The sequence below is a fragment of the Vibrio sp. DW001 genome (assembly GCF_029016285.1).
Classification (GTDB): Bacteria; Pseudomonadota; Gammaproteobacteria; order Enterobacterales; family Vibrionaceae; genus Vibrio.
Window position 1 is genome coordinate 3344948 of sequence record NZ_CP091975.1, and the last position, 57671, is coordinate 3402618.

53 protein-coding genes (2 of these 53 running past the window's edge) are annotated in these 57671 nt (G+C 41.4%); 30 read left to right on the forward strand and 23 right to left on the reverse strand.

From position 1 onward, the window contains the following. The 3 genes in view from L3V77_RS15230 to L3V77_RS15240 are tightly spaced (at most 55 nt apart) and all read left to right on the forward strand, a layout consistent with a single transcriptional unit that may run on beyond the window. On the forward strand, nucleotides 1-92 hold the 3' end of the coding sequence (locus tag L3V77_RS15230) for a TRAP transporter substrate-binding protein (protein WP_275134893.1). The gene continues 976 nt to the left of window position 1, outside the view; 92 of the gene's 1068 nt are visible here — the last part of the coding sequence; its start codon lies beyond the left edge, outside the window; it ends in the stop codon at nucleotides 90-92. A gap of 55 nt (nucleotides 93-147) precedes the next feature. After that, nucleotides 148-690 carry a TRAP transporter small permease subunit gene (locus L3V77_RS15235; protein WP_275134894.1) on the forward strand — a complete coding sequence of 181 codons (543 nt, stop codon included), beginning with the start codon at nucleotides 148-150 and terminating at the stop codon, nucleotides 688-690. Beyond that, nucleotides 677-2062 (forward strand): TRAP transporter large permease subunit, encoded by a 1386-nt coding sequence (locus tag L3V77_RS15240; protein WP_275134895.1) that lies wholly within the window; start codon nucleotides 677-679, stop codon nucleotides 2060-2062. The genes L3V77_RS15235 and L3V77_RS15240 overlap by 14 nt, the downstream gene beginning before the upstream one ends. Nucleotides 2063-2160: 98 nt before the next feature. On the opposite strand, the gene lptG is transcribed toward L3V77_RS15240, so the two are convergent. Both lptG and lptF read right to left on the reverse strand, forming a co-directional pair. Next, nucleotides 2161-3231 carry an LPS export ABC transporter permease LptG gene (gene lptG / locus L3V77_RS15245; RefSeq protein ID WP_275134896.1) on the reverse strand — a complete coding sequence of 357 codons (1071 nt, stop codon included), beginning with the start codon at nucleotides 3229-3231 and terminating at the stop codon, nucleotides 2161-2163. Next, nucleotides 3224-4333, reverse strand: a complete 1110-nt coding sequence (lptF, locus tag L3V77_RS15250) for an LPS export ABC transporter permease LptF (RefSeq protein WP_275134897.1) — start codon at nucleotides 4331-4333, stop codon at nucleotides 3224-3226. The genes lptG and lptF overlap by 8 nt, the downstream gene beginning before the upstream one ends. Nucleotides 4334-4524: 191 nt before the next feature. Here lptF and pepA point away from each other — a divergent pair, with 191 nt between their 5' ends. From pepA to L3V77_RS15275, 5 genes are all read left to right on the forward strand, one after another. Then, nucleotides 4525-6033 (forward strand): leucyl aminopeptidase, encoded by a 1509-nt coding sequence (pepA, locus tag L3V77_RS15255; protein ID WP_275134898.1) that lies wholly within the window; start codon nucleotides 4525-4527, stop codon nucleotides 6031-6033. Between the two features lie 80 nt (nucleotides 6034-6113). Further along, on the forward strand, nucleotides 6114-6566 hold the full coding sequence (locus L3V77_RS15260) for a DNA polymerase III subunit chi (RefSeq protein WP_275134899.1): 453 nt from the start codon (nucleotides 6114-6116) through the stop codon (nucleotides 6564-6566). Between the two features lie 112 nt (nucleotides 6567-6678). Beyond that, nucleotides 6679-9549: a valine--tRNA ligase gene (locus L3V77_RS15265; RefSeq protein ID WP_275134900.1), complete on the forward strand. Its 2871-nt coding sequence runs from the start codon at nucleotides 6679-6681 to the stop codon at nucleotides 9547-9549. 197 nt (nucleotides 9550-9746) lie between these two features. Next, nucleotides 9747-10139, forward strand: a complete 393-nt coding sequence (locus L3V77_RS15270; RefSeq protein WP_275134901.1) for a DUF2061 domain-containing protein — start codon at nucleotides 9747-9749, stop codon at nucleotides 10137-10139. A gap of 114 nt (nucleotides 10140-10253) precedes the next feature. Then, nucleotides 10254-11162 carry a bifunctional helix-turn-helix transcriptional regulator/GNAT family N-acetyltransferase gene (locus L3V77_RS15275; RefSeq protein WP_342752040.1) on the forward strand — a complete coding sequence of 303 codons (909 nt, stop codon included), beginning with the start codon at nucleotides 10254-10256 and terminating at the stop codon, nucleotides 11160-11162. Between the two features lie 17 nt (nucleotides 11163-11179). Here L3V77_RS15275 and L3V77_RS15280 read toward each other — a convergent pair whose 3' ends face one another. From L3V77_RS15280 to rraB, 3 genes are all read right to left on the reverse strand, one after another. Continuing rightward, nucleotides 11180-11959, reverse strand: coding sequence for a hypothetical protein (locus L3V77_RS15280; protein ID WP_275134902.1), 780 nt, complete (start codon nucleotides 11957-11959; stop codon nucleotides 11180-11182). Nucleotides 11960-12073: 114 nt separating this feature from the next. Further along, on the reverse strand, nucleotides 12074-14074 hold the full coding sequence (locus L3V77_RS15285) for a methyl-accepting chemotaxis protein (RefSeq protein ID WP_275134903.1): 2001 nt from the start codon (nucleotides 14072-14074) through the stop codon (nucleotides 12074-12076). 230 nt (nucleotides 14075-14304) lie between these two features. Beyond that, on the reverse strand, nucleotides 14305-14718 hold the full coding sequence (gene rraB / locus L3V77_RS15290; RefSeq protein ID WP_275134904.1) for a ribonuclease E inhibitor RraB: 414 nt from the start codon (nucleotides 14716-14718) through the stop codon (nucleotides 14305-14307). 508 nt (nucleotides 14719-15226) lie between these two features. Between rraB and arcA (L3V77_RS15295) the strand changes: the two genes are divergently transcribed. The 9 genes from arcA (L3V77_RS15295) (at nucleotide 15227) to L3V77_RS15335 (ending at nucleotide 25626) form a co-directional block, all read left to right on the forward strand. After that, nucleotides 15227-16447 (forward strand): arginine deiminase, encoded by a 1221-nt coding sequence (gene arcA, locus L3V77_RS15295; protein ID WP_275134905.1) that lies wholly within the window; start codon nucleotides 15227-15229, stop codon nucleotides 16445-16447. Between the two features lie 598 nt (nucleotides 16448-17045). After that, nucleotides 17046-18491: a YfcC family protein gene (locus tag L3V77_RS15300; protein WP_275134906.1), complete on the forward strand. Its 1446-nt coding sequence runs from the start codon at nucleotides 17046-17048 to the stop codon at nucleotides 18489-18491. 590 nt (nucleotides 18492-19081) lie between these two features. Then, the gene (gene arcA / locus L3V77_RS15305; protein ID WP_275134907.1) at nucleotides 19082-20302 is read left to right on the forward strand and encodes an arginine deiminase; all 1221 of its coding nucleotides are present in this window, start codon (nucleotides 19082-19084) and stop codon (nucleotides 20300-20302) included. Nucleotides 20303-20351: 49 nt separating this feature from the next. After that, nucleotides 20352-21266: a carbamate kinase gene (arcC, locus tag L3V77_RS15310; RefSeq protein ID WP_275134909.1), complete on the forward strand. Its 915-nt coding sequence runs from the start codon at nucleotides 20352-20354 to the stop codon at nucleotides 21264-21266. 129 nt (nucleotides 21267-21395) lie between these two features. Then, the gene (argF, locus tag L3V77_RS15315; protein ID WP_275134910.1) at nucleotides 21396-22400 is read left to right on the forward strand and encodes an ornithine carbamoyltransferase; all 1005 of its coding nucleotides are present in this window, start codon (nucleotides 21396-21398) and stop codon (nucleotides 22398-22400) included. Nucleotides 22401-22813: 413 nt separating this feature from the next. Next, a complete protein-coding gene (pyrB, locus tag L3V77_RS15320; RefSeq protein ID WP_195704435.1) occupies nucleotides 22814-23743 on the forward strand; it encodes an aspartate carbamoyltransferase in 930 nt (309 codons plus the stop codon). 14 nt (nucleotides 23744-23757) lie between these two features. Continuing rightward, nucleotides 23758-24222 carry an aspartate carbamoyltransferase regulatory subunit gene (gene pyrI, locus L3V77_RS15325; protein ID WP_275134912.1) on the forward strand — a complete coding sequence of 155 codons (465 nt, stop codon included), beginning with the start codon at nucleotides 23758-23760 and terminating at the stop codon, nucleotides 24220-24222. Between the two features lie 396 nt (nucleotides 24223-24618). Next, nucleotides 24619-25110, forward strand: coding sequence for an arginine repressor (locus tag L3V77_RS15330; RefSeq protein ID WP_275134913.1), 492 nt, complete (start codon nucleotides 24619-24621; stop codon nucleotides 25108-25110). A gap of 126 nt (nucleotides 25111-25236) precedes the next feature. Continuing rightward, on the forward strand, nucleotides 25237-25626 hold the full coding sequence (locus tag L3V77_RS15335; protein ID WP_275134914.1) for a RidA family protein: 390 nt from the start codon (nucleotides 25237-25239) through the stop codon (nucleotides 25624-25626). 73 nt (nucleotides 25627-25699) lie between these two features. Here L3V77_RS15335 and L3V77_RS15340 read toward each other — a convergent pair whose 3' ends face one another. The 8 genes from L3V77_RS15340 to mlaF form a co-directional block, all read right to left on the reverse strand. Then, nucleotides 25700-26431: a 1-acylglycerol-3-phosphate O-acyltransferase gene (locus L3V77_RS15340; RefSeq protein WP_275134915.1), complete on the reverse strand. Its 732-nt coding sequence runs from the start codon at nucleotides 26429-26431 to the stop codon at nucleotides 25700-25702. 91 nt (nucleotides 26432-26522) lie between these two features. After that, nucleotides 26523-27788, reverse strand: coding sequence for a UDP-N-acetylglucosamine 1-carboxyvinyltransferase (murA, locus tag L3V77_RS15345; protein ID WP_275134916.1), 1266 nt, complete (start codon nucleotides 27786-27788; stop codon nucleotides 26523-26525). A 7-nt stretch (nucleotides 27789-27795) separates the two neighbouring features. Continuing rightward, nucleotides 27796-28050, reverse strand: a complete 255-nt coding sequence (gene ibaG / locus L3V77_RS15350) for a BolA family iron metabolism protein IbaG (protein ID WP_195704440.1) — start codon at nucleotides 28048-28050, stop codon at nucleotides 27796-27798. A gap of 12 nt (nucleotides 28051-28062) precedes the next feature. Next, nucleotides 28063-28368, reverse strand: a complete 306-nt coding sequence (locus L3V77_RS15355) for a lipid asymmetry maintenance protein MlaB (protein ID WP_275134917.1) — start codon at nucleotides 28366-28368, stop codon at nucleotides 28063-28065. Then, nucleotides 28365-29018: an ABC transporter substrate-binding protein gene (locus L3V77_RS15360; protein WP_275134918.1), complete on the reverse strand. Its 654-nt coding sequence runs from the start codon at nucleotides 29016-29018 to the stop codon at nucleotides 28365-28367. Before L3V77_RS15360 ends, L3V77_RS15355 begins: the two co-directional genes overlap by 4 nt. A gap of 5 nt (nucleotides 29019-29023) precedes the next feature. After that, nucleotides 29024-29503, reverse strand: coding sequence for an outer membrane lipid asymmetry maintenance protein MlaD (gene mlaD / locus L3V77_RS15365; protein ID WP_275134919.1), 480 nt, complete (start codon nucleotides 29501-29503; stop codon nucleotides 29024-29026). A 2-nt stretch (nucleotides 29504-29505) separates the two neighbouring features. Continuing rightward, a complete protein-coding gene (gene mlaE, locus L3V77_RS15370) occupies nucleotides 29506-30297 on the reverse strand; it encodes a lipid asymmetry maintenance ABC transporter permease subunit MlaE (protein ID WP_275134920.1) in 792 nt (263 codons plus the stop codon). 1 nt (nucleotide 30298) lies between these two features. Continuing rightward, nucleotides 30299-31093, reverse strand: a complete 795-nt coding sequence (mlaF, locus tag L3V77_RS15375) for a phospholipid ABC transporter ATP-binding protein MlaF (RefSeq protein WP_275134921.1) — start codon at nucleotides 31091-31093, stop codon at nucleotides 30299-30301. A 299-nt stretch (nucleotides 31094-31392) separates the two neighbouring features. Between mlaF and L3V77_RS15380 the strand changes: the two genes are divergently transcribed. From L3V77_RS15380 to mgtE, 12 genes are all read left to right on the forward strand, one after another. Further along, nucleotides 31393-32358, forward strand: coding sequence for a calcium/sodium antiporter (locus L3V77_RS15380; RefSeq protein WP_275134922.1), 966 nt, complete (start codon nucleotides 31393-31395; stop codon nucleotides 32356-32358). A 40-nt stretch (nucleotides 32359-32398) separates the two neighbouring features. Further along, nucleotides 32399-33367 carry an arabinose-5-phosphate isomerase KdsD gene (gene kdsD / locus L3V77_RS15385; protein ID WP_275134923.1) on the forward strand — a complete coding sequence of 323 codons (969 nt, stop codon included), beginning with the start codon at nucleotides 32399-32401 and terminating at the stop codon, nucleotides 33365-33367. Nucleotides 33368-33375: 8 nt separating this feature from the next. Next, complete coding sequence (gene kdsC, locus L3V77_RS15390) at nucleotides 33376-33939, forward strand: 3-deoxy-manno-octulosonate-8-phosphatase KdsC (RefSeq protein ID WP_275136791.1); 564 nt, start codon at nucleotides 33376-33378, stop codon at nucleotides 33937-33939. Next, complete coding sequence (gene lptC, locus L3V77_RS15395; RefSeq protein WP_275134924.1) at nucleotides 33936-34499, forward strand: LPS export ABC transporter periplasmic protein LptC; 564 nt, start codon at nucleotides 33936-33938, stop codon at nucleotides 34497-34499. The genes kdsC and lptC overlap by 4 nt, the downstream gene beginning before the upstream one ends. Continuing rightward, nucleotides 34480-34977 carry a lipopolysaccharide transport periplasmic protein LptA gene (lptA, locus tag L3V77_RS15400; RefSeq protein WP_275134925.1) on the forward strand — a complete coding sequence of 166 codons (498 nt, stop codon included), beginning with the start codon at nucleotides 34480-34482 and terminating at the stop codon, nucleotides 34975-34977. The genes lptC and lptA overlap by 20 nt, the downstream gene beginning before the upstream one ends. Before the next feature lies 1 nt (nucleotide 34978). After that, a complete protein-coding gene (gene lptB, locus L3V77_RS15405; protein ID WP_195704450.1) occupies nucleotides 34979-35704 on the forward strand; it encodes an LPS export ABC transporter ATP-binding protein in 726 nt (241 codons plus the stop codon). 78 nt (nucleotides 35705-35782) lie between these two features. Continuing rightward, the gene (locus L3V77_RS15410; RefSeq protein WP_275134926.1) at nucleotides 35783-37255 is read left to right on the forward strand and encodes an RNA polymerase factor sigma-54; all 1473 of its coding nucleotides are present in this window, start codon (nucleotides 35783-35785) and stop codon (nucleotides 37253-37255) included. Between the two features lie 22 nt (nucleotides 37256-37277). Further along, nucleotides 37278-37565 (forward strand): ribosome hibernation promoting factor, encoded by a 288-nt coding sequence (hpf, locus tag L3V77_RS15415; protein ID WP_275134927.1) that lies wholly within the window; start codon nucleotides 37278-37280, stop codon nucleotides 37563-37565. Between the two features lie 2 nt (nucleotides 37566-37567). Further along, the gene (gene ptsN, locus L3V77_RS15420) at nucleotides 37568-38017 is read left to right on the forward strand and encodes a PTS IIA-like nitrogen regulatory protein PtsN (RefSeq protein ID WP_275134928.1); all 450 of its coding nucleotides are present in this window, start codon (nucleotides 37568-37570) and stop codon (nucleotides 38015-38017) included. Then, complete coding sequence (gene rapZ / locus L3V77_RS15425; RefSeq protein ID WP_275134929.1) at nucleotides 38014-38904, forward strand: RNase adapter RapZ; 891 nt, start codon at nucleotides 38014-38016, stop codon at nucleotides 38902-38904. Before ptsN ends, rapZ begins: the two co-directional genes overlap by 4 nt. A gap of 4 nt (nucleotides 38905-38908) precedes the next feature. Further along, a complete protein-coding gene (locus L3V77_RS15430) occupies nucleotides 38909-39190 on the forward strand; it encodes an HPr family phosphocarrier protein (protein WP_275134930.1) in 282 nt (93 codons plus the stop codon). A gap of 133 nt (nucleotides 39191-39323) precedes the next feature. Next, entirely contained in the window at nucleotides 39324-40691 is a 1368-nt protein-coding gene (mgtE, locus tag L3V77_RS15435; protein WP_275134931.1) for a magnesium transporter, read from the forward strand. A gap of 78 nt (nucleotides 40692-40769) precedes the next feature. Here the strand turns inward: mgtE and pmbA are convergent, their stop codons facing one another. Further along, nucleotides 40770-42113: a metalloprotease PmbA gene (pmbA, locus tag L3V77_RS15440; protein WP_275134932.1), complete on the reverse strand. Its 1344-nt coding sequence runs from the start codon at nucleotides 42111-42113 to the stop codon at nucleotides 40770-40772. Between the two features lie 116 nt (nucleotides 42114-42229). On the opposite strand from pmbA, the gene yjgA reads away from it, so the two are divergent. Next, nucleotides 42230-42766: a ribosome biogenesis factor YjgA gene (gene yjgA, locus L3V77_RS15445; protein WP_275134933.1), complete on the forward strand. Its 537-nt coding sequence runs from the start codon at nucleotides 42230-42232 to the stop codon at nucleotides 42764-42766. 73 nt (nucleotides 42767-42839) lie between these two features. Here the strand turns inward: yjgA and tldD are convergent, their stop codons facing one another. The 9 genes from tldD to L3V77_RS15490 all read right to left on the reverse strand — a co-directional run. Further along, a complete protein-coding gene (gene tldD, locus L3V77_RS15450; protein ID WP_275134934.1) occupies nucleotides 42840-44285 on the reverse strand; it encodes a metalloprotease TldD in 1446 nt (481 codons plus the stop codon). Between the two features lie 9 nt (nucleotides 44286-44294). Beyond that, the gene (locus L3V77_RS15455; protein ID WP_275134935.1) at nucleotides 44295-45116 is read right to left on the reverse strand and encodes a carbon-nitrogen hydrolase family protein; all 822 of its coding nucleotides are present in this window, start codon (nucleotides 45114-45116) and stop codon (nucleotides 44295-44297) included. After that, nucleotides 45117-48959 carry a YhdP family protein gene (locus L3V77_RS15460; protein WP_275136792.1) on the reverse strand — a complete coding sequence of 1281 codons (3843 nt, stop codon included), beginning with the start codon at nucleotides 48957-48959 and terminating at the stop codon, nucleotides 45117-45119. It abuts the gene before it with no gap. A 46-nt stretch (nucleotides 48960-49005) separates the two neighbouring features. Then, nucleotides 49006-50475: a ribonuclease G gene (gene rng, locus L3V77_RS15465; protein WP_275134936.1), complete on the reverse strand. Its 1470-nt coding sequence runs from the start codon at nucleotides 50473-50475 to the stop codon at nucleotides 49006-49008. An 18-nt stretch (nucleotides 50476-50493) separates the two neighbouring features. Next, a complete protein-coding gene (locus tag L3V77_RS15470; protein ID WP_275136793.1) occupies nucleotides 50494-51063 on the reverse strand; it encodes a Maf family protein in 570 nt (189 codons plus the stop codon). Nucleotides 51064-51094: 31 nt separating this feature from the next. Then, a complete protein-coding gene (mreD, locus tag L3V77_RS15475) occupies nucleotides 51095-51583 on the reverse strand; it encodes a rod shape-determining protein MreD (protein WP_275134937.1) in 489 nt (162 codons plus the stop codon). Further along, entirely contained in the window at nucleotides 51573-52478 is a 906-nt protein-coding gene (mreC, locus tag L3V77_RS15480) for a rod shape-determining protein MreC (RefSeq protein WP_275134938.1), read from the reverse strand. Before mreC ends, mreD begins: the two co-directional genes overlap by 11 nt. A 33-nt stretch (nucleotides 52479-52511) precedes the next feature. Continuing rightward, nucleotides 52512-53555, reverse strand: coding sequence for a rod shape-determining protein (locus L3V77_RS15485; RefSeq protein WP_195704466.1), 1044 nt, complete (start codon nucleotides 53553-53555; stop codon nucleotides 52512-52514). A gap of 149 nt (nucleotides 53556-53704) precedes the next feature. Further along, nucleotides 53705-57671, reverse strand: partial view of a DUF6701 domain-containing protein gene (locus L3V77_RS15490; protein ID WP_275134939.1) — the 3' portion only. Its footprint extends 512 nt past the window's final position; 3967 of the gene's 4479 nt are visible here — the last part of the coding sequence; its start codon lies beyond the right edge, outside the window — the gene reads right to left on this strand; it ends in the stop codon at nucleotides 53705-53707.

Below are 57671 nucleotides of genomic sequence, written 5' to 3' on the forward strand. Positions count from 1 at the left end.
TTAACAAGGTATGGCAAGACCTGAGTGAATTCAGAGAAGGCTATGCACTTTGGGAAGCAAATGCGTTCCTGCCTCGTGCAACACGTAAATAATATTTCAAACCCCTAAATGCCAGCCTAAGGCTGGCGCTTTTCTAAGGAGGAGCCCATGAGTAAGGTTGTATCGTCGCCGCCCTCTGTTCCCATTTATCTGCACATAGAAAATGGCATCAATGCGATAAGCAAGTTTGTCGCTTGGACCAACCTAATTCTTGTACTGGTTATTATTGTTCAGGTCGTTTTGAGAAAGGTGTTTTCTAGCGGCCTTATCCAGCTAGAAGAACTGCAATGGCATCTATATGCGACCGCAGTAATGTTTGGTACCGCATACGCGCAAGTTAGTAATCTTCATGTTCGCGTTGACCTTTTTTACCACAAATTTAGCGAAAAGAAGAAAGCAATGGTCGACATGCTTGGTTTGACCATATTTGCCATCCCGTTCGTCATCATTGTTATTTTACACTCTTACGATTTCGCCTACGAATCATGGAGAGTAAATGAGAGTTCTTCGTCTCCGTCAGGTTTGCCATATCGTTGGCTAATTAAAAGCGTTATTCCTGTCAGCTTTTCACTTCTTTTACTCTCAATAATCGCTCGGATTTTACGAAATATTGAAACATTAGCTAAAGGGGCACAACATGGAAGCGAATGAATGGATTGTAATCGCCATGTTTGGCTCGTTTATTGTTCTTCTTTTTACGGGTATTCCTGTCGCCTATGTATTGGGAGGTATTGGCGTCATTTTTGCTGCTGTAGGGTATTTCGCTGATATTTATTTGGATACTTTTACAGGGCTCGATTACACAAGTTTAGGGCTTGTGGTTAATCGTATTTATAAGATCATGGATAACTGGATTTTGGTTGCACTCCCCATGTTTATCTTTATGGGCAACATGTTAGATAAATCTGGAATAGCTGAAAAACTGATGTCGTCCATGCAAAAGCTATTTGGAAAGGTACATGGTGGCTTAGCGATTACGGTGATGGCGATTGGTATTATTTTAGCCGCCTCCACTGGCATCATTGGGGCCTCTGTCGTTTTGCTTGCCGTTATGTCTTTACCTACTATGATGCGTCAGGGTTATCACTTACCTTTAGCTCTAGGTACCATCGCTTCCGCAGGTACATTAGGGATACTTCTCCCTCCTTCTATCATGTTAGTGATTATGGCTGATCAACTTGGATTATCTGTTGGTGACCTTTTCATGGGCGCTATTTTCCCTGGCCTATTACTAGGAGCAATGTACATCATTTATATCCTAATCGTCGGCAAGCTCAATCCTGAAAAAGCCCCCGTACCTCATGATGTTGAGGCTGTGGACTGGAGCATTATTTTTCAAGTATTTAAAGACATTACTCCGACCATTATCTTGATATTTGTTGTTCTTGGATCCATCTTCGCAGGGATCGCCACCCCAACAGAAGCCTCTGGTATCGGCGCCATGGGGGCAACATTGTTGGCCGCCTACAATAGAAGACTGAGCTTAAAAGTAATGAAAGAAGTTCTGCACTCTTCATTCGGAACAACCGCTTATATCTTCATGATTTTTCTTGGTGCTTCTTGTTTTGCCTTGGTATTAAGAGAATTGGGTGGTGACGAACTAATAGAATCATTCTTAAGCGGCTTACCCTTTGGACCCTATGGCATTATTGCTTTCATTCTGTTCATTGTTTTCTTGCTTGGTTTCTTCTTAGATTGGATTGAAATCACCTTGATTGCGCTACCGCTTTTAGCCCCTGTAATTTCAAATCTAGGTATTGAGCTCGATGGTCATGGCGTTGTGGATAATCCAAGCCTTGTATGGTTTGTCATGTTAGTTGCCATGGCCTTGCAAACAAGCTTCTTAACACCACCAGTAGGGTTTGCTCTGTTTTATTTAAAGGGAGTTTGTCCAGAAGGTGTCGAACTCAGAGATATCTACAAAGGTGTGATGCCATTCATCTTTATTCAGATTCTGGCGCTGGTTTGTCTGGTGATTTGGCCTCAGTTAGTACTTTGGCTTCCAAGTGTCGCTTATGGCTAATAAGTACCAATAGATAGTTAAGCGGGCAACTGGTTATAGACAGTGGGCAAAGACCTCCCCTGTAGTCTACTTATTATATCCAGTTGCCCCTTTTTTTGTCACAATTTTCGTCGTAGCAGTATAATTGCCAGCGCTAAAAACAGAAGACTCGGCGCTACAGCACCGACAATTGGAGGGATTTGATACACCAAGCTAAGCGGACCAAAAAATTCACTGGAAATGTAAAACGTAAACCCGGCGATAATGCCAGAAATAATCCTCGCTCCCATAGTGACAGTCCTTAGCGGACCAAACACAAATGAGAGGGCCATTAACATCATAACGGCAATAGACAACGGTTGAGTCATTTTTCGCCAAAATGCCAATTCATACCTGGCGGCATCCTGCTCTGAAGCTTTGAGATAATTGACGTAATCATAAATACCGGACAAAGAAAGCTCTTCTGGTTTCACCGTTACCACATCCAATTTATCGGGCTCTATCGTCGACTTCCAGTCATAGGTTTTAAGATCCTTTTTAGATAATTGGATATTATCCTTTAGATATGTAAGTTGTACATTTTTCATCTGCCAAATATTATTGCCAATATAATCGGCACTCTTAGCATAGATAATGGTATTGAGATCTTTATCCTTATCAAACTGCCAAACCGTTAATGCTTTTAACGATTTATCATCAATGCGCCCAATATAGATATAATTATCTGCATCTTTTGCCCACACGCCACTTCTTACCGAAACAATAGTACCGCCAGAAATGGAGAATGCCCGTAACTCACGTGCCATTTTAATCGTCTGGGGAGAGCCCCATTCTCCTAGCGCCATCACCATAATCATTAATGGTATTGCCGTTTTTAACACAGATAAGCCAACATCTAACTTAGAAAAACCAGAGGCTTGCATTACCGTTAACTCAGAGCTAGATGCCAGCATACCAAGAGCAATCAATGCGCCAAGTAGTGTCGCCATAGGGAAGAACATCTCGATATCTCTAGGCATACCGAGTAAAACAAAATAAAGCGCTTGAACAAGATCATAGCTACCACGACCAACCTTTCTAAGCTGCTCAACATACTTAATAATGCCGGATAATCCAACCAAAGTGGATAACGTTAGAAAGGTTGTCGCAATGATAGTTCTACCAATGTAGAGATCGAATATCTTAAACACGTTTAGCCAACCTTCTCTGCCTAAAATTATCGATAAATCGTCTTACAGGGACGCTATCCATATAGTTGAGGATTAAACCCGCAAAAAGCAGCGAGAGATTCACAGGCCACATCCCGATGAGAACCGGAAGCCCACCACCTTCTATACCTGACTTACTGGCGCTAAGCGCAAGAAAATAGGTCATATAGATAAGAATCGCTGGCCCCATTTTAGCAAAGCGACCTTGACGTGGGTTAACCGCTGACAACGGTATAACGATGAGGGTCAATAGCGGTATACAGACTATTAAAGATAGTCGCCATTGCAATTCTGCCTGTGCTTTTTTGTCTGGGTTATTGATCAGTGTTAGCGTCGGTAAATCATCCCAGTCACGCCCTTTTTTGGTGACTTCCCTTTGACCAATTAACGCTTCATATTCTTCATAATCAGTAATCATGTAGTCAAGACGTCTTGGCAAACCTTCATAACGTGAACCATCGTATAACGAAAGGATTTGTCTCCCATCCTCAAGCTCTTTTGCTAGACCAGATTCTGCGATCATTACACTGGGAAGAAGAGAATCTTTGGGAATAATCTGGGCAACGAATACGTTACTCAATTTTTTATCTTTAAGATCGCCGATAAATACGACGGCTGAACCATCTGGAGTTCGTTGAAACTGCCCTTTTTGAAGCAGATCAACACTATTATCAGCGGACAATTGCTCCATGGTCTCTACACGTTTATCTAAAGCCCACGGTGTCAACCAAAGTGTATTTAACCCAGCTAATATCGACGTAATTAACGCCAAATAAAGTGCAGCTTGAATGAGAAATTTATTCCCCATTCCGGTAGCATTCATTACAGTAATCTCACTTTCGGCATATAAACGGCCAAAAGTGATTAATATGCCAACAAATATACTTAACGGCAGAATCATTGCCGCCATCGCAGGCATGTTTAAGCCTACCAATGTCAAAATCAGACTAGCAGGGATATCACCATCTGATGCCTGAGCCAGAATACTGATAAACTTCTGACTAAGAAACACCAAGAATAGTACGAAAAAGATCGCAATTTGACTTTTGATTGTCTCGCGGATCAAATATCTGACAATAATCACGTTAAAAGACCCTATAGAAAACTTGTTTTTTTACTCTAATCACTATAATTTCTCGATGAACCTTTTATTTTATCAAATTATGACTCAATGTTGATTGAACAACTTTTGTTTATTTTAGTTCAATTTGGAACAAAGTAGACGGCGATTATCTAACATTTAGTTCTGTTTGTCTTTAACTAGTAGGAGTTTACATGGAGTTCAGTGTAAAAAGTGGCAGCCCCGAGAAACAACGTAGTGCTTGTATCGTTGTGGGCGTATTCGAACCTCGCCGACTTTCCCCAGTGGCTGAACAGCTTGATAAGATCAGTGATGGTTATATCAGCTCTCTACTTCGTCGTGGAGATCTAGAAGGTAAGCCTGGCCAAATGCTACTTCTGCATCACGTTCCAGGCGTGTTGTCTGAACGAGTACTTCTTGTCGGCTGTGGTAAAGAACGCGAGTTAGGCGAGCGTCAATACAAAGAAATTATTCAAAAAACCATCAGTACCTTAAACGAAACTGGGTCTATGGAGGCAGTCTGTTTCCTTACCGAACTACACGTTAAAGGACGAGATACATACTGGAAAGTACGCCAAGCTGTTGAATCAACAAAAGATGGTCTGTACATTTTTGACCAGTTTAAGAGCAACAAGCCAGAGACACGCCGTCCGCTGCGTAAACTTGTGTTTAACGTACCGACGCGACGTGAATTAAATCTAGGTGAAAAAGCCATTACCCACGGCCTAGCAATTTCATCAGGTGTTAAAGCTTCTAAAGATCTTGGCAATATGCCTCCTAACGTAGCTAACCCCGCTTATTTGGCATCACAAGCTCGCCGTTTGGGTGACGATTACGAATCCATTACATCAAAAATAATTGGTGAAGAAGAGATGGCGAAACTAGGTATGACATCATACTTAGCCGTTGGTCGAGGCTCTAGCAATGAATCAATGATGTCAGTAATGGAATACAAAGGACATCCAGATTCCGATGCAAAACCTATTGTCTTAATTGGCAAAGGGCTAACTTTTGATTCTGGTGGTATCTCTCTCAAACCTGGCGAAGCTATGGACGAGATGAAATATGACATGTGTGGTGCGGCTTCCGTTTTTGGTACGATGAAGGCGCTTGCTAAACTCTCATTACCGATCAATGTTGTTGCTGTCCTTGCTGGTTGTGAAAACATGCCAGGCAGCAACGCCTATCGCCCAGGCGATATTTTAACCACGATGTCTGGCCAAACCGTTGAAGTATTAAATACCGATGCTGAAGGTCGTTTGGTGCTTTGTGACGCGCTAACCTATGTTGAACGTTTTGACCCTGAGTGTGTTATTGACGTGGCAACGTTAACGGGGGCATGTGTTATGGCCCTTGGTCATCATATCAGTGGCTTAGTTTCAAATCACAACCCGCTTGCACATGAATTAGTTAATGCCTCAGAGCAGGCTGGTGACAGAGCATGGCGTATGCCAATGGCGGACGAGTATCAGGAACAATTGGAAAGTCCGTTTGCAGATATGCAGAATATTGGCGGACGTCCTGCTGGTACGATTACCGCTGGTTGCTTCTTGTCTCGCTATGCGAAAAAGTACAATTGGGCGCACCTCGATATAGCCGGAACAGCTTGGAAGTCAGGCAAAGCCAAAGGCTCTACGGGCAGACCCGTCTCACTCCTTGTCCAATTTCTACTTAACCGTAGCGGTCAAGAGGTTGAAGAGTAGAAATTCAATCTAAGTAAAAGGGCCGAAAGGCCCTTTTCTTTTGTCGCAATACCTAAGTAATCTTGCAGGCTTAACAGAACATGAATACAGCCACTTTTTATATCGTACAGGCCGATTCTCCTCAATGCAGCAATGAGGGATTTGAATCCTATGTACTTTTCCTGTTAAAACATTTCCATAACCAAGGTGTTAAGCTCTACATAAACGCGGAAAACAAAGAAAAGTCGTTACATTGGGACGAGCGGTTGTGGCAACAAGAGCCCGATTGTTTTTTACCCCATAATCTTATTGGTGAAGGCCCCAAAAATGGCACGTCGATTGAGATAGGCTATAGCCAACTGCGACCTAGTTGGAATCGCCAGCTTGTGATTAATTTGGCGAAAGATAACACAAACTTTGCGGGAACCTTTGCTCAAGTGATAGACTTCGTTCCTTATGATGAAAAAGCGAAGCAAACTGCCCGTGAAAGGTATAAGATCTACCGCCAAGCTGGATATCAAATGCAAATTATTGATATCGATCATCAGCACTAATTTATGATCTTATAGGTATCCTCGTTGTGCGAGGCCACTTTCTTTAAGGTGATGATCCTATAAGATCCGTACTTAATTCCAAATCAACGAAAAGTATCCATTAAAAGACGCTATGGAAAAGACATACAACCCACAATCGATTGAACAATCTCTATACCAAACATGGGAAGAGAAAGGCTATTTCAAGCCACACGGTGATACATCTAAAGAAGCTTACAGCATCATGATCCCACCGCCGAACGTCACTGGTAGCCTGCATATGGGGCACGCTTTCCAAGATACGATCATGGATACCTTAATCCGTTGTGAGCGAATGAAAGGCAAAAACACGCTTTGGCAAGTGGGTACCGATCACGCTGGTATTGCAACACAAATGGTTGTGGAAAGAAAAATCGCCGCCCAAGAAGGCAAGACCAAAAACGATTATGGTCGAGATGCATTCATTGATAAAATTTGGGAATGGAAAGCGGAATCTGGTGGGACGATCACTAAGCAACTTCGTCGCTTAGGTGCCTCCGTCGATTGGGAACGCGAACGCTTCACCATGGATGATGGACTTTCTGATGCGGTTAAAGAAGTATTTGTACGTCTTTATGAAGAAGACCTAATCTATCGCGGCAAGCGTTTGGTTAACTGGGATCCCAAATTACACACAGCAATTTCTGATCTTGAGGTCGAAAATAAAGATAAAAATGGCCACATGTGGCATTTCAAATATCCACTTGCTGATGGTGCAAAAACAGCCGATGGCAAAGCGTTCATTATTGTCGCAACGACTCGTCCAGAAACCATGTTGGGCGATACTGGTGTCGCGGTAAATCCAGAAGATCCTCGTTATAAAGATCTCATTGGTAAAGAAATTATTCTCCCTGTCGTTGGCCGCCGTATTCCTATCTTAGGTGATGAGCATGCCGATATGGAAAAAGGCACTGGTTGTGTAAAAATTACTCCAGCACATGACTTTAATGACTATGAAGTAGGTAAACGCCATAGTCTGCCAATGATTAATATCCTCACATTTAATGGCGATATTCGCGATGCCGCTGAAATTTTTGATACAAAAGGTGAAGAAAGCAACGCATATAGCGATGCGATTCCTGAGAAATATCAAGGCATGGAACGTTTTGCTGCTCGTAGAGCGATTGTGGCTGAATTTGAAGAACTCGGTCTACTTGATGAAATCAAAGACCATCAGCTAACGGTACCTTATGGTGATCGTGGCGGTGTAGTTATCGAGCCGATGCTGACTGACCAATGGTATGTACGCGCCGCCCCATTAGCTGAAACAGCAACGAAAGCAGTCGAAGATGGTGAAATCCAGTTTGTACCTAAGCAGTATGAAAACATGTACTTCGCCTGGATGCATGACGTTCAAGATTGGTGTATTTCACGTCAATTGTGGTGGGGCCACCGTATCCCTGCATGGTATGACAATGATGGTAACGTGTATGTAGGTCGTACAGAAGAAGAGGTTCGCAGTAAAAACAACCTCGCCCCTGTCATTGTTCTTCGCCAAGATGACGACGTATTAGATACCTGGTTCTCTTCTTCTTTATGGACCTTTGGTACTCAAGGTTGGCCCGCTGAAACAGAAGATATGAAAGTATTCCACCCTTCCGAGGTGTTGGTCACTGGTTTCGATATTATCTTCTTCTGGGTTGCTCGCATGATAATGATGACGATGCATTTCATTAAAGATGAAAACGGCAAACCACAAGTACCATTCAAGACGGTATATATGACTGGCCTTATTCGCGATGAGAACGGCGATAAGATGTCTAAATCTAAAGGTAACGTACTTGACCCTATCGACATGATTGATGGCATCGATCTAGAGTCGCTGGTTGAGAAACGAACCGGCAACATGATGCAACCTAAATTAGCAGCGAAAATCGAAAAGGATACGCGTAAAACATTTGAAGGTGGTATTGAACCATACGGAACAGATGCGTTGCGTTTCACTCTCGCGGCAATGGCTTCTACTGGCCGTGATATCAATTGGGATATGAAACGCCTAGAAGGTTACCGTAATTTCTGTAATAAATTATGGAACGCAAGTCGTTATGTATTGATGAATACAGAAGACCAAGATTGCGGGACAACACTTTCCCAAGAAGACATTGCAAACCTAGAGTTTTCTCTCGCCGATAAGTGGATAGAGTCTCAATTCCAGCTTACCGCAAAAGAATTCAATACACATATCGAAAACTACCGTTTAGATATGGCTGCAAATGCCCTTTATGAGTTTATCTGGAACCAATTTTGTGATTGGTACTTAGAGCTAACGAAACCCGTTTTATGGAAAGGCACCGAAGCACAACAGATGGCAACTCGCTATACGTTGATTACGGTTCTTGAAAAGACACTACGCCTTGCGCACCCTGTCATCCCATATATCACTGAGTCTATCTGGCAGAGCGTTAAACCCCTTGCTGGTGTAGAAGGTGAAACTATTATGAATCAAGCGTTGCCTCAATTCGAAGAAGACAAGTTCGATGAAGAAGCGATTGCAGATATCGAGTGGGTGAAAACCTTTATTTCTAGTATTCGTAACCTGCGGGCGGAATATGATATTGCGCCAAGCAAACCATTAGAAGTAATGCTAAAAGCGGCCGATGACGCGGACGTGAAACGCCTAGCAGATAATTTGACTGTGATTCTATCTTTAGCAAAACTTGAGAGCGTTAAGGTTCTCGCAGAGAACGAAACGACACCAGCATGTGCTACTGCACTTGTGGCCAAGTCTGAATTGATGATACCTATGGCAGGTCTAATCGATAAAGATGCGGAACTGGCTCGCTTAGAAGGTGAAGTAAAAAGAATTCAAGGTGAGATTAAGCGCATTGGCGGCAAACTTAGCAATCAAGGCTTTGTCGCGAAAGCGCCAGAAGCCGTAGTGGCTAAAGAGCGTGAAAAGCTCGACGCTTACCAAGAAACACTAATAAAACTTGAAGAACAAAAGACAACAATCACAACGCTCTAGTAGAGCCACATTATTGTTTGCTTCTAATTCAGATTAATATCAGTAAAAAGGTTGGCCCTCAAAGCCAACCTTTTTTATCTCTACTTCAAATTCTCTCATCGAAATAACCTATCAAACAAATAACCATTTTCTTATTGCCCTAATGAGAATAGTTATCAATAATGTTCAGGTATTCGTTCAAATGAGAGATCACCATTATGCTTAAAACCATGACATTTGCAGGGTTGCACTTCAGCATTGCATTAACCGTTGCCTACATCTTAACTGGCGATATTTTATTAGGTAGCTTAATTGCACTGATAGAACCAACAGTCAATACCATCGCTTTTTATTTCCATGAAAAAGCATGGAACCAAGTTGCTTTCCTAAAGCGCAATGAAAACAAAACGCAAACCAAAACAGCAAGCTTTGCTCTGATCCATTTTAATGTCGCTTTTGTTGTCACCTATCTTCTTACTGGCGACGCCTTTATTGGGGGAATCATGGCAATGATTGAACCAAGCATTAATACTGTTGCCTATTATTTTCACGAAAAAATTTGGTTACGTCGACATCATATTGCGACGACAACAATGACCAAACTCGCTTAAGTAGGATTAAATTAGCTTTAACTGATAATACTGCTCAAGCCTGATACTTCTCTCTATTGACTTTGTTATGATATGAAACCATATTGGTTTCATATCATAACAAAATAAAAAATAATGATGAAAAAACTGCAACTCAGAAAGGCTTCTAGAGATCTTGTCCGTAGTCTGGGCGCTCTGGATACACACTATGGCGATTTTAGTTTAAGCCCAGTACAAATTCATACATTGGTTGAGTTGGGGCAAGAGCTCTCGACTATAAGCCAAATAGCTTTAAAACTGCGTATTGATAAGCCAAACGCAAGCCGAACACTTACTTCTCTTGCAAAACAACTGCTAATAGAGTCAATCGTTAATCCCGATGATAAACGCTGTCACTTGTATCGTTTAACACAAAAAGGTGAACAGATTCTGAATCAAATTGAAAACTCAAGAAACAAACAGGTTCAGACAGTTATTGACCAGTTTGATGATGATGAACTAGAACTTATCGAATCAAGTTTAGCAAAATACATCAAAGCATTATCACTATCTAGAGTTCAATCCTCTTTTATTATCAGAGACATAAAATCCGTTGATGACTCACAATTAGCTTCTCTCATTAGAGAAGTATCTGCCGAATATGGACTAACTGAAGACAAAGGCTTTAGCGTTGCCGACCCCACACTCGACTCACTGTCTGAGGTCTACGGTGCAAAAAACAGCCAATATTGGGTAATAGAGCAAAATGGGAAGATATTTGGCGGAGCAGGATTTGCACCACTAGCAGGGGACGAATCTGTCTGTGAATTACAAAAAATGTACTTTTTACCTGAGGTTCGAGGGAAAGGACTAGCGCGAGCATTAGCCGTGAAATGCTTTAAACAAGCCCGCGCAATAGGCTTTTCACAGATGTATCTAGAAACGACCGACAACCTTGTCGAAGCAATTGCGCTCTATAAATCGCTAGGCTTTGAACTTGTTGATAGACCCATGGGCGATACTGGTCATACCGATTGCGAAGTACGCATGCTTAAAAAGCTATAAACAGCAAGCTTCATTTCTTAAACTGGATAATGCTCAACATTCAGATTAGGGTTCAAGCCAACTTGATGAGTTTGCTTTTGCTCATCAAGTTCTACTTCCAATAGATACCAATGGTTATCTTTGTGCAGCCTTGGTGCCTCCACTTGAAATAACGCCGTCGCTTGATTCGTTCTAATATCAAGTGGTATCTGATAAGTCATACCATCGAACTTAACCGATGCAGAGACTAACCCTGTCGCATAAACGTGATAAAAGAGATCTACTTTAAACTCGCATCCACCACCATGATGCCAAATTTGCTCAGTAGAAATGTAATCGAGTCGCACATGTCGAATAAAATGCAGATAAGGGGTTTCCCAGAGCCCTAATCTAGAATCTCGTTTACGCGGCAATGCCCCACCCAAACTGCAGAGATTATCCTCATCTAACAACCAGTCATCTTCTTGCTCTAAAAATAAAATCTCAATCCGATTCCGACCTAGACGTAAATGTTGTTGAATATCCTTTCGGTAGGTCAGCGCTGAACCGTCACAATCAAAAACAGCCTCACCATTTATTCGAACTTCGGCATAAAAATCGATACCGCCGACAATAAATTCGACCACAGGAAAACTAAGCATTTGCTCATCCACTTCAATATCGTGCATTAAATGCCATTCTTGATTTTGTACCTGCGATTCAGTCAATTGCTTAGGTAATATCTGACTAAAAGGAGCTGGAAAAACGATATCTCCTTGCGAGATAGAAAGGTCGGTTAAAGGTGATAGCTGCCAGTGCCCGGCAAGTGGTAATTGCATATTATCTTTGACTTAGATCAATTTTTGCCAGTATACGTAAATATTGATAAATGGCATAGTCTTTGTCGCTAGACAAAAATTGACCTAATTGATTCAAACTGCACTTTTAATTAGTTAGATCTTAAATTGAGCAATTAGTTGGCTTTGCTCACTGGAGAGTTGATTCAACGACTCACTATTACGAGCGGCTTCTTTCGCATCTTCAGCAATACTCATTGTCATGTCAGATATGTGGACAATATTCTTAGCCACATCCTGTGCAACCGCGGTTTGTTCTTCAGAAGCTGTCGCAATTGAACGGCTCATGTCATTGATGTGCGTTAGGCTAGAGAGCATGTTTTCCAATGAATCGCTCGTTTCATTCGTTTGCTTAACCGATTGCTCAGCGTGGACAAGATTATTCTCTACTATCCCTACGGCTTGGTCGGCTTTTCCTTGCAAGCTGTCAATCATCTCACCAATCTCATTGGCTGATTGTTGTGTTCTTGTTGCCAGAGAACGAACTTCATCAGCTACAACAGCGAAACCTCGTCCGTGTTCACCTGCACGAGCCGCTTCAATAGCAGCATTCAATGCTAATAGGTTGGTCTGTTCAGAAATGGACTGAATAACCGTGAGTATTTCACCTATTTGTTGACTTTGAATTGAGAGCTGGCTGATAACCTGCGTGGCTTCATCTAACGAATCTTGAAGGCGACTAACAAAGCGCAAGTTTTTCTGCATGTTCTCCATGTTCGATTGCGCTTGCAGTGTGACTTCATCGACTTCTCTACTAGTTTCTGATGCGTGTGATGCCACTTCCTTTACCGCATGTTCCATTTCTGTTACCGCTGTCGCGATAGAGTCTGTCTGCTTACTCTGCTCTTCTACTTTATGATTTGTCTTTTGACTCATCGCATGACTTTCATCTGCCACACCACTCACTGTTTCTGCTGATGATTGTATTTGGGAGATCAACCCACTTAATTTGTCACTTAGGCTATTAATATTGTCCGCAATAAGTCCAAGTTCAGACTGATAACTTTCACTTATTTTGTGCGTTAAATCACCACTGGCAAGTTTATCAATCGCTTCCATGATAGAGAATAAAGGCCTCTTAATAGAGCGTACGACAGTAAAGGTAATGATGACAGCCAGTAGCGTTGAAATAGCGGTCAAAATAAGGTTAATCATTAACGAGTCGAACGCCTCCTCTTCAGCATTTTTTAATGCCGACTCAGATAGAGATCGGATATCAGAAATAATTACGACGGATTCCGATAACAAAGCATCCACTTCTTGAGCAATCTGTGCGAGCAGCATCGTACTTTGTTCATTGAGTTCAATGAATATTAGATGCTGTTGCAGTAACCCTTCTGAGTCAACAATATTGTGTTGTAGTAAATCACGATATACTGCCACGATGTCTTCAGATTCAGGCATCGCCTTTATGATACGATCAGCTTTTTCACTAAAGCGCTCTAAATAGGCTGACAATTCACTCTTGAACGCATTTACTTCTTGTTCTTTTACTATAGACAACACTTTCTGCAGATATCCAGCCGCTCCTTTTCCTTGAGTAAGTAAGAATTCAAGATCCCAGGCGACTTGTTGCATTTCATCCGCTTTAGCATCGGAAATTAGATCATTGATATCTTGTTCGAAAAACAACCACTCTTCATCAAATGTATTCAGTTCTTTAGTCGCAACTGCACGAGCAGAAGTTCTCTGATCATGAATATCCAGATGTTGATTTGCACCATTGATAAATACGGTCGCGTTGCCATCGAGATTATTCAGTTTAGTAACAAGTTGTGGATAGTTAGATAATTCAGTTTCTAAAAGTGCGACTGTTTCGCCATAGGATTGCTTCGCGTTACCTAGAGCCAACCTCAGTTCAGTTCTACGCGCTTCTTGTTCACTATTCGCGTGAACCAACATGGAACGGTTTACATCCTGAAGGTGCTGAGTAAGAACATTTGATCGGTCAAGCAGCCCGGTCAACGTAGATGCGGTAAGCTTTAACTGTTTAGACATACTCACTTGAGAAAGATAAGCAGATGTGCTTATCGCAAGGACAAAAAGAGTTACAGTTATGAAGCCCAAAGTAATTCGCTGTATCAATGACAAATGCATTACAAACCTCTACGCGATAGATATCAATAATTAGCTAGTCAGTACTGACTAGTATAGTTATATCGGCACATATAGTTGATAGTTTAGACAAAATAGAAATTAACTTAAAAAGCGTTAAAGTATGGGGAGATTGGAGGTGATAAATGAAATCGAAGGTTGTTGCCAAGTCACACTGTTTATGAACATTTAAAGGCTGCATTTCAAAGATGCAGCCTAATAGTCAAATTCTATTACTCTTCTTCTATGCCATCTTCTACATAATCGACGTCATCACCTTCATAAAAAGTGCCCCATCCATCATAAATAATGTCATATTTTTCAGCAAGACTAATGAGCTTCTCAACTTGTAAATCAATGGCTTCAGCACTGAGTACGGATTCCATAGTAGCATCACAACACAATAGACGATTACCATCTTCATCTTCCGTCTCTTCTGCTTCTAATACTTCAAAGCCCATTTTGAACGCTTCAACAACCGCTTTCTCTAATGTTTCAAAATTTTCAGCAAACAAATGGTGTTCAATATCGTATAGAGCATCAGGATCACTTCCATCTTCCAAAAGAGCGTCGATGATCTGTCTAGTCTCTTCTTTTTGGATATTGATCAACGCTTCAACAGATAGGTATTCATCTTCGTGAGACATGCAGGTACTCCAGGTAGCAAATGAGGTGATTGAGTCGCCGTGAAATATCGCACGGATCGGAACGAAATACCACTAAGAATCACGTGTTCAAGACGATCTTATGTTGATCAAAACATTTTCTTAACAAATAAAACCATATTCAGAACAAAATCGTGTTTGGCCTATTCAATACTCATGAACAAATAATGAGTGGATATCAACTAAAAAATGATTCTTGATGAATTAGCTTTCTGTAGTAAAAAATACAATTTATCTTTTAAAAACAAAGCGTAAGAGTGTAAAAACGATAAAAAAACAGAGCGTGCATCATTGTTGACTAGCATAATCAATCAAAATTCATGGTCATTGATAAAAGAGTAATCTGTTAATTAATTGCAACTTAGTCCAATAAATTGAAGTTTTCGCTAGTTATTTAATAAAAATTTAAAATTATATTCCAATCAAGTAACTTGCAACTTAACCATAAGCTTGTCATAAAGGGGGATAGTCCATATTGTAAGGATACAGAATGAGCAAGTTGTACGTTGGATCTGAGGTAGGCCAGTTACGTCGGGTATTATTAAATCGTCCAGAAAGGGCATTAACCCACCTAACACCATCTAACTGTCAGGAACTTCTTTTTGATGATGTTCTAGCCGTTGAAGCCGCAGGGGAAGAGCATGACATATTTGCTCAAACTTTAAAAAATCAAGATGTTGAAGTTCTATTGTTGCATGACCTTCTTGTTGAAACATTAGCAATAAAAGAGGCAAAAGAATGGTTATTAGTCAATCAAATTTCCGATTTTAGATATGGCCCTACTTTCGCTAGAGATCTTAGAAACTACCTTACGGATATGGACAATGAACATTTAGCCACTATATTACTTGGTGGACTCGCCTATTCTGAATTGCCAATCCAATCTTCCTCTATGCTTCCAAAAATGCATAAACCTATCGATTTTGTCATTGAACCTTTACCTAACCACCTATTTACGCGAGATACTTCTTGTTGGGTTTATGGAGGTGTTTCACTTAATCCAATGATGAAAGCGGCTCGTCAAAGAGAAACCAACCACCTAAGAGCTATCTATCGTTGGCATCCAACGTTCGCGGGTAGTGACTTTATCAACTATTTCGGTGACCAAGACCTCCATTATGACAACGCAAACATTGAAGGTGGTGATGTACTTGTCATCGGTAAAGGTTCTGTCTTAATTGGAATGTCAGAGAGAACAACGCCACAAGGTGTAGAAAACTTAGCGGCGAATCTATTCAAATCTGGTCAGGCGAAGCAAGTTATTGCTCTCAAACTTCCTAAGCACCGCTCCTGCATGCATCTCGATACCGTTATGACTCATATAGATATAGACACCTTCTCTGTATACCCTGAAATCATCAATCAAAGCCTAGAAACTTGGTCATTAACACCTAAGGGTGACAATGATATGAACGCAAAGCAAATGCCGAATTACATTTCTGCTCTCGAATCAGCATTAGAGGTTGACCAACTTAAGCTCATTACAACGGGTGGCGATAACTATGAAGCAGAACGAGAACAGTGGAACGATGCCAACAATGTTCTTACCGTAAAACCTGGTGTTGTTATCGGTTACGAACGTAATGTTTATACCAACGAAAAATATGATAAAGCAGGTATTGAGGTACTGAGTATTCCCGGCAATGAACTAGGAAGAGGGCGCGGAGGAGCTCGTTGTATGAGTTGTCCTATCGAAAGAGACGATATTTAAAGTATAAGCGAGTTACGCGGCCAATTAGATCGCTTTTATAAAAGGCGATCTAGCTCTCATATATAAAAATTTTAACGTCTCTATTTTAAGTTTTAAAATCTGCATAATATTCCTTCACTCCACTAAGTCAAAATAACAGAATTGAAATAATCATTAAAATTATTGCATAATTAGCCGGTTTGTATTTCATAATGCCTGTTAATTCTCTGTCTAATAGCCAAAAATGCCTTTCTGTCTTGCATATTTTTCTCATTCACATCATAAAAATTATAGAATATTAATCTATATTAACGACGAAATAACCCATCTGACATTTTCATCAAAGAAGATCGAATTATTTTCTCAAGATAAATTGTGACTACAAGCATGGATTGATCAGATGCAAGTCTCTAAGATCACCATTAGAAATAACCAAAAGATATTAATATCTAATATTAAATAATGAGTAAAAAAGGCAACATGATGTATTAATTCCCAGTCAAACAATAACGACATTTAAATCTAATACCGAAATTAAATTTGTCACTAAATAATTAAATTTGGTGCGCTATTTTTCATCCTAATGATCATCTAAAACTAGGTGAATAAGGAGATAATAATGACAACACATGCAGTAAACCAACAAGACAAAAAAGGACTCTTTGCTAATTTTAAGTTTCCATCTGCATACACTATTCTTTTCGCTCTGATCGCGATAGTCGCTTTAATGACTTGGATCGTTCCCGCTGGTCAATACGAAAGAACGATGAACGAAGAACTTGGAAGAGAAGTCCCAATTGCAGGAACCTACCAAGCAGTTGAAAGCAATCCTCAAGGTATTGTTGATATATTTCTTGCCCCTATTGATGGTTTCTACGATCACGAATCCTATTCTGCCGCTGCAATAGATGTTTCTTTATTTATTTTAGTTATTGGTGGTTTCTTAGGATTAGTGACCAAAACTGGTGCCATCGACGCTGGTATAGAGCGCGTGATGCATCGACTAGAAGGCCGTGAAGAGTTAATGATACCCATTTTGATGGCGCTTTTTGCAGCAGGAGGTACCATTTATGGCATGGCAGAAGAATCTCTCCCTTTCTATACCTTATTAGTTCCTGTAATGCTTGCTGCACGATTTGATCCGGTCGTTGCCGCGGCTACTGTGCTGCTTGGCGCTGGAATAGGCACACTCGGTTCCACCATTAATCCATTCGCAACGGTCATTGCATCAAACGCTGCCGGTATTCCATTTACAGACGGATTAATACTACGAATGGCTATTTTATTTATTGGTTGGGGTATCTGTGTTGCGTATGTTATGCGATACGCCAAAATGGTGCGTGCCGATAAAACCAAATCCATTGTATACGACAAATATGATGAAAACATCGAACACTTTTTAGGCGATAATTCCGGTGAAGCATTAGAATTCACCACCACTAGAAAAGTGATTCTCACTTTATTTGCTGCTTCGTTTGGCGTTATGATATATGGCGTCGCGGTTGCTGGTTGGTGGATGGCAGAACTGTCTGCAATGTTTCTTGCGGCAACGATTATAATCGGCCTTGTTGCCAAGATGAGTGAAGAGGAACTCACATCTAGCTTCATTGATGGTGCCAGAGATTTACTTGGCGTTGCGCTGATTATAGGCATTGCCCGAGGAATAGTCGTCATCATGGACCGTGGAATGATCACTGATACACTACTTAATTCCGCAGAACATATTGTCACCGGCCTCTCTTCAGTCATGTTTATCAATGTCATGTATTGGTTAGAGGTATTACTCTCATTTTTGGTTCCGTCAACTTCTGGCTTAGCCGTATTAACGATGCCTATAATGGCTCCACTCGCCGACTTTGCAGGCATCAGTAGAGAGCTTGTCGTTACCGCTTATCAATCCGCGTCAGGTGTCGTTAATTTAATTACCCCTACCTCTGCGGTTGTAATGGGCGGTTTGGCGATAGCACGTGTACCCTATGTTCGATGGATTAAGTGGGTTGCTCCATTACTCGTTATATTAACTGCCTTCATCATGATTGCATTAAGTATTGGCGCATTATTATAGTTACTTCTGTTTTTTTACAGGCCGCTATTATATATAGCGGCCTTTTTATTATTTACTATTTATGAATTTTATTTTTTGTGAATATTGTTTCACTTATTCTAACTAATCAACTGGATTTTTTCCTTAAACACCTCTAGACAACCATTTCATCGTTCATAGCAAAAACCCGTCAATTTAATTGACGGGGATCATGTTAATAGAAAAAATAATACAAAAATAACACCTAAAAACAATAAGAATCGAGTAATAAGATGAATTAGATGAATATTATGTACAATCAGGTAAATAAAATAATTAGGCGATATTGAATAAAAATCCGGGAATAATTATTCATACTTTTAAAATCAATGACTTAGCTACATAAAAACGATGGTAATCGCCATAAAATATCATCCGAGGACTTTATACAACATGAATAATAAATCCATATTAGTACAGCTAAAAACTTGTAAAACTGTGTGATTAAGATCCTAGTTAATATAAGTATTAACGGTATTATAAAAACCAACTAGAGATGGAAGTCTATATTAAATATCTGATTGAATTTAATCAGGTCTGATTATAATTCATTATTAAAGAGAGATTGTGTTATGAGTAATTTCTACGTTGGTTCTGAAGTAGGTCAACTACGCCGTGTTTTATTACACCGTCCAGAGCGAGCTCTTAGTCATCTAACCCCATCAAACTGCCATGATTTATTGTTTGATGATGTCTTAGCAGTAGAGCAAGCAGGTAAAGAGCACGATGCATTTTCACAAACACTCCGTAATCAAGGGGTAGAAGTCCTTTTGCTACATGACTTACTAACGGAGACGTTAGCGGTACCTGAAGCTAAAGAATGGTTATTAGATACTCAAATTTCGACGGTTCGATTTGGTCCGCGGTTCGCTAATGACGTCAGATGTTTTCTTGGCGATCAAACTAATAGCGAAATGGCCTCAATACTGCTAGGTGGACTCAGCTATGGTGAGATGCCGCTTCCATCGTCATCTATGGTGTGCGGAATGCACAACGAAAACGACTTTATTATTAAACCATTACCAAACCACCTTTTTACTCGCGACACGTCATGCTGGGTGTATGGGGGAGTATCAATAAATCCAATGGCGAAACGAGCTCGTCAGCGAGAAACCAATCATCTAAGAGCAATTTATCGCTGGCACCCTACTTTTTCAGGTCAAGCGTTCATTAAATACTTTGGTGATGAAGAGAAAAACTACGATTACTCCACTATAGAAGGTGGAGATGTTCTTGTTATTGGCAAAGGCGCTGTATTGATAGGAATGTCGGAAAGAACCACCCCTCAAGGCGTAGAGCAATTGGCCTCTGGTCTATTTAAGCATGGTCAGGCGAAACAAGTTATCGCCATGGAACTACCGAAGCACCGTTCATGCATGCATCTCGATACCGTGATGACTCACATGAGAGAAGATACATTTTCGATTTATCCTGAAGTGATACGTAAAGATATTAAATGTTGGAAACTTACTGGCGATGAAACAGGAACGGTGAATGTTAAGGAAGAGGGCTACTTCGTCACTGCAATTGAAAAAGCATTACAGGTAGATCAACTTAACCTTATTACAACCGGGGGCGACAGTTTTGAAGCAGAGCGTGAGCAATGGAATGACGCCAACAATGTATTAACAGTGAAGCCTGGGGTCGTCATAGGGTACGAGCGCAATGTATACACGAATGAAAAATACGACAAAGCAGGTATTACTGTCTTACCCATTCCTGGAGATGAGTTAGGACGAGGACGCGGAGGCGCCCGTTGTATGAGCTGTCCAGTAGAACGTGACGATATCTAATTAAACGAATGTAAATATGCGGGTGAGATAACCGGCATGGAGATCAAAAATGGATAAGAAAACGGTAATAGTCGCATTAGGTGGCAACGCCTTACTTCGACGTGGTGAACCACTAGAAGCCGAAACTCAACGAGTGAACATCGCTACAGCCGCGAAAACCATCGCAGAAATAGCAAGCGAATATAATGTGGTATTGGTGCATGGTAATGGACCTCAAGTCGGACTATTAGCACTTCAAGGACTAGAGTACAAAAAGGTAAACCCATACCCTCTTGATGTGCTCGGTTCAGAAACCCAAGGAATGATCGGCTATATGTTGATGCAGGAACTTAAAAATTGTCTTCCAAAAACAGACGTAACTTGCATGCTTACGCAAATGACGGTAGATCCTGAAGACCCCGCATTTATCAATCCAACCAAGCCTATTGGCCCAATATATCAAGAAAGCGAAGCGCGTTCATTAGCAGAAAAATACCATTGGACCATTAAACCGGATGGCGACTATTTTCGTCGAGTTGTGCCTAGCCCATTACCGACAGGGATAGTTGAAGTGGATGCAATTTCAGCATTAATAGAACGCAACCACCTTGTCATATGTGCAGGTGGTGGCGGCATTCCTGTAAAATATGAAAACCAAAAGCTGGTGGGAGTCGAGGCGGTGATTGACAAAGACATGTCTGCTGCTTATCTAGCAAAACAATTAGATGCGGACGCGTTACTCATTTTAACCGACACCGACGCTGTATATTTAGATTGGGGTAAGCCCACTCAAGAAGCGATAAGAAAAACAACACCTGACATATTGGCCAAGTATCAATTTGATGATGGTTCGATGGGACCCAAAATTACAGCCTCTTGTGAATTTATCAATTCCGGTGGCAAATTTGTTGGTATTGGCTCATTGCAAGATGGTTTACGTATACTAAAAGGTGACACAGGAACAAATATTATTGCAAAAATATAGAATATATATTCACTTTAACTCCATAATGAGTTACATATAAATAATTGAATCTGGTTATCGTCAAAAATAAAAAGATAGCCCGTTTCCACTCTAACTTTATTTCCACCCAAAGCATTAAGGGGAATCAACATGGCTTTTAACATTCGAAACCGTAACTTTTTGAAACTACTAGACTTCACACCACGTGAAATACAGCATCTTCTAGAGCTTTCGGCTGAACTTAAGAAAGCAAAATATAACGGATACGAACAGCCACGCCTTACTGGTAAAAACATTGCTCTTATTTTTGAAAAAGCGTCAACGCGTACTCGCTGCGCATTTGAAGTTGCCGCATTTGATCAAGGCGCACAAGTCTCCTACATCGGTCCTTCTGGCTCACAAATTGGTCACAAAGAATCAATGAAAGACACGGCTCGTGTATTAGGGCGTATGTACGATGGTATTGAATATCGCGGTTTCGGTCAGGAGATTGTTGAGGTGTTAGGTGCTCACGCTGGTGTTCCCGTTTGGAACGGTTTAACCAATGAGTTTCACCCTACTCAAATTCTTGCTGATTTCTTAACGATGATAGAACATGGACGGGGCAAGCAGCTACACGAAATAACCTTCGCCTACCTTGGTGATGCTCGCAATAACATGGGTAATTCATTGCTTGTTGGTGCGGCAAAAATGGGGATGGATATCAGACTTGTTGCCCCTAAACAATTCTGGCCAGAAGCGTCTTTGGTTGCAACATGTAAAAACATTGCAGAAAAGACTGGTGCAAAAATCACCATGACAGAAAACGTGCAAGAAGGCGTTCAAGGTTGTGACTTCCTGTACACCGATGTTTGGGTATCAATGGGAGAATCTCAGGAAGCTTGGGATGAACGTGTAAAATTGATGACTCCGTATCAAGTTAACATGAGTACCATCAAAGCGACCGGCAACCCTCATGTGAAATTTATGCATTGTCTACCCGCATTCCATAATGATGAAACGACGGTTGGGAAAGAAGTCGCTGAGAAATATGGTATGTCAGGACTAGAGGTGTCAGAGGATGTATTTGAATCTGAACACTCAATCGTATTTGATGAAGCGGAAAATAGATTACACACTATTAAAGCAATAATGGTTGCAACACTAGGTCAGTAACGGTTTAAGATAACCGAGAATTACAGATCAAGTTTTCTGTTATTCTCGGCTTTTTTATTCACTGCACAAGATGACTTATTGAAACCATCATTTTTCACATAAATTACTTAACCGATTGTTTTAAAGATTAAAATGTATGCCTTCATGTGTTCCTCAATCGTAATGTAATGCATTTCATTAAAAGTTGATGTAATCGCTTGCGTTCACAAAAAAGGCGAGTATAATCTCCGGCAATTTGTCTAAACAGAGATAGAAAATGAACCCTGTAGAACTAAAAAATCAGGTGTGCTGCCGACTGGTATCGGCATTATATTCATTTCTTGTTTTTGTTATTTTGTTCAATAAAGCCTCCTTGTTTAAGGGGGCTTTTTTTTGTCTAAATGATTTATACCAACTAAAAAGGGAAGAGCGTCATGGCGAACTCGCTGTTTAAAAAGCACATCATTTCCATCCCAGAATTTCAACGCAATGAGCTTGAATTAATCGTAGAAACCGCTGGTAAACTGAAATCTGAACCCAATCCAGAACTCTTGAAAAATAAAGTCATCGCAAGCTGTTTTTTTGAGCCATCTACTCGTACACGCCTTTCGTTCGAGACCGCTATCCAACGCCTAGGCGGAACCGTCATTGGTTTTGATAATGGTGGTAATACGTCTCTGGCTAAAAAGGGGGAAACACTTGCTGACTCTGTACAGGTTATTTCCTCGTATGTAGATGCCTTTGTCATGCGCCATCCTCAAGAAGGGGCAGCGAGACTCGCTTCTGAATTTTCAAACGGCATACCCGTTATTAATGGTGGAGATGGGGCAAACCAACACCCAACCCAGACTTTGCTTGACCTATTCTCAATATATGAAACTCAGGGCCGACTGGACAACCTCAATGTTGCTCTTGTGGGTGATTTAAAATATGGTCGAACCGTTCACTCATTGACCCAAGCCTTAGCTAAGTTTGAGAATAACCGTTTCTTCTTTATTGCACCTGATGTACTCGCGATGCCTGATTATATATGTGAGGAGCTGGACAACGCTGGTATCCCTTACAGTTTGCATACGGAAATGGATGATGTGATACCTGAGCTAGATATTCTCTATATGACTCGAGTTCAAAAAGAGCGATTTGATGAATCTGAGTACGCCCATATCAAATCTGCATTTATCCTTTCAGCCGAGCAACTTTCTGACGCCCGAGAAAACATGAAAGTACTCCATCCACTACCACGAGTAGATGAAATCGCCAACGATGTAGATAAAACCAAACATGCTTATTATTTTCAACAAGCAGAAAATGGCGTTTACGCACGTGAAGCACTACTCGCACTAGTACTTAATCAAGATCTTTAAGTGAGGAATAACAAATGGTAAACAAGGCACATCTACAAGTAGAAGCAATTAAGAACGGCTCTGTCATTGACCATATTCCTGCTCACGTAGGGATAAAGGTACTTAAGTTATTTAGGATGCATAAGAGTGAACAACGCATCACCATGGGACTTAACCTACCTTCATCAGCATTGGGCGCTAAAGATCTGATCAAAATTGAAAATGTCTACATCACCGAGGATCAAGCCAATCAATTGGCCTTGTATGCTCCCAATGCGACCGTTAACCAAATCGAAAATTATGAAGTTACCAAAAAACTTGCACTCGATTTTCCTGATAAAATTGAAGCGGTATTCTCGTGTCCAAATACAAATTGCATCTCGCATGGAGAGCCTGTTGATAGCAACTTCAGCGTCATCAAAAAAGTCGATGATATCCAGCTAAAATGCAAATATTGTGAAAAAGTATTCTCTCGGGAAATTGTCACTGAGCGAAATTAACATTCTCAATTTAGGCAAATAGCTCACAAATTTTGTGAGCTATTTGTGTTCGATATACAAAAAAAAAGAATAACTAGTAATCTCTCTCTTCCTTCCAATTGCTTCAACTCATTGTTAGCGCTCAGTTAATCTCTTTATGGCTCTTTTACTCTGGATAAATGACTTATAAAAATGAATATAAATACTCAATTGCACTTTAAATAGGCCAATTTACTATATTTTTATTTGGTGATCAGGTTCAACAAAACCGTGTTTCTGCACTGTTAAAATCACCACAATGGGTAAAATTATCATAATGAATACAAATAGATAAGAAAAACCTATTAATTGGCTCTGGGTAACAAACGGATCATTGAACCAGCTTTCAAACACTCTCCAATAATTAAGGCGCAGTTCGTGAACAATCTTACTTATTCTAACGATTTCAAAACAGCTAACGAAGATAGCATTACCGACATATGCAGACGTTTATTGCAACAGCAAAGCTTTAGCACACAAGAAAGTTTAAGGAATGAACTTATCGACCTTGGTTATGACGACGTAAGCCAGTCTACCGTTTCACGTATTTTAACCAAACTTAACGTTGTGAAAATACCCAACGCTTATGGAAAAAAGGTTTATTGCCTCTCCATGGAAAATGAGGGCATTAGAGTAGATTCATCCATTTCGTCTCAGGTTGAGTTCGTTACCCATAACCAGCTTGTCGTTGTAGTGAAGACTCACCCAGGCAGTGCTCAACTCGTTGCGCGCATTATAGATATGCAGCCTCACGAAGAGATATTGGGAACGGTCGGAGGAAATGATACAGTGATGGTCGCACCAAAAGATATAAACCGTATTTCTGAATGCGAAGCGATAGTACGTAAGCGCCTAGGTATGTCTCTATAAAACCGATATTTCATCAATAGATACTTTACCGCTAGTGCATCATCGTTCACAACTGAATGGCTATGCGTGTGGCGCCTAGACAACCGCATTGGGTGAAATAATACATGTCTACATTAAGGATTAAAAATGACTAAAGTACTTCATACTGAACAAGCACCAGCCGCTATTGGCCCTTATGTACAAGGTGTTGATTTGGGTAATATGGTGATGACCTCAGGACAGATTCCTGTCATTCCAGCGACTGGGGACATTATTTCAGATGATATAGCCAAACAGGCTCGTCAATCATTAGAGAACGTTAAAGCCGTGGTCGAGTCTTCAGGATTAAGCGTCTCTAATATTGTTAAAATGACCGTTTTTGTCAAAGATCTCAATGACTTTGGTACAGTTAATGAAATTTATGGTCAGTTTTTTGATGAGCACAACGTTGCAAACTACCCGGCTCGTTCTTGCGTTGAAGTGGCCCGATTACCAAAAGATGTAAAGATTGAAATAGAAGCAATTGCAGTAAGATAAAACGGTTGCTCACTGAGAATTAAATAAGCGCATCTGAAAGGTATCATATGCGCTTTTTATGTGTCGTTAATAACTATTTTTTTGTATTAAGGCGGTCAACTTCGGCGTCCAGATCTTCCAACTTCGCTTTCATCTGCTCACGGACTAAGTTTGCTAGCTCTCGGGTATTTTCTTTAGCGTAACCTTCTGTTTTTATTGGTGGCAACATCTCTACAATAACGTGGCCATTATTCCAACGATTAAACTTTATTTTACCTTGGGTCGAGCTACAAACAATCGGGATAATAGGGACACCAGCACCTATAGCAGCATGAAATGCACCTGTTTTAAATGGCAATAATCCACGTCCTCGTGAACGTGTACCTTCTGGAAACATCCAGACCGATACATCACTCGATTTCATACTATCCACCACCTGATCGATCGTACCTTTCGCTTTCGAACGGTTGAAGCGATCGATCAGAATGTTTCCAGTGATCCAATAAAGTTGACCGAACAGTGGAACCCAAACCAAACTTTTTTTCCCAACTGTCACCACTTTCGGTGTTACTGCTGCGGACACAGTAAATAGATCCCAATTATTTTGGTGATTTGCTACGTACAAGTTTTGGCCTCTTTCATACGCATCTTCTGGAAATCTTAATTCCAACTTAAACCCGAAGATACTGGCCATCTTGCAAAACTTACCACCGATAATGTAAACCAACTTGGGGTTACGTGGTGTAAGCAAGCTATACCCACAACCAAATACAAACATGAATACTGCAAATATTATCACTGCAATAACACGTAATAATGCAACCATTTAACTTCTCCGCGATGGTTAGTTGTACAAAAGAGTTAGAAATCAAAAAGCCGAAATCATCTAGATTTCGGCTTTCAATTAATCTAGTTTATTAGCTAGATTCACTAAACCGTTCTATTTGAGCACCAAGTTTATTCAGCTTGTTCTCTATTTTTTCGTAGCCACGATCAATATGATAAATTCGGTCAACAATTGTCTCGCCTTTCGCAATACACCCTGCGATAACTAAACTTGCAGAAGCACGAAGGTCCGTTGCCATTACTTGAGCAGCACTGAGTTCTTCGACGTCACCACATATAACCGTGTTGCCTTCAACTTCAGCTTTTGCACCCATACGTTGTAATTCAGGTACATGCATAAAACGATTTTCAAAGATAGTTTCAGTGATAACACCACCACCTTTAGCCATCATATTCAATAACGTAAATTGAGCTTGCATATCGGTTGGAAAGCCGGGATGAGGCGCTGTTCTGATCGAAACAGCTTTTAGTTCACGTTCCGTCATATCAAGGCTTATCCAATCTTCACCCGTTTCAATCTTTGCCCCTGCTTCTTCTAACTTAGCTAATACCGCTTCAAGCAGAGACGATTGCGTTTTTTTACACACTATTTTGCCACCAGAAACAGCGGCCGCGACAAGGAATGTTCCTGTTTCTATACGATCAGGTAGTACTGAGTGCTTACCACCACCTAAACGTTCTACGCCTTCAATAGTGATCGTATCGCCACCTGCACCAGAGATTTTCGCGCCGATCGTATTAAGAAATTGGGCGGTATCTTCGATTTCAGGTTCTCGGGCCGCATTATCTAGAACCGTCGTACCTTCGGCTAGTGCAGCCGCACACATAACAGTGATGGTTGCACCAACACTTACCTTGTCCATGACGATATGTGCGCCTTTTAGACGTCCATCTACTTCAGCCTTAACATAGCCTTCATCAAGGGTGATAGTGGCCCCTAATTGTTCTAGGCCATGGATATGTAGATCGACAGGTCGAGCGCCTATTGCACATCCACCAGGAAGAGATACTTGTCCTTTACCAAAACGGGCGACTAAAGGACCTAAAGCCCAAATAGAGGCGCGCATCGTTTTCACTAAATCGTATGGCGCACAATATTCATCTATCGTGCTGCTATCCACATGAACCGAACCATTGCGACTAACTTTTGCACCAAGGCGCTTAAGCAGTTCCATGGTCGTATCAATGTCTTTTAATTTAGGCACATTCGATACTTCAACCGGTTCTTCGGCCAAGATTGCTGCAAATAAAATTGGTAAGGCCGCGTTTTTTGCTCCGCCGATTTCAACGTCACCATTAAGTGGTTGATGGGAACCTGTAACTCTAAACTTTTCCATATAAACCTTATAACGACATCAATTTCTTGTCGCGTTCCCACTCTTCTGGAGTAAACGCTTTAATTGTAACTGCATGAATATCATTTCTCTGAATGTATTCCATCAGAGGAGAGTAAATTAATTGTTGTTTTTTGACTCGACTTAGAGTTTCAAAACACGCGTCAATCGCGATGACTTCAAATTGACTTCCGCTACCTTTTACATGAATCTCTTGAATTTCAAGAGCTTCTTCTAGGATTTTTTTTACGTCTATACTTTCCACGATAGATCCCATCTATTTTTTTATATGATTAACCAACATGGTTTCTATGTTGCTCAATTGGAATAATGTTCGTAACTGCTCCGGCACGAAGCTGAGCATTATATGACAGTTTGAATTTTTTGCATGCTGAATTAAATGAATTAACATAGCCATTCCAGCTGAATCTATTCGGTGAGTCTGTTCAAGAGAGACTTCACATTCAGATTGAGTCGGTGTCCAGCCTTGAATATCCACCCAAACGCTAGGAACAGAGTCTCGAGTAAGTTCACCTGAAAGAGCATAGCCATTGGCGTTTGCTTGCCATTGACACTCACTCATTTTGCCTCTCCTTCAAATCGAATAGGCCTAGCGGACAAAACCATAAGTTCTTGAGAAACAGACGGAATACCTTCCTTTCTTATTTTTGGTCCCCACTCCGACTGCTTACTTGATAATAAGCTCACGCCTTCTGCTACAATATCGAAAGCCAACCACTCTCCGGTCTTTTTATTTTTTCTCAGCTTAAATTCAAGCCTAATATCAGGTCTTGGAGCGTCAACAACATCAACCTTAACACTCGTATTTCTCTTATTTGCGTCGACCGCTTTTTTGGGTTCAAATTGAACGATTTGATCAGAGTATAACGTTAAGACCTGCGCATACGAAGTAACGAGGTATTCACGAAAAGCAACGACGAACTCTTTAACATTTTCTCTATTTTTCTCTTTTTTTAGATGACTACCCAATACCTTTAGCGCTGAGTATCGATAGTCGATATAAGGCATAAGTTCTTCTTCTACGACAACCTTTAGTATCTCAGGGTTTTCTCTAATACTTTCATTTTCCACTTTTAAGCGGTCAAATAAATTCTGAGACACTTCCTTTATCATCTCATAAGGTTGAGTTTTATCGATATCTTGAGCGTAACTATTACCCGAAATAACCGTCATCACAATGACAACTTGAATAATCTGTTTTATCCAACTCATACCCATTACTCCTCGTCAGAACCATTAACGCTGTATAAAACTTGTCCAATGAGATCTTCCAATACCAAAGCCGATTTGGTGTCTTCAATAAAATCGCCATTACCGAGCATTTCAATATCATCATCGACAAAGCCAGGAATAAGTCCGATATATTGCTCACCAATCAAACCAGAGGTCAAAATTTCTGCGCTTGATGTTTCAGGGAACTGTCCATATTGGTCTTCGATAGATAAAGTAACCAGAGGTGTAAACGTCTCTTTATCTAAATCAATAGCACTTACTCTCCCCACCACGACACCACCAATTTTTACTGGTGAACGTACTTTAAGGCTTCCGATATTATCGAAATAAGCTTGTAGATTGTAGGCGTTTCCTGAACTTAACCCGGTGACATTTGCTACTTTAAATATCATGATTAAAACGGCGATTACACCAGCCAATACAAAGGCACCGACCCATAATTCCAATTTACGTGTTTGTTGCATTATCAATTCCCGAACATCAACGCTGTTAAGACAAAATCCAGTCCTAAAACGGCTAAAGAAGAGTGCACTACCGTGCGTGTTGTCGCTTTACTTATACCTTCAGATGTTGGTATCGCATCATAGCCGTTAAATAAAGCAATCCAAGTGATGGTAATTGCAAAAACCATACACTTTATAAAACTGTTACCTACATCTCGTCCCAGTTGAACGGATGATTGTATTGCTGACCAAAAACTACCATGGTCGACACCTTTCCAATCCACACCTACAATTTGACCGCCCCAGATACCAACAGTAATGAAAATCATAGCGAGCAGAGGCATAGAGATCAACCCAGCCCAGAACCTTGGAGCGATGACCCGTTTTAATGGGTCTACTGCCATCATTTCAAGGCTAGAAATTTGCTCTGTTGCCTTCATTAAACCTATTTCAGCCGTAAGTGCTGAACCGGCTCTACCTGCAAACAGTAATGCCGTGACCACTGGCCCTAATTCTCTTAAGAGCGAAAGCGTCACCATCTGCCCCAAACTGCCTTCTGCGCCATAATCAATTAAAACAACAAAACCTTGAAGGCTTAGTACCATACCTATAAACAGACCAGAAACGACAATAATAGCGAGAGATTGGACACCAATACTGTAAAGTTGTTTGATTAATAGTGGAAAATTTTTAATTGGGTGCGGTCGATTAAAAATAGCCCCACTCAACATGATTGTCGCTCGCCCAAAAGACTGACAACGACTTATCGCATTTGCACCCAAACTTTCTAAATAATTCAATAAAGGATTAAGCATTCTAATTTAAATCCTCTTCGATTGGCTTCGCTGGGTATCGAAATGGTACCGGACCATCCGCATGCCCCATTAAAAACTGTTGGACCATAGGATCCGGATTCTCTGTTAATTCTTGCGGTGAACCGGATGCTATTATACGTCCATCGGCAAGTAAATAAACTTGGTCAGCAATGCTCATCACCTCTGGTACATCATGAGATACTACGATAGAGGTTAATCCTAACGCTTGATTTAAACTTCTAATCAACTGAACCAATACTCCCATCGTTATTGGGTCTTGTCCTACAAACGGTTCATCGTACATGATCAGTTCAGGGTCAAGGGCGATCGCTCTGGCCAGTGCAGCCCTACGAGCCATGCCACCAGACAGTTCACTCGGCATTAATTCTTCCGCTCCGCGAAGCCCAACCGCTTCAAGTTTAAGAGTAACAAGTGTGTTGATTAACTCTTCAGACAATTGTGTGTGTTCACGTAAAGGGAAGGCGACGTTATCGAATACGTTAAGATCCGTAAATAGAGCGCCAGATTGAAATAGCATGCTCATTTTTTTTCGTGCCTGGTAAAGCTGATTTCTTCTCAGACTAGGAATATTTTGGTTATCAAACCAAATTTCACCTGATTCGGGTAAAATCTGACCACCAATAAGTCGTAACAATGTCGTTTTACCAATACCAGACGGACCCATAATTGCTGTAATCTTCCCTTCGGGCACGGTCAGATTAACATTATCAAATATCGTTCGGTCTCCCCGGCTAAAGGTAAGATTTTTTATTATCACAAAATCTTTTACTGACATAATCTCACTTTTCTAATTGGCTGATACTGTTAAAGCTATCAATTTAAACGATATAATATCGACAATCTTGGTTAAGATACATAAGATTCAGATTCTAACCCTATTTCGACTAGAATTAGTACTCTTTCTAGGCGTATAATTCATGAATTGAGCTAAGGAATGCCCTGATTTGACTTTTGTAACTGAAAAGCGGGAAAACATTCCCACATCAAATTCTTCAAAATTAAACTTCCCTTTTAAATCGCTGAAAGTAAAATTAGCGGCCACTTGTTTAATAGTGCAATTTTGTAGGAATCATCATGCTTGAAGCTGTTATTTTTCTCGTAGTGGGTTTAGTCTTTTTAGTCTGGAGTGCCGATAAGCTCGTTTTTGGTGCGGCAGCTTTAGCTAAAAACATTGGGATATCTCCACTTGTTATCGGTATGACCATATTGGCAATGGGCTCTTCGGCTCCAGAAATGATGGTCTCCGCCACAGCTTCTTTGGCAGGAAAATCCGACACAGCTGTCGGTAATGTTTTGGGGTCTAATATCGCCAATATTGCTCTAATACTCGGTATTACTGCATTAGTTAAACCACTTTCTATTAGTTCTGGCGTTATTCGTCGTGAACTTCCTCTTATGATTATAGTCACTCTATTAGCCGGTGTTATTCTTTGGGATAGCCACTTGGGTTTTTACGAAGGTGTACTGTTATTCGTGCTTTTCGGAGCATTTATAATTGCGATGCTCCGAATTAGCCATAAAGAGAAGCGCAATGGTGATTCATTTATAGAAGACCAAGAATCCGAAATACCCGATGGGGTGAGTAATATCAAAGCCGGTATGTGGGTTGTTATTGGCTTAGTTATACTCCCTATTGCTGCTGATACCTTAGTCGACAACGCGGTCGTTATTGCAAAATATTTCGGCATGAGCGATTTGATTATTGGTTTAACTATCATTGCGATAGGTACTAGCCTACCAGAATTAGCCGCTTCCCTTGCCGGGGTATTAAAAGGGGAAGACGATATGGCCGTTGGTAATATCATCGGTTCTAATGTCTTTAACATATTGGCAGTGATGGGTATTCCGGGAATCCTAAACCCATCTATATTGAGTGAACATGCTATGGCGAGAGACTTTTGGGTCATGCTAGCAGTTTCACTCTTATTGGTACTTTTTGCACTAGGCAAGTCACGCAGTATCAACCGTATAGAAGCGGGCATACTGCTTATTTGTTTTATTAGTTACCAGGTTTATCTATTTACAAATATGAACGCATAACTAAAACGTTGCTATTCACTGAACAGGAGTTTTTTTATACATGTCCACGTTTGACTATAAAAGTGCCGCTAAAAAAGTACTCGATACTGAAGTTGCAGGCCTTCAACAATTAGTTCAATACTTCAATGATGACTTCTGCTCAGCATGTGACTTGATCCTTAATAATAAAGGCAAAGTTGTTGTCATGGGGATGGGAAAATCTGGACATATAGGAAACAAGATAGCCGCAACGTTAGCAAGTACAGGCACCTCTGCATTTTTCGTTCACCCCGGAGAAGCCGCGCATGGTGACTTGGGAATGATAGAGCCAACTGATATCGTTATCGCCATATCTAACTCCGGAGAATCTTCCGAACTACTGTCTCTTTTTCCTGTATTGAAACGACTGAACATAAAACTCATCAGTATGACTGGCAAACCACAATCAACCATGGCAAAACTGTCGGATATTCATCTACAGATCAGCGTGCCAGAAGAAGCGTGCCCACTAGGTCAAGCGCCAACAAGCAGCACAACAGCTACACTTGTTATGGGCGATGCCTTAGCGGTGTCTTTACTTCAAGCGAGAGGCTTTACCTCTGAAGACTTTGCACTGTCCCACCCGGGCGGAGCGCTGGGAAGAAAACTGCTTCTTAAGCTTAAGGATATTATGCGCACTGGAGAAAATATGCCGAAAGTTAGCGAATCAGCCTTAATTAGAGATGCGCTAATTGAGATATCTCAAAAAGGATTAGGCATGACAGCCATTGTTAACCAGTCCGACAAAGTCTTGGGTATCTTTACTGATGGTGATTTAAGACGGTTACTGGATGAGCAAGTTGATGTTTATTCGACCAAAATTGGTGATGTCATGACGAAAAACCCGACAATGGCGGCGCCTAATATGCTTGCAGTGGAAGGTGTCAATATGATGCAAGCAAAACAAATTACCAGCTTGTTGTTATGTGAAGACGAAATATTAGTAGGGGCACTTAACATGCATGATTTATTAAAAGCAGGAGTAATGTAGTGCCAAATTTGTCAGAAAACGATCTTGTGAACACCATTTATGGCCCGGTATCAAAAGATATTATCGCCATTGCAAAAGGAATTAAGCTACTCATCTGTGACGTTGATGGCGTATTTTCTGACGGCTTGATTTACATGGGTAATCAAGGAGAAGAGATGAAGACCTTCCATACTCGCGATGGATATGGTGTGAAGTCGCTTATGAATGCTGGAATCGAAATCGCGATAATTACTGGTCGAAAATCACAAATCGTCGAAAATAGGATGAAGGCTTTGGGTATAAACCTCATCTATCAAGGACAAGACGACAAAGTTAAGGCTTATAAGGATATCTGTTCTAAAATTAATGTCTTACCTGAATCTACTGGCTACATCGGCGATGACCTTATCGATTGGCCAGTAATGGAAAAAGTAGCGCTCAAAGTTTGTGTTGCAGATGGTCATCCACTACTTGCAAGACGTGCAAACTATGTCACTCATATCAAGGGTGGTCATGGAGCAGTACGCGAAGTATGCGATCTAATATTGGAAGCAAGAGACGAGTTAGACGTGCATAAAGGTTTGAGTATATGAGTATTTCTCGCGTTCTTTACACCATGGTTTTTATAGTAGCGGCGTACTCAGCTTACTACTTGTTTGGTGCAAGAAACGTAGAAGTAGTTCAGGTTGTCCCCGATATTGAAGTGCCAGCGCTTAGCGGTCGAAATGTCGATAATTCAAATTACAACGATTCTGGTACCAGAAGCTATCGAATTACCTCTAATTATCTAGACCATTATGCGGTAAGTGGCGACACCAGATTTGAGTACCCAGTTCTTTATATTTATAAAGACGGTGAAATCCAAGAATGGGAAGTCACGGCTGACCGTGGCATTTTAAATAAGGATCACGTCCTCACTTTATACGATAACGTCCTAGCTAAAAATTTATTACCTGATGCTGGTTTTGATACCATGGCAACAGACAGACTTTCTATTCACTTAGATAATAGAGATTTTTGGGCAGACAACCCGGTGTTATTAGTCGGCCCAGCATTTGAAAACAAAGGACAAGCGATGAAAGGTAATTTTGGAAAAAACATCGCCACTCTGTTCAACCATGTACAAGGTAGATATGAAACTCTCACACCTTAGTCTTATCGCTTGTTTGCTTGCGACAAGTAACGCTTATGCGCTTAAGTCTGATTCGGATCAGCCTATTTATATAGACTCAGACACTCAGAACCTTGATATGAAAAGTAATACCGTTACTTTTACAGGGGACGTAAAACTCAAGCAAGGCAGCATAAACATCAACGCTGACAAACTTATCGTCATCCGTAATCCAGTGGATGGATCATTAAGAGAGATTGAAGGTTATGGAAATCCTGCAACATTTTCTCAGTTGACTGATGATGGGAAAACATTAAACGGGCAATCTAAAGAGCTCTATTACAATGTTAATGATGACAAATTAATAATGATTACTGATGCCATACTGTCTCAAGATGAAAGTATTATAAAGGGAAACAAAATCACCTATAAAATTGGCTCGCAAAAACTCACCGCAGATAGTGGTGCAGGTGAACGAGTAAAAACCGTCCTTCAACCAACACAAACGACTAAGCAATAATATGGCAATATTAAAAGCAGAGCATTTAGCCAAGAGCTATAAGAATCGAAAAGTCGTTGCCGATGTGAGCTTGACCGTAGAGTCAGGACAGATCGTTGGTTTACTCGGCCCAAACGGTGCAGGTAAAACAACCTCCTTTTATATGATTGTTGGACTTGTCGCACGTGATGAAGGAAGAATCATGATTGATGATAACGACATTAGTATTCTTCCTATGCACAGTCGATCACGTATGGGGATAGGGTACCTCCCCCAAGAAGCATCCATATTTCGAAAACTGTCGGTTGAAGACAATATTATGGCCGTTCTAGAAACTCGAAAAGAACTGAGCCGTGAAGACAGACAAGACAGAATGGAAGATCTGTTGGATGAGTTTAATATCCAACACATCAGAAAAAGTGCGGGAATGGCTTTGTCAGGAGGCGAACGTCGGCGAGTTGAGATAGCCAGAGCCCTAGCCGCCAATCCGGAGTTCATCTTGTTAGATGAACCATTCGCAGGGGTTGACCCCATATCCGTCATCGACATTAAAAAAATCATAGAGCATTTACGAGACAGAGGCCTAGGTGTACTTATCACTGATCACAATGTTCGCGAAACACTCGACGTATGTGAGAAAGCTTACATAGTAAGTCAAGGCCATCTCATTGCAGAAGGGACACCAGATCAAGTTCTCAACAATGAACAGGTGAAACAGGTTTATCTCGGGGAGCAATTCCGTCTATGATTAAAGTAATAAAGAAAATGGATTTATTTGGTGTTTAATTTTAAGCGCCAAAAATAAGAACAAGGCTCTAAATACTGGATGAAACCATCATTACAACTCAAGCTTGGCCAACAACTTGCTATGACGCCCCAGTTGCAGCAAGCCATTCGCTTGTTGCAATTATCGACTTTAGACTTGCAGCAAGAGATCCAAGAAGCTTTAGAATCTAACCCTTTACTCGACGTTGATGAAGGCCCTGAAGAAGCGACGATTACTGATAACAATGAAAAAGCCAAAGATGACTCGTCTACAGAGGTCGCGGTCGAAGTATCAAGCGAACCTGAAGTTCCAGACAGCTCTGAAGTTATTGAAAAATCGGAAATTTCTGACGACTTAGAAATGGATGCGTCATGGGATGACGTTTATAGTGCGAACACGGGTAGTACCGGTATAGCACTCGATGACGACATGCCTGTTTACCAAGGTGAAACCACTCAAAGCCTTCAAGATTACCTATTATGGCAACTCGATTTAACTCCATTTTCAGAAACTGACCAAACGATTGCAACCGCGATCATCGACGCTGTTGATAACTATGGGTACCTCACCGTTTCTGTGGAAGAAATCCTAGAAAGCGTCAGTAGCGAAGACGTCGAATTGGATGAAGTTGAAGCGGTATTAAAACGAGTCCAACAGTTTGACCCATTAGGCGTCGCCTCTCGTAACCTTCAAGAATGTTTGCTGCTTCAGCTCGTCACGTATCCAGACGACACGCCTTGGTTAGCTGAAACAAAACTGATCTTAACCAATCATATCGACCAGTTGGGTAATCGCGATTACAAGCTAATCTTAAAAGAAAGTAAGCTAAAAGAAGACCAACTTCGCGAAATCATGCAATTGATTCAACAGCTTGATCCTCGCCCTGGTAGCTCGATCACACCAGATGAGACAGAATATGTCATTCCTGATGTTTCTGTTCTTAAAGATAAAGGCAAGTGGTCAGTCACGATAAACCCAGACAGCGTTCCAAGGCTGAAAGTAAATCAACAGTATGCCGCGATGGGCAAAGGCAATAGTGTCGATAGCCAATTTATTCGCAGTAATCTGCAAGAAGCAAAATGGTTAATCAAAAGTTTAGAGAGTCGCAATGAGACCTTATTAAAGGTTTCCCGCTGTATTGTTGAACACCAGCAAGACTTCTTCGAGTTTGGAGAAGAAGCAATGAAGCCAATGGTACTTAACGATATTGCCTTGGCTGTCGAGATGCATGAATCGACTATATCTAGGGTTACGACCCAGAAATTTATGCATACTCCAAGAGGTATTTTTGAACTCAAGTATTTTTTCTCAAGCCATGTAAGTACCGATAATGGTGGAGAATGTTCATCAACGGCAATTCGAGCATTAATTAAGAAGTTGGTCGCGGCAGAGAACGCGGCCAAACCACTAAGTGATAGCAAGATTGCCGCACTGTTAGCTGACCAAGGGATACAGGTAGCAAGACGAACCATAGCAAAATACCGAGAATCTTTGGGTATTTCCCCATCGAGTCAGCGTAAACGCCTACTCTAGGCATCGAAAATAAGGAAAGTCTATGCAAATCAATATTAAAGGACATCACGTTGAGATTACCGATTCAATGCAGGACTACGTAAATTCTAAATTTCAAAAATTAGAGCGTTTTTTCGAACATATAAATAATGTTCATGTGGTATTACGCGTAGAAAAAGTGCACCATATCGCAGAAGCAACACTACATGTCAGCCAAGGCGATATCCATGCGACAGCAGACGAAGAGTACATGTATGCTGCGATAGACTCTTTAGTCGATAAATTAGTACGTCAGTTAAACAAACATAAAGAAAAACTAAATAATCATTAACTATGCAAATTAGCCAAGTACTATCATTGGACTGCACTAAAAGTGCCGTCCAATGTACAAGCAAAAAACGCGCTTTAGAACTCATAAGCCAAATAGCAGCGGAACATACCGGAAAAAGTTCAAACGAACTATTTGAATGTATGCTCAACCGAGAAAAAATGGGTAGTACTGGAATTGGGAACGGGATAGCAATTCCACACGCTAGAATGATGGCGGCGGACGAAGCCGTTGCTATTCTTGTTCAGTGCAGCGAACCGATTGAGTTCGACTCTATTGATAATAAGCCCGTCGATCTGTTATTCGCCCTTCTTGTTCCTGATGCACAATGTAAAGAGCATCTAAAAACGCTTTCCTCAATGGCTGAGCGCCTAAGCAACAAACAGGTTCTAAAACAGCTCAGAGCAGCGCAAAGCGACAAAGAGCTTTTCGAGGTAATGATAAATAACGCATGAATGGTGTAACTCAACCGGATGATACTGCCCACTTAGTTATTATTAGTGGTCAATCTGGCGCAGGGAAAAGCGTCGCATTAAGAGTGCTTGAGGATCTAGGTTATTATACTGTTGATAACCTACCGATAGATTTACTCGACCAATTTATCAATTCGACGAAAAACAGTCGGCAAAATGTTGCCGTCAGCATTGATATTAGAAATCTGCCAAACAATCCAGATTTTTTCACCCAAAAACTAACAGAATTGAGAGAGTCGACCGAACTGACGCTCTTCTTTTTAGGTGCAAGCCCTACCTCTCTATTAAAACGATACAGCGAAACAAGGCGTATTCATCCTCTTTCACTTGGCAAAGATAAGCTCTCTCTTGATCAAGCCATTGAGAAAGAAAGCGTATTGCTAGAGTACGTAAAAGAACAGGCTGATCTAGTAATAGATAGTAGTGACCAATCTCTACACGATTTAAGTGAATTGGTTCGAATGAGAATCTTAGGCCGCGAGAGACAAGAACTGGTTATGGTATTTGAGTCTTTCGGCTTTAAGTATGGCTTACCTCATGATGCTGACTATATATTCGATGTTCGTTTCTTGCCCAATCCACACTGGGAGCCGGCGTTAAGATCGTTCACTGGTTTAGATAAACCCGTAATCGATTTCCTTAAAACTCAACATTCTGTCACTGAGCTAAAGCAAGACATACAACTGTTTATACAAAAATGGCTTCCATCTTTAGAGAAGAATAACCGAAGTTATCTTACCGTGGCGATTGGTTGTACTGGCGGGAAGCATCGTTCTGTCTTTATAACACAACAACTTGGTGAATATTTCAAAGCTCAAGGTAAGCAAGTACAGATCAGACATACCAGTATTGAAAAGCTCAGAGGGTAGATTATTGACTCAAAAATGCAGTAAAACCGTACTTATTCAAAATCGTTTAGGCCTACATGCGAGAGCCGCGGTCAAACTAGTTGAACTTGCCCAAAGTTATGATGCAGATATCTCAGTTAGTAATGAAGAAAATAAAGAAATGTCAGCCGACAGCGTCATGGGTTTAATCATGCTGGAGTCTTCACAAGGTCAATACGTCACTATTTCCGCCCGAGGTTCCGATGCCTCCATCGCTCTAGACGCAGTGTGTGAGTTAATCGAATCTAAATTTGAAGAAGATGAGTAGTCTATACTTTTCATACTCAATCAATTGCAATTATTCAAAAAATCCTACTTGGTAATAAGATCTTATTAAATAAGGGGTAAAATTAGGTTACTATTCAGAAATTGTAATCACTAACTCATGTGGGGGGAAGAAAATGGCGGAGCCGCAACAAGAACTCGATCAAGCCCAACAAGCTCACCAAACCCTACAAGAAGTCAGCGATGCACTCGACAGTGGTCGCTTTGTTCATGTCCGTCGTCAACTCCAAGACATGGAACCAGAAGACATTGCTCATCTTCTAGAATCCTCTCCACGAAAATCTCGAGATGTACTTTGGCAATTAACCGATCCTGAAGACTATGGTGAAATCCTTGACGAGCTAAATGAGGATGTGAAAGATGGTCTTGTATCCCAGATGGCGCCTGAAAAGCTTGCAGAAGCGACAGAAGGCATGGATACCGATGACTTAGCCTATGTGCTTCGAAGCCTGCCTGACAATGTGTCCAAAGAGATTCTGGACCAAATGGATATCTCTGACAGGTTTCGAGTAGAAACCGCTCTTGCCTATCCTGAAGATACCGCTGGTGGGATGATGAATACCGACGTAACCACTATTCGTGGAGACGTTGAACTAGACGTAGTATTACGCTATTTGCGCATGAAGGGCGAGCTCCCTGACGTCACTGACGCATTGTATGTCATCGATGAAGATAGCCGTCTTATTGGACACCTTTCTCTGACCACATTGATCACCACACAACCTGATGTTCAAGTCAGTGAAGTGATGGATGATGCCGATGAGGCGATTCCCGTCGATACAAGTGATTCCGATGTCGCAAGCTTATTTGAACGTCGTGACTGGGTATCAGCCCCTGTTGTCGATGAAAATCAACACCTTGTTGGTCGTATTACCATCGATGACGTAGTCGACATCATCCGTGAAGACGCTGAGCATTCAATGATGAGCTTGGCAGGTATGGATGATGACGAAGACACCTTTGCCCCTGTTTTTAAATCAACTAAACGACGAAGCGTATGGTTAGGTGCTAACGTACTTGCCGCACTCGCTGCTGCATCGGTTTCCAATATGTTTGAAGCCACGCTTGAACAAATGGCTGCTATCGCGGTATTAATGACAATAGTCCCTTCTATGGGGGGGGTGGCGGGAAACCAAACCGTTGCACTTGTTATTAGAGGTTTAGCGCTCGGCCATATCGGTGACAGTAATAAAAAAGAATTGCTGCTTAAAGAAGCGGCGATTGGTTTTTTAAACGGATTACTTTGGGCCTTCATTATTGGCGGAATAGTCGTGGTTTGGAAAGGTGATTGGTTGCTTGGTGGGATCATAGCGGCTGCAATGCTGACAAATTTAATTGTTGCTGGTATCGCTGGTGTGACTATCCCAATACTGCTTAAGAAAATGAAAATTGACCCAGCGTTAGCGGGTGGGATGGCACTGACTACCATCACTGATGTCATTGGTTTGTCTGTCTTTTTGGGCTTAGCTACTGTATTTATTTAGGTTAGGACCACATATTGATTCCAGTTACATAATGCCTAGAGTGAAAACCCTAGGCATTATCTATTAACTTTCTACTGCCTACTCCCCAGCCACTTTCATCGATTCAATCAAGATTGAACCTGTTTGAATCTGAGAACGTGTTTCAATGTCGGAACCGACAGCAACAATCTGTTTAAACATATCTTTTAGATTACCCGCGATAGTAATCTCAGATACTGGATATTGAATCTCACCATTTTCCACCCAGAACCCAGCGGCTCCGCGAGAATAATCGCCAGTCACAACATTCACACCCTGCCCCATCAACTCAGTAACAAGAAGCCCTGTTCCGAGTTCCTTTAGCATCTGTTGGAAATCTTGCCCTGTTGAGTTCACATACCAGTTATGAATACCACCAGCATGACCTGTAGGCGTCATATTTAGCTTTCGAGCAGAATAACTCGTCAACAGATAGGTAGCCAGTATTCCGTCAGTGATAATAGAACGGTCTTGAGTAAATACACCTTCACTATCAAATGGGCTAGAGGCCAGTCCTTTGAGGACGTGAGGCTTCTCTTCAATACTAAACCAATCCGGGAGAACCTTCGTTCCAAGGGCCTCTAGTAAGAATGAGGATTTCCGATATAAATTACCTCCACTAATCGCCATCACCAAATGGCCAATTAACCCAGTAGCAGCATCAGCTGCAAATAAGATAGGATATTTACCGGTCCCGATTTTGCGCGCATCTAGGCGAGCCAATGTTTTCTCTGACGAGCTTCTCCCCACCCTTTCTGGTGTCCATAAATCACCAACGGCGCGCGCTACGCTATAGTCGTAATCGCGCTCCATCACACCATTCTTTCCTTCACCAATCATGACACAACTAATGCTATGACGGCTGGAAGCATAGCTGGCGAGCAAACCATGGCTATTCCCGTAAACTTTTAAACCATAATGACTGTCATAACTTGCACCATCACTTTGTTTGATCTTGTCGCTGTACTCTAGCGCGGCAGTTTCCGCAGCGATCGCGATTTTAGCTGCTCTATCAGGATCAGGTTCGTCTGGATGAAAAAGATCTAAGTCTGGAATTTCTTTGACCATCAATTCTTTCGGCGCAGGACCAGAAAATGGGTCTTCGGATGTATACCTTGCAATATCAAGCGCCGCTTCAACCGTTTGTTGAATCGCTCTTTCACTTAAATCTGAGGTGGATGCACTACCTTTACATTGACCGCGGTAAACTGTAATACCTAATGCACCATCACTATTAAATTCAACATTTTCAACTTCACACATACGAGTCGATACACTAATACCCGTTGTCTTGGTAATAGCGACTTCAGCGGCATCCGCCGTACCTGTAGCAAGCTTAAGTGCTTTCTCAACAGCAAGTTCGAGCTCTATTTTTTGCTGGGCAATCTGTTGTTTAACATCCATAATTTTCGTTCTTTGTAGATTATCTTTGCTTAGAGTAACAAGCTTTTCACTTTCTCCCCATAATTCTTGCTAAAATAGTGTCATATCTCTCTAGATAACTGCGAGAATCTAACAAAATGGCAAGAAAAAACCAAAAAGCACCATGGGAAGAAGAAGAAGAAATCATCTGGGTAAGTAAGACCGAGATGAAAAATGATATGGAAGCGCTGCAAAAACTAGGAGTAGGGCTCGTTGGCTTAAAGTCCTCTGTATTAGAAAAATTCCCACTTCCAGAAGGGCTACTTACCGCAATAATTGACGCGCAACGTTTTAAGAACGAAGCCAAACGCCGTCAATTACAGTACATCGGTAAGTTAATGCGAACGATCGAGGTTGAGCCAATACAGGCCGCTTTGGACAAATATCTAAATAAACACTCTCAGGCAACCATTGAACTGCATAAGCTAGAACAGCTCAGAGACAAGTTAGTGGAGCAAGGCGACATTGTCCTCAATGAGATAATAGAAACCTACCCTAGCGCTGACAGGCAGCGTATGCGCCAACTTTACTTACAAGCAAAACGAGAAAAGAAAGCGAATAAACCACCAAAAGCCTACAGAGAGATCTTTCAGGTACTCAAAGAGTTGAAGGAATTAAAGGAAAAATCAGAATAATTCCGCAGTCAATCATTGGACTAGCATAGCTGTTAGTCCAAATTCACTCATCATCTACACCATTGGGTAACGGTTACTCCGTTCCACCAACAGTAATAGAATCTAATTTCAATGTTGGCTGCCCAACGCCAACTGGTACACTTTGGCCAGCCTTACCACACACACCGACACCTTTATCTAAAGACAGATCATTGCCGACCATAGAGACTTGCTGCATCGCTTCTATGCCAGAACCGATAAGCGTCGCGCCTTTTACAGGCCGAGTAATCTTACCATTCTCAATCAAATAAGCTTCCGACGTTGAGAAAACAAATTTCCCTGAGGTTATATCTACCTGACCACCACCAAAGTTTGGCGCATATATCCCTTTTTTCACCGTCGAGATGATCTCTTCTGGGGTATGTTCGCCTGGCAACATATAGGTATTGGTCATTCGGGGCATTGGCAAATGCGCATAAGATTCTCTGCGTCCATTACCCGTAGGATTAACGCCCATAAGGTGAGCATTGTGTTTGTCTTGGATATAGCCTTTAAGTACACCGCTTTCGATAAGTGTATTGTATTGCCCTGGAACACCTTCGTCATCAATGTTTAGTGAACCACGTCGATCCACCATGGTGCCATCATCAACAATAGTGCAGAGACCTGATGTGACTTTATCTCCGATTTTCCCAGAAAACACGGAAGAACCTTTGCGATTAAAGTCACCTTCTAATCCATGCCCTACTGCTTCATGTAGCAATACGCCGGGCCAACCACCACCCAATACAACTGGCATCGCACCAGCAGGTGCTGCATCGGCTTCTAAGTTAACTAAAGCCTGCCTTATTGCTTCATCTGCAAAGGTATAAGCCGCCTTCCTACCGTTATCATCTGAAATAAAATTGTCGTACCCATAACGACCACCACCACCAGAACTACCACGCTCTCTGCGGTCACCTTTAATGGCCAATACGCTAATAGAAAGTCTCACTAAAGGCCGTATGTCAGCGGCATAGGTACCATCCGTTGCAGCCACTAGAATTTGCTCATAGACACCACTCAGGCTAACCGAAACTTCCTGAACCAAAGGTTCTTTGGTTCGAATGTAGGCATCAAGTTCTTTTAGTAGATCAATTTTTTGCTGCTTTTCTAAACTTTCTAGCGGATTGACATCTGAATAGCTATGGCTATTAGAAGTACGACTAAAAGTTTTAACTTGCCCAGACTGACCTTGCTGTGCAATACCTTTCGCAGCCACAGCACTTTGCATTAGGCTATCTAATTGAATCTGATCAGAATAAGCAAAACCTGTTTTTTCTCCGGTGATGGCTCTAACCCCAACACCGCGGTCTATATTAAAGGACCCATCTTTAATAATGCGATCTTCCAATACTAAGGATTCATGCCAACTTGATTGAAAATAAATGTCGGCATAGTCAATCTGACGCGTAGCAATACTCGCTAGCGTATCCGCGATATTTTGTTCGGTTAAGCCAGAGGAGGTGAGTAAATCATTTTCTACACGATTAATGGTCATTTGTTGCCTTTATTCTGATGTTAACAGTGATTGAAATCGAGCATGCTTCTGTAAAGGCATATTGCTTTTTACTGATAGAGTTACACGATGATCGATATCCTCGTGTAAAGCACCGACTTCACTACTAAGTTGTTGTGTTATCTTACCCCAAGGAGAGACTATCATGGAATGTCCCCATGTTTCTCTGCCACAGGGATGTCGACCGGTTTGAGCACTAGCGACAAACCAACACTGGCTTTCAATCGCCCTTGCTCTTAATAATACTTCCCAATGGGCATCACCGGTTGTCGCGGTAAACGCCGCTGGTAAAGAAATAATCTGTGCTCCATTCGATACAAGTTCAGAAAATAAATGCGGAAACCGTATATCATAACAGATAGCAAGTCCAAGCCTTCCAACGGGCGTATCCACCACCACCACTTGGTTGCCTGGCTGAAAGATCTCAGATTCTCGGTAGCGCCCATGTTTATCCTCTACGTTGGCATCAAACATATGCAGCTTATCGTAATGAGTGACAAGTTCTCCCGTACTATTGATTACTAAGCATGTTGTACTTATATTTTCACCTCGAATGATTGGCATACTGCCAATCACAATCCACAATTTATAACGTTTAGCCATTGCCGATAATTGTTCTTGAATAACGCCAGAACCTAGTGTCTCAGCATGGCGTAGATAATCTTCTTTTGACCCAAATACAATACAATTTTCAGGAGTAAGAACTAATTTAACGCCCTCCTTAGCCAATTGCTTAAGTTGGATATCGATAAACGCTAGGTTTTTCAATGGTTCCGATCCAGATGTCATCTGAACTACACCAACACTATTCATCTATTTACCTTCCTTACTCTTTGTATTCGGTAGCGTATATGCACCTTTACTTCGAGATAGCTCTTTTACTTCGGGGGAATCTAGAGAACCGACAACTTGGTAACGTATCTTGGTAAATACATCCACAACGGGAGAAATCACCGTCGAAATTGCAAATACAACAATAGCCGTTTGAGGAGCCACAGCAAAAGCGGTCAATACGGGAATGCCTGAGGTTAAATCAGGTGTAAATTCAACTTCTGCATCAACGCGGTTTGCGTTCAGGTCAGCCATACCACGTATTGTCATTTCACCTGCAGTCGCGTCCATTTCAATATTGTTGGTAACGAATATTCCTTTTTCCATCTTACCTGAGCCAGTAATGCTATTGAACGCTAAACCATTATCGAATACATCGGTAAAATCAAGCTGCATCTTTCTAATAATAGAATCTAAACTGAACATCCCTAGTAGTTTCGCCGCTCCATTTACATCGGATATGATCCCTTTGCCCAACTTCGCATTCATCTCTCCATTAAGCGTGTCGACTTGCAATGACCATGGCGCTCCCTGCCAAGACAACTGAGATGACATTTCAAAAGGCGCTTTTTGTATGCCTGAGCTAATGCCAAATCTATCCATTAACTCTGTATTATTTTCACCTTCAATAACCAGAGCCATACTGGACTGGCTATTGGTTTTATTCAGTTCCCACCAACCGTTCGCTTTAATGTGGTTAGTCCCACTGTTGATATCAATATTCTTCCAATTTAAACGTTCTCCCTGCCGCTGGAGATCAACATTTACCGTTCCAACTTTATAACCTTGCAACCAAAAATCTTTTATATTTAACGTTAGATTCGGCATTAGTCGATGGAAGCTACGGTCGAACTGACTGATTAACGGATGTCCAGTGTCCGTCTGATAAACGGGGTTTATAGAAGACTCATCATCCCAGAAAGGGGCGTATATATGCAGTCGTTCAAGTGCGACTGTTAAATCATAAGGCTCAAGATAGTTTGCTTGTCCTTTTGCCTCAGAACTGTCCACGTTAAAAATCCAAGAAAGATTCTTTTTCCGCGCACTAAAATCAACTTTATGCCAATCAAGAGATGCAAACGTGAGGTTATCTGCTGATATGTTTACCCTTAAAGGCATAGGAATTACGGGGGTGTTCATCTTGCTTAAACGCGACTGTTGGGTCGTCGTCTCTTGTTCATTTGCCAGAGAAAACCAATCATCTAAGTTAAAATCTGAGGTTCTTATCATCAAATCATGACCCACAACTGGGCTGACTTTAAACCCGCCTTTACCGACAAGTAGGTTTGTTGCTTCTAGTACAGGTTTAGAGCCCGTGATATCAATCTCAGCTTGGTATTTAACATTAGGCAGTTGTAAACGAGCTGAAATCATTTCCTGATTTCCCGAAGCTTGCATCTGCAACTTGCTTTTTTTTCCTAGGGTTTTAGCTAATGGGAGGGGGTATTGACTTGATATATATTCCAAGTTGGCAGACGTGCCGATTTGATAGGTGAAACCGACGTCATTAAGCTGAATATCTATATCCATATTCCATGGTGCATGCCCTCGCACTTTATCTGTCCAAACATTGCCAATGTAAGGCGCTAATGGTTCTATCTCCCAATCCCCTAAAATATCAATACCAACAGAATATGACGACTCTAAGCTTTCCCCTTTAAAATCCAATGAAATTGGCTGCTTGAGTAACTTTGCCGATAACCCTGACGTTTGGATTATATCGTTATCAAAATTTATGCGACCTATTGCCTGTTCCAATTCCATTGGCGGCGATTCAATATTAATGTGATTACCAACTAAGTCTGCATATCCCCATGCTCGAGATTCAAGCTTGGTATCAAATGGGATATTCAATTGGAACTCAGAGGTAATATCACCCTTAACTCGAATGGCCGTCAAAGCCGCACCGACAGAATTAACTAATGGTGTCGCCATCATATAATCACGCACCGCGGGTCCCTTACCAGACGCTTTCGCTTTTATTTCAATGGCGCCATTAGGGCCTAAGTACGCTATTTGACCAGTCACTCTCTCCGCTTTCACGTCGTTTAATGTTGCAGAGCGAGAATCCAAATACATCGATTCATTTTCAAACAGCAAATTCAGCTGCATATCGGTAATGGTTGGCCAGCGTGTATCAAAGCTAAATTTAGTGTCATTCAAACCAACCTCCGCTTGAAACACACCATCGTTTTGCTTGTATGGAAACGTATTGAGTGGGCCGTACCAGATGATCCTAGCGTTTTCCGCATTACCACCTTGTATCGCTGTTGAAAGGTAATCCGTTAAACCTTGCCCTAGAGCTCTTGTTGGCAGATAACGCCATGTTTCACCTGCGTTATACACATCGGCTTCAGCGTATAGCGAAAGAAACGCAGGTTGTTCGTTAGGAAAATCAATTCTGAAAGCGCCCTGAGCTTGCAGATCCGGCGTCGCAACGGTAATTTTGTCTGCCCACAATCGCCAACCATCGTCGTCTAACTCCCAGACCAGCGCTAATTCACCATTTTTAATTCGGAGTGGAGCCTGAAAAATATCCCCATAGGGAAGAACATCATCAACCAAAGTGGCATATGCTGATAGCTTTGTACCATCACCCGATACCTTGGCATTTAGATCATGAACTTCTGGTAATAGCTCCCATTGTTTAATACCTGCACCAGAGATCATTGCAGAATAGGAAATAGACTCATTATTAGATTGAGACACACGAATATCTTCTATCAGTCCATGGGGCTCTAATCTGCCCAACCATTGACTAATGTTAGTAGAATCAGGTGCTAAGTGTGCGAGTGGTCTCAGTGACGCTATCTCAATTTGAGAAGCATTGAGCGTCCACGTATCTGGTGTCCATTTAAAAGCGAGGTCGATGCTAGGCCAATCATATTCATTACTTCTCACACGAAGTGAATGACCACTGACTTGCCACCCATCTTTGTCGATTAGAGGAACCAGTTTAAATATGCCCTCTTCTATTTGCAGCAGGTGCTCACTTTCCTTTTTCCAAACTAATTCTGACGGTAAGAGTTCAACATAGGCATTAACTGGTTGGTTACTTTCAACACTAAACCAGCTATTAAAATTAATCCGTCCGCTTTCGATCCCAGTCTGTTCTATCCATTCAGAGGTCAGCCAAGGTGTCACACGAATATTGTTAGCCTGAAGATAAAAATCGCCAGAAAGATCTCTTACGGAGCCGTTATCTTTAAAATCCGCTTTTACGGCTAGACTGTTGATCTGGCTTCCAACAACACTTATAGAGCCTTCAAGTTTATGATTACTGCCTCTATTTCGCCATTTTAGTTGCTCAATATCCAAAGCACGTTGGTTACCATCATAGGTTTGGTAAACGATCTTAGAATCAAGTAAATTGAAGTCTTTCAGTTGGCGAAAAAACAACCTTTCAATCTGTTCCACCACCGTTAGGCTTTGGCTCTCTATTTCGCTGACTGCTGGCTTTTCGTCATCAGTTTGAAAGAAATTAATACTGCTGATATCAAGATGAAGGTCTTTAACATTCAGAGAGGCGACTTTGGGCTCAAGTGTCATAATGGATTGGATTAGATCGAACTCCAGCTCCACTGTGTTGATATCAAAAGTAATCCCTTCTTTAGAGATACCTTCAACGGCAAGTTCTTTAAGAGAGATTGAGGGGTGGGTATTACGCCAATATCCTTTTACTTCTCCAATAGTAAAAGGAATGCCGGTAATGTCACCGACTAATTGAGAAATTTCGGCTTTATAATTATCGAGTCTTGGTAGGGAAACGCGCAACGCGGTAACAGCAATGGCCAAAGAAACCATGACTGTTACTATTATCCACATTACTAATCGCCCGCTTCGGGCAGCAAATGAAGTCACAAATACTCCATTACATCATAACGACGTCGAACTGTTCCTGAATATAAAGATGTTCAACCTGAATTTTGACTTGTTTACCAATAAAGACTTCCAGTTCAGCTAGAGCATGTGACTCTTCACCTTCTAGCGTTTCCGCTACTGCCGGTGATGCATAAACCACAAACTTATCTGCTTCATAAGCGCGGTTAACACGTGTTATTTCACGTAATACTTCATAACATACTGTCTCTACGGTTTTTACCGAGCCACGGCCTTCACACGTAGGGCATTTGGAACAAAGGACATGTTCAATGCTTTCTCTGGTTCTCTTTCTGGTCATTTCAACCAGTCCCAAGCTGGTGAAACCATTAATATTTGTTTTCACTCTATCAACGGCCAGCGCTTGTTCTAGCGATGTTGCAACTCGAGCTCGGTGATCTTCAGCCATCATATCGATAAAATCGATAATGATAATACCACCTAAGTTTCTTAACCTTAATTGACGGGCAATAGCTTGCGTTGCTTCAATGTTAGTATTGAATATGGTTTCTTCAAGGTTTCTACGGCCAACAAATGCACCGGTATTAATGTCGACGGTAGTCATTGCTTCCGTTTGATCAATGATCAGGTAGCCACCAGATTTTAACTCAACTTTACGATCTAAAGAGCGTTGAATCTCATTCTCTGCATCGAACATGTCGAAAATGGGTTTGTCACCTTCATAAAGTTCTAACTTTACCGTAAGTTCGGGAACAAATTCAGAAGTAAACTCTTTTAGTGTTTCAAATACCAATCTAGAGTCGACCTGGATTCTAGTTAATTCTGTGCCTACAAAATCACGTAAAATACGCTGAGCCAAACCTAATTCACCATACAGCGTAGATCTTGTTTTATATTTTGCTCTTCTTTCACCCACTTTTTTCCAAAGTCGCTTTAGAAAGATGGCATCTTGAGCAAGTTCTTTTTCGTCGGCACCTTCAGCCGCTGTTCGAATAATAAAGCCGCCATCTTCATCGCAATATTCTGCAACGGTTCTTTTTAAACGATCTCTTTCTTCTTCACTATCAATTCGTTGAGAAACCCCAACATGGCTTGCGCCAGGCATAAAGACAAGATATCGAGATGGAAGGGTAATGTCAGTCGTAAGCCTAGCACCTTTGGTACCTAGAGGATCCTTGACAACCTGAACCACAATGTCTTGCCCTTGACGAACCAACTCTGAAATATCTCGAACTTGGAACTGCTTCTTCTCATTTTCAGCGACACATTCCGTATGAGGAACAATATCGGAGGCATGTAAAAAAGCGGCTTTTTCTAAACCGATATCCACAAAAGCAGCCTGCATTCCCGGTAAAACCCGAGATACACGACCTTTATAGATATTTCCAACGATTCCACGGCGTGCTTCTCGCTCGATATGGACTTCTTGGAGGATACCACCTTCAATCATTGCTACCCTTGTTTCACTTGGGGTAACGTTTATCAACAACTCTGCACTCATGAGAGTACCTCATTAAGCTTATAAAAATTCTTGCAAGAGCTGATCGGTTTCAAATAGAGGCAAACCTACTACTGCGTAGTAGCTTCCTTCAATACGTGAGACAAATCGCCCACCTAAACCTTGTATACCATAACTACCAGCTTTATCGCACGGTTCGCCTGATTGCCAATACTGGCTTATTTCTTCTTCATTCAGAGGCTTAAACCATACGTCTGTTGTCACCAATTTAGACAGAAATTTATCTTTATTGACTACACAAATCGCCGTTAAAACTTGATGTCGTTGTCCAGATAACGCTTGTAACATTCTTCTGGAGTCTTGAAAATCAGTCGGTTTTTCTAGTACTTTATCTTGTAACACCACGACCGTATCCGAACCCAATACTGTTGCATTTAGGTTTGCCATCGCGAACCCTTTTACGGATTTATCGTAAGCGAGTCTCAACACATAATCAGAGGGAGATTCGTCTACTCCCTTGCATTCAACTACGTCCGGCTTAACGATGCTAAAACGATAGCCAACTTGTTGCAAAAGCTCTTTTCTTCGCGGTGAACCCGATGCCAAATAGAGATCCATCTTATCCCCTATCAATGTTTATTGTTTTATATATCCGTGACTATTATCTAATATGCCAATGGCGACGGACTCTTCTTAGTAACATAAATAACCAAGGCCAAAGGATACAATTAATTAATCCAGCCCATAGTGACATAGGATTAAAAACAACATCTTGGATAAGATATTCCCCGCCAAATTCCCATATCTTTGCTAACACACTTATCGCGCCAATAAATATTGCCTGTTGCCAAAGGGCCATATTACGAATCACTAAGAAATTTGCGGCGACCAAAAATACAGCAAATGACATCACAATGCCACGAATACCTAGAGTTGAACCTAGTAACAGATCCCAGGTTAAACCTAGAACAAACCCAGTACCTACATTAACTCTATGCGGGAGAGCGAGCACCCAATAACAAGTAACGAGAAGTAACCAAGACGGTCTAAAAAGATCTAAGCCACCAGGCCAAGGAATGGTTTGTAATATTAGAGCGATCAAAAATGTCGCCCAAACGACTAATCTTCCACGAAAGATGCTACTGGCCATTCGAGTCTCCACTTGGTTCTTGGCTCTCTTCTGACTCAATTTCACCATCGGACGAAATAGCCTGTTGCTGCCTATTTTCATTCGGCCAAATGAGCAACAAATATCTTAATCGGTCGAATTCCACAACCGGATTCGCCTCAATTTGAGCAAACTGACGGCTATTATCATTGTCGACCTTAGATACATATCCAACCGGATACCCTTCTGGGTATAATCCGCCGAGCCCAGAGGTCACCAATAAGTCACCAACTTGAATATCGGTACTAAGTGAAATATGTTCTAGTTGAATCGACTCAATATCACCACTACCAGCAGCGATGACTCTTAGATCATTGCGAACCACTTGAACAGGAATCGAATTATTTGAATCGACAAGAAGAAGTACTCTAGAATTATGCGCGGCAACAAAAGTTACCTGACCGACAATACCATTTTCATTTATAACTGGTTGCCCAACATATACACCATCGGTATGACCTTTGTCGATCACGACTTGATGCCGATAAGGTGAAGAATCGACAGCCATTACCTCTGTAACGACCTTCTTTTCATCACGAATAAATGGCGAGCCTAGTAGCTCACGTAGACGTTTATTTTCTTCTTGGTACTGTTTTAACAAACTCAAATCACTTTTCAGTAACAATACTTCTCTTTTTAATGAGGAATTGCTTACGATAAGTTCCTGACGAGAATTTAGTCGCTCATATAACCCATCAAACATAGTTCGAGGTAAATTTGCGGCATATTGAATAGGAGCAACAACACTATTGAGGATATAACGAACACTTGAAAAAGCGTCAAGACGACTATCAGCCAGCATTAAGCTAGCTGATAGTGATATTGCGAAAAATAGGCGCAACTGCAGAGAAGGTCCTCTGCCGAAAATTGGTTTCATTCCATTTCACCCACTCGTACTGGATAAATGGAATTACTCTTCACTGAAGAGATCGCCTCCATGCATATCAATCATTTCTAATGCTTTACCTCCACCACGAGCAACACAAGTAAGTGGGTCTTCAGCAATAACAACGGGTATGCCGGTCTCTTCCATCAAGAGGCGGTCGATATCTTTCAATAACGCACCACCACCTGTTAACACCATGCCATTTTCAGAGATATCAGCGGCCAACTCTGGTGGGCACTGCTCAAGAGCAACCATAACAGCAGAAACAATCCCTGTTAATGGCTCTTGCAACGCTTCTAAAATCTCGTTTGAATTAAGCGTAAAGCTACGAGGTACACCTTCAGCTAGGTTACGACCACGGACTTCAATTTCAGCTACGTCATCGCCAGGGTAAGCTGAACCGATACCGTGCTTAATCTTTTCTGCCGTTGCTTCACCAATCAAACTGCCGTAATTACGGCGCACGTAATTGATGATCGACTCATCAAAGCGGTCACCACCAATACGAACAGATGAAGAGTAAACAACATCATTCAAAGAGATAACAGCAACTTCCGTTGTTCCGCCACCAATATCGATGACCATAGAACCCGTTGGTTCTGATACCCGGAGCCCCGCACCAATAGCGGCTGCCATTGGTTCATCAATCAGATACACTTCACGAGCACCTGCACCATGTGCGGATTCTTTAATAGCACGACGCTCGACTTGTGTTGAACCACAAGGTACACAGACCAGCACTCGAGGGCTCGGCTTTAAGAAACTATTATCATGCACTTGCTTGATAAAGTGCTGTAACATTTTCTCGGTTACATAGAAATCAGCAATTACACCATCTTTCATAGGACGAATAGCAGAAATCGAGCCCGGAGTACGGCCAAGCATCTGCTTTGCTTCGTGTCCTACTGCCGCAACGCTTTTCGCTGTTCCAGCGCGTTTTTGGCTAATAGCAACTACTGATGGTTCATCAAGAACAATACCTTGTCCTTTAACATAAATTAGAGTGTTTGCGGTACCTAGATCAATTGATAGGTCATTTGAAAACATACCACGAAGTTTCTTAAACATATTCTTCGCTCATTTGCATAATATTAGAAGACAAAATTGCACTAAATGTACCAATGCACGGCCATTACAGCAAGGCATTGCTACACAAACATGGGGTTAATCTCGCTTTTTCTTACAACCTTCTGACAAAACCCCGATTTTTCTACCTTTTATTGGCCTGTAAATCGGTTTTCGCCTCTGAAGATGACTCGGTCATTTCCTCGATAAATACCAAATGTGACGATCGTTGATGGATCTTCCTCCACTTCGGCGGGACCATTCCAGAAATATTGTAACCAAGGTTGGTCAACATAATTGCTACTGCAACTCGCATCACTGTCCGAGATTTTATTATTGCCTTGACGTAGCCAAATCTTAAATTGCTCTCGTCGACTGGTTCCCTGCTTTGCAAATAATTTAGCATATTGCCCCTCAGAGACCGAGCCTTCATTTGTTGACGGCGTTGTATTTAGTTCTAGTAACACATTAGCGTTGGTGCCGACGTCTGACCAAATAGATTGCGCGCAATACGCATCAGAATTAAGCTCGCTTCCGCTATCATCTTTATTTACTACAAATTGACCTCCATCCCAATATTCTACTTTTAAAGGAATTGAGATGTTCGTACCTTGATTGCCACCAACGTCACTGAGCACCATACGACCATATCTAAAGTCAGGTTGTTCTGAAAAACGCTTGCCAGATAGCGCACCGGTAATATAGGCATCAAAATCTAACGTTTCGAAGTTTACGCTATCAACCAGATCAGAAATTAATCCAAAATTGGCATTACCACTAGTGAATGGCCCATCCAAAATAGAACCATTTTTGACCACATTAAAATCACTTATTCCAACCACTATTTGGCCCGTATTGTCCCCCCAATTTGAAGGTGTCCATTCAAGATCTCTTGGTAATATACGGGTAGATTCAATGTTCTCCCAATTATCACTTCCATTACTATTTGGGATGTTGGCTGTGGCTTTATAGGTAACCGTAACAATATTATCGTCAGTAAATAGACCGTAGTTAGTGGTGATTAACGCATTCCCATCGCTGTCATCTTGGCTGCTTTCGGCTTGGACAATGAAACTATGTCCTATATTCTGCCCCATATACGCAAAATCATTATGCTCATCGGCGTAATCCCACAGAGTATCGCTATCTTCAATTATGGTTAAGTGGTGAGGGTAAAAACGACCAATTTCTCTAGTTCCTGTATCGATGACCATATCTAAATACTGATTTGAACTATTATTACTTATGTCATCAATATCGGCCGATATCATTAAGCTACCGACCTCATTCCAATAAAGATTATTAAAAAGATAATACGGCGCATCGGTGGTGCCACTGTTGTCTGTATGTGATTTACTCTCACCAGAACTAACGATATCACCTTGATCATTTTTAACAATCATAGCTGAACCTGTCCCTGTAACACCACTTGATGGGCTCCGCTTTTCCCCTCGGATATATACAGTTGCAGATTCTGCATCATTGACAAAAAAATTGGTTGTTCTATTTGCATTGCACTTCTCTTCGGCTCCCGCTATATCCATATAAACGATAGGGATGACTTTAAGTGAAAAAACATCTCCTGCTGCGTTATAAGCCGGTCCCCCACTAGCGGTTCCATCCATAACTGACCCATTTTCGTCACAGATTGCAAATGTCCAAGGTCTTGCATGAATTTCAAAAGCGCCACTTAACTTACCGTTCCCATCAATAGGACAACCATCAAGACCTGAACAGTCAAAGTTCGGGTCTGAAAGCTGGATCAGCGACTTACCTGACTCCCAATAAGTAATATCAATTTCCGCAACTCCAGCATCAAAATCTATTGGTGTTCCAGTGCCAGATTCATTATTAAGTTCGAGATTGCCTAATTTTCCGTTTAGAGGTGAGAGTAGAGAATGTATGAACTGAACAGATTTTTTATCGTAGTTATCAACCGCGGTTTCACTACCATCATCACATGCAAGTACCTTAATTGAGAGCGGTTGGCTTTTACCTGCTACTACTTTTTGTATATCTGCATCAAAACTGAAAGGGACAAACTGATAAAGCCCACTTTCTGGATCGACATCAGAATGATTAACCAGACTTGCAATTACCTCTACTGCACCAGAGTTAATCTTTGTTAGGTATAGGATCAACACACCATTATCTATCTGGAAACGACCAGAACTCTCCCCAGAAGTAACATTATCAGTGGAGAGTAGTCCACCATTGGTCGCTGTCGCGTAAAGCTCACCAGAAAAACCATTGGCCAAACCGTTTTGATCTCGGACTTCAAATCGTAATACTTGGGTATCACAGACGAGTGTATAGTCAATAGTCGGTTCGAGGACGAGTTGGTATTCGGTCGGTGTCGAGCCATCAAAACAACTGCTATTGCCTATTATTTTTGCACCAGCCTGGCTTAAAGACAGTTGTTTCGCCGTTGCCGCGCCTTCTAAAACTGAGTTCTCTAATAACAGTGTTCGCGCAAGAATTTTGGCTTTAAATTGACTACCACTACTCACCTTAATGTTCATCGCCGCATTAGGACCAAGTATTGATACATCATCAGGAAGTCCAGTTTGAATGACATCAATGGGGTTATTAAAAGACATATTCGTGCGTATGTATATTTTTGTATCCGTTCCTGTTTTTATCGTATTTCCAGCGGTATTGATTCGAAAATAATCAAACGTATAATTCCCACCACTAGAAAATTCGGTCGTAACAGGTGAGTCGTTTACCTCATATCTTCGAATTCTAATATCATCTTGAGCAGGAAAGATTATCGTGAATGTCTCTTTATTCAAGTTAGTAATGCTTAAATTATTCATTCCTTTCAAGATTTGAATGGTTATGTTTTGACCACTTTTATCATAACTACAATATTGGCTACCAGCTTCGCAAACTCTTTTATAACTATTACTATTATTACCGTTATGCCCCTCAATGGTCAGATTTCCGCTTGGAAAGGTATCAGTGACTTCAAGGTCAACCTCAACTTTGTCCACATTATCAAGTCCGCTTACACAATACCCTGCATCACAGCTATAACTCGTTGAGTATGATAAATCAGACACTTCATCAAACGCCGTATTTACATAGTATTTATTGTCATTCGAGTTTTGGTACACGTAGGTCGCTGGCCAACCGCTAATGTGATAATCATCGTTTTTTGGGTTAGTCATCATTAAGCGATCGTCGGTATTAGGGGTCGTTCCTTTTACATACCAAGATTGAGCTGGTGCAGGGAAATATTGGCAAGTGCCGATTTCAGGCATCTCTTGATAAAAAGCAAAGTAACCTACTTGTTCAGAAACATGAGCTCGAGCTCGCGAGTTATTCGTATCTTCGTCTATTGCAAAACTCACCTGATTACCATTGATATCACAGCGACGAAGCCATCCGCCATCACTGCCCGTTCTCGTCTGTTTGTTTGCCACTATTCCCGTCAAGGAACTTACCGATGTCGTTGTATAATCAATACAACTATCTGCTATTGGTGCCGTTGAATTACTTCTAAGCGTATCTAGGGTAGAGCTCGCGTTATTAAAAGCGACTGAATATGAGTCGATGGTTCCTTGAAATTCTTCGCTGGCGAGAAAGGCGATTTTTTCTGAGTTGTAAGTATAATTCGAAACGGACGAACGCGATAATTCGAGGCCCACATTCACACTCGTTCGACCTATATTTTCGATGGCCGTGGTTATCCACTTATCGTCATTATTTCTGCTTTGAACCTGGCCTAAAACTACCGGTGTCGACGAAAAACCTGAAAAGCTTGGAATTTGAGAGAAGGTGACGTTCGTTGTATTGACTGAAGAACTTGTACTTACGCTACTGATATCCGCATAATCTGCATAGACTTTATTCCCATCGAAATAGGCGACACCTGGTTCGATAGCGAGAAAACTGACCGAGGTCATTGCAGTAGAACTGGAGCCATTGATTGATGGTGGGACCTCTTGGATGATACTTGCCCCCATTTTAGTCACCGAGGTAACCGATAATGTAGCGGGTGCATCCGAGTCCGCCATATCTGGATCAACCGTTGGCATAACAAACACAAGCGGAACAATATCGAATGTATTGTCAAAGCTAATATTACAGCTCCCACCATTACAACTTGCTACC

Excerpts from the sequence above, each read along its gene's own strand:
- L3V77_RS15235 (WP_275134894.1), top strand. The coding sequence starts at position 148 with ATGAGTAAGGTTGTATCGTCGCCGCCCTCTGTTCCCATTTATCTGCAC.
- L3V77_RS15240 (WP_275134895.1), top strand. The coding sequence starts at position 677 with ATGGAAGCGAATGAATGGATTGTAATCGCCATGTTTGGCTCGTTTATT.
- pepA (WP_275134898.1), top strand. The coding sequence starts at position 4,525 with ATGGAGTTCAGTGTAAAAAGTGGCAGCCCCGAGAAACAACGTAGTGCT.
- L3V77_RS15260 (WP_275134899.1), top strand. The coding sequence starts at position 6,114 with ATGAATACAGCCACTTTTTATATCGTACAGGCCGATTCTCCTCAATGC.
- L3V77_RS15265 (WP_275134900.1), top strand. The coding sequence starts at position 6,679 with ATGGAAAAGACATACAACCCACAATCGATTGAACAATCTCTATACCAA.
- L3V77_RS15270 (WP_275134901.1), top strand. The coding sequence starts at position 9,747 with ATGCTTAAAACCATGACATTTGCAGGGTTGCACTTCAGCATTGCATTA.
- L3V77_RS15275 (WP_342752040.1), top strand. The coding sequence starts at position 10,254 with ATGATGAAAAAACTGCAACTCAGAAAGGCTTCTAGAGATCTTGTCCGT.
- L3V77_RS15280 (WP_275134902.1), bottom strand. The coding sequence starts at position 11,959 with ATGCAATTACCACTTGCCGGGCACTGGCAGCTATCACCTTTAACCGAC.
- L3V77_RS15285 (WP_275134903.1), bottom strand. The coding sequence starts at position 14,074 with ATGCATTTGTCATTGATACAGCGAATTACTTTGGGCTTCATAACTGTA.
- rraB (WP_275134904.1), bottom strand. The coding sequence starts at position 14,718 with ATGTCTCACGAAGATGAATACCTATCTGTTGAAGCGTTGATCAATATC.
- arcA (WP_275134905.1), top strand. The coding sequence starts at position 15,227 with ATGAGCAAGTTGTACGTTGGATCTGAGGTAGGCCAGTTACGTCGGGTA.
- L3V77_RS15300 (WP_275134906.1), top strand. The coding sequence starts at position 17,046 with ATGACAACACATGCAGTAAACCAACAAGACAAAAAAGGACTCTTTGCT.
- arcA (WP_275134907.1), top strand. The coding sequence starts at position 19,082 with ATGAGTAATTTCTACGTTGGTTCTGAAGTAGGTCAACTACGCCGTGTT.
- arcC (WP_275134909.1), top strand. The coding sequence starts at position 20,352 with ATGGATAAGAAAACGGTAATAGTCGCATTAGGTGGCAACGCCTTACTT.
- argF (WP_275134910.1), top strand. The coding sequence starts at position 21,396 with ATGGCTTTTAACATTCGAAACCGTAACTTTTTGAAACTACTAGACTTC.
- pyrB (WP_195704435.1), top strand. The coding sequence starts at position 22,814 with ATGGCGAACTCGCTGTTTAAAAAGCACATCATTTCCATCCCAGAATTT.
- pyrI (WP_275134912.1), top strand. The coding sequence starts at position 23,758 with ATGGTAAACAAGGCACATCTACAAGTAGAAGCAATTAAGAACGGCTCT.
- L3V77_RS15335 (WP_275134914.1), top strand. The coding sequence starts at position 25,237 with ATGACTAAAGTACTTCATACTGAACAAGCACCAGCCGCTATTGGCCCT.
- L3V77_RS15340 (WP_275134915.1), bottom strand. The coding sequence starts at position 26,431 with ATGGTTGCATTATTACGTGTTATTGCAGTGATAATATTTGCAGTATTC.
- murA (WP_275134916.1), bottom strand. The coding sequence starts at position 27,788 with ATGGAAAAGTTTAGAGTTACAGGTTCCCATCAACCACTTAATGGTGAC.
- L3V77_RS15355 (WP_275134917.1), bottom strand. The coding sequence starts at position 28,368 with ATGAGTGAGTGTCAATGGCAAGCAAACGCCAATGGCTATGCTCTTTCA.
- L3V77_RS15360 (WP_275134918.1), bottom strand. The coding sequence starts at position 29,018 with ATGAGTTGGATAAAACAGATTATTCAAGTTGTCATTGTGATGACGGTT.
- mlaD (WP_275134919.1), bottom strand. The coding sequence starts at position 29,503 with ATGCAACAAACACGTAAATTGGAATTATGGGTCGGTGCCTTTGTATTG.
- mlaE (WP_275134920.1), bottom strand. The coding sequence starts at position 30,297 with ATGCTTAATCCTTTATTGAATTATTTAGAAAGTTTGGGTGCAAATGCG.
- mlaF (WP_275134921.1), bottom strand. The coding sequence starts at position 31,093 with ATGTCAGTAAAAGATTTTGTGATAATAAAAAATCTTACCTTTAGCCGG.
- L3V77_RS15380 (WP_275134922.1), top strand. The coding sequence starts at position 31,393 with ATGCTTGAAGCTGTTATTTTTCTCGTAGTGGGTTTAGTCTTTTTAGTC.
- kdsD (WP_275134923.1), top strand. The coding sequence starts at position 32,399 with ATGTCCACGTTTGACTATAAAAGTGCCGCTAAAAAAGTACTCGATACT.
- lptC (WP_275134924.1), top strand. The coding sequence starts at position 33,936 with ATGAGTATTTCTCGCGTTCTTTACACCATGGTTTTTATAGTAGCGGCG.
- lptA (WP_275134925.1), top strand. The coding sequence starts at position 34,480 with ATGAAACTCTCACACCTTAGTCTTATCGCTTGTTTGCTTGCGACAAGT.
- lptB (WP_195704450.1), top strand. The coding sequence starts at position 34,979 with ATGGCAATATTAAAAGCAGAGCATTTAGCCAAGAGCTATAAGAATCGA.
- L3V77_RS15410 (WP_275134926.1), top strand. The coding sequence starts at position 35,783 with ATGAAACCATCATTACAACTCAAGCTTGGCCAACAACTTGCTATGACG.
- hpf (WP_275134927.1), top strand. The coding sequence starts at position 37,278 with ATGCAAATCAATATTAAAGGACATCACGTTGAGATTACCGATTCAATG.
- ptsN (WP_275134928.1), top strand. The coding sequence starts at position 37,568 with ATGCAAATTAGCCAAGTACTATCATTGGACTGCACTAAAAGTGCCGTC.
- rapZ (WP_275134929.1), top strand. The coding sequence starts at position 38,014 with ATGAATGGTGTAACTCAACCGGATGATACTGCCCACTTAGTTATTATT.
- mgtE (WP_275134931.1), top strand. The coding sequence starts at position 39,324 with ATGGCGGAGCCGCAACAAGAACTCGATCAAGCCCAACAAGCTCACCAA.
- pmbA (WP_275134932.1), bottom strand. The coding sequence starts at position 42,113 with ATGGATGTTAAACAACAGATTGCCCAGCAAAAAATAGAGCTCGAACTT.
- yjgA (WP_275134933.1), top strand. The coding sequence starts at position 42,230 with ATGGCAAGAAAAAACCAAAAAGCACCATGGGAAGAAGAAGAAGAAATC.
- tldD (WP_275134934.1), bottom strand. The coding sequence starts at position 44,285 with ATGACCATTAATCGTGTAGAAAATGATTTACTCACCTCCTCTGGCTTA.
- L3V77_RS15455 (WP_275134935.1), bottom strand. The coding sequence starts at position 45,116 with ATGAATAGTGTTGGTGTAGTTCAGATGACATCTGGATCGGAACCATTG.
- L3V77_RS15460 (WP_275136792.1), bottom strand. The coding sequence starts at position 48,959 with ATGTGGATAATAGTAACAGTCATGGTTTCTTTGGCCATTGCTGTTACC.
- rng (WP_275134936.1), bottom strand. The coding sequence starts at position 50,475 with ATGAGTGCAGAGTTGTTGATAAACGTTACCCCAAGTGAAACAAGGGTA.
- mreD (WP_275134937.1), bottom strand. The coding sequence starts at position 51,583 with ATGGCCAGTAGCATCTTTCGTGGAAGATTAGTCGTTTGGGCGACATTT.
- mreC (WP_275134938.1), bottom strand. The coding sequence starts at position 52,478 with ATGAAACCAATTTTCGGCAGAGGACCTTCTCTGCAGTTGCGCCTATTT.
- L3V77_RS15485 (WP_195704466.1), bottom strand. The coding sequence starts at position 53,555 with ATGTTTAAGAAACTTCGTGGTATGTTTTCAAATGACCTATCAATTGAT.